Origin of the sequence: Pseudoalteromonas sp. NZS127 (assembly GCF_015864805.1) — a bacterium.
Lineage (GTDB): Bacteria > Pseudomonadota > Gammaproteobacteria > Enterobacterales > Alteromonadaceae > Pseudoalteromonas > Pseudoalteromonas nigrifaciens.
On record NZ_JADYWN010000020.1, the window covers coordinates 1 to 57671 of the forward strand.

The 57671-nt window shown below is 39.7% G+C and carries 53 protein-coding genes and 8 tRNA genes (1 of these 61 running past the window's edge); 19 read left to right on the forward strand and 42 right to left on the reverse strand.

Features of this window, described 5'->3' with window-relative positions; translation table 11 throughout:
- Positions 1-197 precede the first annotated feature (197 nt).
- Positions 198-273, reverse strand: a tRNA-Thr gene (locus I6E78_RS15235).
- A gap of 72 nt (positions 274-345) precedes the next feature.
- Positions 346-421, reverse strand: a tRNA-Phe gene (locus tag I6E78_RS15240).
- 337 nt (positions 422-758) lie between these two features.
- Here I6E78_RS15240 and I6E78_RS15245 point away from each other — a divergent pair.
- A complete protein-coding gene (locus tag I6E78_RS15245; RefSeq protein WP_197182832.1) occupies positions 759-3533 on the forward strand; it encodes a hybrid sensor histidine kinase/response regulator in 2775 nt (924 codons plus the stop codon).
- 55 nt (positions 3534-3588) lie between these two features.
- Here I6E78_RS15245 and I6E78_RS15250 read toward each other — a convergent pair whose 3' ends face one another.
- Positions 3589-3861: an oxidative damage protection protein gene (locus I6E78_RS15250; protein ID WP_011327256.1), complete on the reverse strand. Its 273-nt coding sequence runs from the start codon at positions 3859-3861 to the stop codon at positions 3589-3591.
- Positions 3862-3895: 34 nt separating this feature from the next.
- Positions 3896-4957 carry an A/G-specific adenine glycosylase gene (mutY, locus tag I6E78_RS15255; RefSeq protein ID WP_197182853.1) on the reverse strand — a complete coding sequence of 354 codons (1062 nt, stop codon included), beginning with the start codon at positions 4955-4957 and terminating at the stop codon, positions 3896-3898.
- 173 nt (positions 4958-5130) lie between these two features.
- Between mutY and trmB the strand changes: the two genes are divergently transcribed.
- The 3 genes from trmB to arcA all read left to right on the forward strand — a co-directional run bounded on the left by trmB (position 5131) and on the right by arcA (position 8448).
- Positions 5131-5856, forward strand: coding sequence for a tRNA (guanosine(46)-N7)-methyltransferase TrmB (gene trmB, locus I6E78_RS15260; RefSeq protein ID WP_011327254.1), 726 nt, complete (start codon positions 5131-5133; stop codon positions 5854-5856).
- An 89-nt stretch (positions 5857-5945) separates the two neighbouring features.
- Complete coding sequence (locus I6E78_RS15265; protein ID WP_011327253.1) at positions 5946-6971, forward strand: methyltransferase; 1026 nt, start codon at positions 5946-5948, stop codon at positions 6969-6971.
- A gap of 760 nt (positions 6972-7731) precedes the next feature.
- Complete coding sequence (gene arcA / locus I6E78_RS15270) at positions 7732-8448, forward strand: two-component system response regulator ArcA (RefSeq protein WP_011327252.1); 717 nt, start codon at positions 7732-7734, stop codon at positions 8446-8448.
- A 4-nt stretch (positions 8449-8452) separates the two neighbouring features.
- Here the strand turns inward: arcA and arcB are convergent, their stop codons facing one another.
- Positions 8453-10771, reverse strand: a complete 2319-nt coding sequence (arcB, locus tag I6E78_RS15275; RefSeq protein WP_197182833.1) for an aerobic respiration two-component sensor histidine kinase ArcB — start codon at positions 10769-10771, stop codon at positions 8453-8455.
- 213 nt (positions 10772-10984) lie between these two features.
- On the opposite strand from arcB, the gene folE2 reads away from it, so the two are divergent.
- The 4 genes from folE2 (at position 10985) to I6E78_RS15295 (ending at position 14377) form a co-directional block, all read left to right on the forward strand.
- On the forward strand, positions 10985-11905 hold the full coding sequence (gene folE2 / locus I6E78_RS15280; RefSeq protein WP_197182834.1) for a GTP cyclohydrolase FolE2: 921 nt from the start codon (positions 10985-10987) through the stop codon (positions 11903-11905).
- 115 nt (positions 11906-12020) lie between these two features.
- Positions 12021-12617 (forward strand): DUF2726 domain-containing protein, encoded by a 597-nt coding sequence (locus tag I6E78_RS15285; protein ID WP_011327249.1) that lies wholly within the window; start codon positions 12021-12023, stop codon positions 12615-12617.
- A 107-nt stretch (positions 12618-12724) separates the two neighbouring features.
- On the forward strand, positions 12725-13432 hold the full coding sequence (gene mtnN / locus I6E78_RS15290; protein ID WP_011327248.1) for a 5'-methylthioadenosine/S-adenosylhomocysteine nucleosidase: 708 nt from the start codon (positions 12725-12727) through the stop codon (positions 13430-13432).
- Positions 13433-14377: a cobalamin biosynthesis protein CobD/CbiB gene (locus tag I6E78_RS15295; RefSeq protein WP_197182835.1), complete on the forward strand. Its 945-nt coding sequence runs from the start codon at positions 13433-13435 to the stop codon at positions 14375-14377. It begins immediately after the preceding gene.
- Positions 14378-14472: 95 nt separating this feature from the next.
- On the opposite strand, the gene tyrS is transcribed toward I6E78_RS15295, so the two are convergent.
- On the reverse strand, positions 14473-15672 hold the full coding sequence (tyrS, locus tag I6E78_RS15300; RefSeq protein ID WP_011327246.1) for a tyrosine--tRNA ligase: 1200 nt from the start codon (positions 15670-15672) through the stop codon (positions 14473-14475).
- A gap of 502 nt (positions 15673-16174) precedes the next feature.
- Here tyrS and I6E78_RS15305 point away from each other — a divergent pair.
- The gene (locus I6E78_RS15305; protein ID WP_011327245.1) at positions 16175-17488 is read left to right on the forward strand and encodes a peptidoglycan DD-metalloendopeptidase family protein; all 1314 of its coding nucleotides are present in this window, start codon (positions 16175-16177) and stop codon (positions 17486-17488) included.
- A 94-nt stretch (positions 17489-17582) separates the two neighbouring features.
- Here the strand turns inward: I6E78_RS15305 and I6E78_RS15310 are convergent, their stop codons facing one another.
- The 5 genes from I6E78_RS15310 to I6E78_RS15330 all read right to left on the reverse strand — a co-directional run bounded on the left by I6E78_RS15310 (position 17583) and on the right by I6E78_RS15330 (position 22071).
- Positions 17583-17759, reverse strand: coding sequence for a hypothetical protein (locus tag I6E78_RS15310; RefSeq protein WP_011327244.1), 177 nt, complete (start codon positions 17757-17759; stop codon positions 17583-17585).
- 26 nt (positions 17760-17785) lie between these two features.
- Positions 17786-18757, reverse strand: a complete 972-nt coding sequence (locus I6E78_RS15315; protein ID WP_197182836.1) for an aldo/keto reductase — start codon at positions 18755-18757, stop codon at positions 17786-17788.
- Positions 18758-18887: 130 nt separating this feature from the next.
- The gene (locus I6E78_RS15320; protein ID WP_011327242.1) at positions 18888-20018 is read right to left on the reverse strand and encodes a sodium ion-translocating decarboxylase subunit beta; all 1131 of its coding nucleotides are present in this window, start codon (positions 20016-20018) and stop codon (positions 18888-18890) included.
- Positions 20019-20031: 13 nt separating this feature from the next.
- Positions 20032-21813, reverse strand: a complete 1782-nt coding sequence (gene oadA / locus I6E78_RS15325; protein WP_011327241.1) for a sodium-extruding oxaloacetate decarboxylase subunit alpha — start codon at positions 21811-21813, stop codon at positions 20032-20034.
- A gap of 12 nt (positions 21814-21825) precedes the next feature.
- Positions 21826-22071 carry an OadG family protein gene (locus I6E78_RS15330; protein ID WP_197182837.1) on the reverse strand — a complete coding sequence of 82 codons (246 nt, stop codon included), beginning with the start codon at positions 22069-22071 and terminating at the stop codon, positions 21826-21828.
- Between the two features lie 755 nt (positions 22072-22826).
- On the opposite strand from I6E78_RS15330, the gene I6E78_RS15335 reads away from it, so the two are divergent.
- From I6E78_RS15335 to I6E78_RS15345, 3 genes are all read left to right on the forward strand, one after another.
- Positions 22827-22997 (forward strand): DUF1328 family protein, encoded by a 171-nt coding sequence (locus I6E78_RS15335; RefSeq protein ID WP_011327239.1) that lies wholly within the window; start codon positions 22827-22829, stop codon positions 22995-22997.
- 66 nt (positions 22998-23063) lie between these two features.
- Positions 23064-23255 carry a hypothetical protein gene (locus tag I6E78_RS15340; protein WP_011327238.1) on the forward strand — a complete coding sequence of 64 codons (192 nt, stop codon included), beginning with the start codon at positions 23064-23066 and terminating at the stop codon, positions 23253-23255.
- A gap of 200 nt (positions 23256-23455) precedes the next feature.
- Positions 23456-23923, forward strand: a complete 468-nt coding sequence (locus I6E78_RS15345) for a YcxB family protein (protein WP_197182838.1) — start codon at positions 23456-23458, stop codon at positions 23921-23923.
- A 50-nt stretch (positions 23924-23973) separates the two neighbouring features.
- Here I6E78_RS15345 and csrA read toward each other — a convergent pair whose 3' ends face one another.
- The 6 genes from csrA to I6E78_RS15375 all read right to left on the reverse strand — a co-directional run bounded on the left by csrA (position 23974) and on the right by I6E78_RS15375 (position 29977).
- Positions 23974-24165 (reverse strand): carbon storage regulator CsrA, encoded by a 192-nt coding sequence (gene csrA / locus I6E78_RS15350; RefSeq protein ID WP_011327236.1) that lies wholly within the window; start codon positions 24163-24165, stop codon positions 23974-23976.
- A gap of 90 nt (positions 24166-24255) precedes the next feature.
- Positions 24256-25473, reverse strand: a complete 1218-nt coding sequence (locus I6E78_RS15355; RefSeq protein WP_058372600.1) for an aspartate kinase — start codon at positions 25471-25473, stop codon at positions 24256-24258.
- Entirely contained in the window at positions 25474-28080 is a 2607-nt protein-coding gene (gene alaS, locus I6E78_RS15360) for an alanine--tRNA ligase (protein ID WP_197182839.1), read from the reverse strand.
- Between the two features lie 19 nt (positions 28081-28099).
- Positions 28100-28552, reverse strand: a complete 453-nt coding sequence (locus tag I6E78_RS15365; protein ID WP_011327233.1) for a regulatory protein RecX — start codon at positions 28550-28552, stop codon at positions 28100-28102.
- Positions 28552-29340, reverse strand: coding sequence for a BPSS1780 family membrane protein (locus I6E78_RS15370; protein WP_197182840.1), 789 nt, complete (start codon positions 29338-29340; stop codon positions 28552-28554). Before I6E78_RS15370 ends, I6E78_RS15365 begins: the two co-directional genes overlap by 1 nt.
- A 13-nt stretch (positions 29341-29353) precedes the next feature.
- A complete protein-coding gene (locus I6E78_RS15375) occupies positions 29354-29977 on the reverse strand; it encodes a GTP cyclohydrolase II (protein ID WP_197182841.1) in 624 nt (207 codons plus the stop codon).
- A gap of 254 nt (positions 29978-30231) precedes the next feature.
- Between I6E78_RS15375 and I6E78_RS15380 the strand changes: the two genes are divergently transcribed.
- On the forward strand, positions 30232-31329 hold the full coding sequence (locus tag I6E78_RS15380) for an energy transducer TonB (protein ID WP_197182842.1): 1098 nt from the start codon (positions 30232-30234) through the stop codon (positions 31327-31329).
- A 123-nt stretch (positions 31330-31452) separates the two neighbouring features.
- Here I6E78_RS15380 and I6E78_RS15385 read toward each other — a convergent pair whose 3' ends face one another.
- The 3 genes from I6E78_RS15385 to I6E78_RS15395 all read right to left on the reverse strand — a co-directional run bounded on the left by I6E78_RS15385 (position 31453) and on the right by I6E78_RS15395 (position 33213).
- The gene (locus I6E78_RS15385) at positions 31453-31914 is read right to left on the reverse strand and encodes a low molecular weight protein-tyrosine-phosphatase (RefSeq protein ID WP_011327229.1); all 462 of its coding nucleotides are present in this window, start codon (positions 31912-31914) and stop codon (positions 31453-31455) included.
- 54 nt (positions 31915-31968) lie between these two features.
- Positions 31969-32622 (reverse strand): glutathione S-transferase family protein, encoded by a 654-nt coding sequence (locus I6E78_RS15390; RefSeq protein WP_011327228.1) that lies wholly within the window; start codon positions 32620-32622, stop codon positions 31969-31971.
- Positions 32623-32706: 84 nt separating this feature from the next.
- The gene (locus tag I6E78_RS15395) at positions 32707-33213 is read right to left on the reverse strand and encodes a DUF3087 domain-containing protein (RefSeq protein ID WP_197182843.1); all 507 of its coding nucleotides are present in this window, start codon (positions 33211-33213) and stop codon (positions 32707-32709) included.
- Positions 33214-33442: 229 nt separating this feature from the next.
- Between I6E78_RS15395 and I6E78_RS15400 the strand changes: the two genes are divergently transcribed.
- Positions 33443-34591, forward strand: a complete 1149-nt coding sequence (locus I6E78_RS15400) for a hypothetical protein (protein WP_197182844.1) — start codon at positions 33443-33445, stop codon at positions 34589-34591.
- Positions 34592-34704: 113 nt separating this feature from the next.
- On the opposite strand, the gene I6E78_RS15405 is transcribed toward I6E78_RS15400, so the two are convergent.
- The 15 genes from I6E78_RS15405 to xerD form a co-directional block, all read right to left on the reverse strand.
- Positions 34705-36081, reverse strand: coding sequence for a Na+/H+ antiporter NhaC family protein (locus tag I6E78_RS15405; protein ID WP_041454342.1), 1377 nt, complete (start codon positions 36079-36081; stop codon positions 34705-34707).
- Positions 36082-36216: 135 nt separating this feature from the next.
- Positions 36217-37878: a penicillin binding protein PBP4B gene (pbp4b, locus tag I6E78_RS15410; RefSeq protein ID WP_197182845.1), complete on the reverse strand. Its 1662-nt coding sequence runs from the start codon at positions 37876-37878 to the stop codon at positions 36217-36219.
- Positions 37879-37888: 10 nt separating this feature from the next.
- Complete coding sequence (locus I6E78_RS15415; protein WP_197182846.1) at positions 37889-39064, reverse strand: exo-beta-N-acetylmuramidase NamZ family protein; 1176 nt, start codon at positions 39062-39064, stop codon at positions 37889-37891.
- A 562-nt stretch (positions 39065-39626) separates the two neighbouring features.
- A tRNA-Arg gene (locus I6E78_RS15420) sits at positions 39627-39703 on the reverse strand.
- 182 nt (positions 39704-39885) lie between these two features.
- Positions 39886-39962: transfer RNA gene (locus I6E78_RS15425), tRNA-Arg, on the reverse strand.
- A 50-nt stretch (positions 39963-40012) separates the two neighbouring features.
- Positions 40013-40089: transfer RNA gene (locus I6E78_RS15430), tRNA-Arg, on the reverse strand.
- Between the two features lie 50 nt (positions 40090-40139).
- Positions 40140-40216, reverse strand: a tRNA-Arg gene (locus tag I6E78_RS15435).
- A 74-nt stretch (positions 40217-40290) separates the two neighbouring features.
- A tRNA-Arg gene (locus I6E78_RS15440) sits at positions 40291-40367 on the reverse strand.
- Positions 40368-40402: 35 nt separating this feature from the next.
- Positions 40403-40495, reverse strand: a tRNA-Ser gene (locus I6E78_RS15445).
- Between the two features lie 130 nt (positions 40496-40625).
- On the reverse strand, positions 40626-40805 hold the full coding sequence (locus I6E78_RS15450; RefSeq protein WP_182677141.1) for a hypothetical protein: 180 nt from the start codon (positions 40803-40805) through the stop codon (positions 40626-40628).
- Between the two features lie 193 nt (positions 40806-40998).
- Positions 40999-42534 (reverse strand): lysine--tRNA ligase, encoded by a 1536-nt coding sequence (gene lysS / locus I6E78_RS15455; RefSeq protein ID WP_011327221.1) that lies wholly within the window; start codon positions 42532-42534, stop codon positions 40999-41001.
- Between the two features lie 27 nt (positions 42535-42561).
- Positions 42562-43660 (reverse strand): peptide chain release factor 2 gene (gene prfB, locus I6E78_RS15460; protein WP_011327220.1). Its coding sequence is split into 2 segments (ribosomal slippage): positions 42562-43584 and positions 43586-43660, totalling 1098 coding nucleotides; the frame shifts between segments, so codons are not numbered across the junction.
- A gap of 145 nt (positions 43661-43805) precedes the next feature.
- Positions 43806-45527: a single-stranded-DNA-specific exonuclease RecJ gene (gene recJ / locus I6E78_RS15465; protein WP_197182847.1), complete on the reverse strand. Its 1722-nt coding sequence runs from the start codon at positions 45525-45527 to the stop codon at positions 43806-43808.
- 84 nt (positions 45528-45611) lie between these two features.
- Positions 45612-46340, reverse strand: coding sequence for a bifunctional protein-disulfide isomerase/oxidoreductase DsbC (gene dsbC, locus I6E78_RS15470; protein ID WP_086999378.1), 729 nt, complete (start codon positions 46338-46340; stop codon positions 45612-45614).
- A 62-nt stretch (positions 46341-46402) separates the two neighbouring features.
- Positions 46403-47329 (reverse strand): site-specific tyrosine recombinase XerD, encoded by a 927-nt coding sequence (gene xerD, locus I6E78_RS15475; RefSeq protein WP_011327217.1) that lies wholly within the window; start codon positions 47327-47329, stop codon positions 46403-46405.
- 107 nt (positions 47330-47436) lie between these two features.
- Here xerD and fldB point away from each other — a divergent pair, with 107 nt between their 5' ends.
- A complete protein-coding gene (gene fldB / locus I6E78_RS15480; RefSeq protein WP_011327216.1) occupies positions 47437-47958 on the forward strand; it encodes a flavodoxin FldB in 522 nt (173 codons plus the stop codon).
- Between the two features lie 63 nt (positions 47959-48021).
- On the opposite strand, the gene I6E78_RS15485 is transcribed toward fldB, so the two are convergent.
- Both I6E78_RS15485 and I6E78_RS15490 read right to left on the reverse strand, forming a co-directional pair.
- Positions 48022-48468: a DUF2147 domain-containing protein gene (locus tag I6E78_RS15485; protein ID WP_011327215.1), complete on the reverse strand. Its 447-nt coding sequence runs from the start codon at positions 48466-48468 to the stop codon at positions 48022-48024.
- Positions 48469-48520: 52 nt separating this feature from the next.
- Positions 48521-49219 (reverse strand): tRNA1(Val) (adenine(37)-N6)-methyltransferase, encoded by a 699-nt coding sequence (locus I6E78_RS15490; protein WP_197182848.1) that lies wholly within the window; start codon positions 49217-49219, stop codon positions 48521-48523.
- 75 nt (positions 49220-49294) lie between these two features.
- On the opposite strand from I6E78_RS15490, the gene srmB reads away from it, so the two are divergent.
- Together srmB and I6E78_RS15500 are read left to right on the forward strand one after the other, a co-directional pair.
- Positions 49295-50521 (forward strand): ATP-dependent RNA helicase SrmB, encoded by a 1227-nt coding sequence (gene srmB / locus I6E78_RS15495; protein WP_058372586.1) that lies wholly within the window; start codon positions 49295-49297, stop codon positions 50519-50521.
- 254 nt (positions 50522-50775) lie between these two features.
- Positions 50776-51096, forward strand: a complete 321-nt coding sequence (locus I6E78_RS15500; protein WP_011327212.1) for a BON domain-containing protein — start codon at positions 50776-50778, stop codon at positions 51094-51096.
- 139 nt (positions 51097-51235) lie between these two features.
- Here the strand turns inward: I6E78_RS15500 and I6E78_RS15505 are convergent, their stop codons facing one another.
- Positions 51236-53413 carry a YgiQ family radical SAM protein gene (locus tag I6E78_RS15505; protein ID WP_011327211.1) on the reverse strand — a complete coding sequence of 726 codons (2178 nt, stop codon included), beginning with the start codon at positions 53411-53413 and terminating at the stop codon, positions 51236-51238.
- Positions 53414-53714: 301 nt separating this feature from the next.
- Between I6E78_RS15505 and I6E78_RS15510 the strand changes: the two genes are divergently transcribed.
- On the forward strand, positions 53715-54275 hold the full coding sequence (locus tag I6E78_RS15510) for an SRPBCC family protein (protein ID WP_011327210.1): 561 nt from the start codon (positions 53715-53717) through the stop codon (positions 54273-54275).
- Entirely contained in the window at positions 54244-55131 is an 888-nt protein-coding gene (locus I6E78_RS15515) for a TIGR03899 family protein (RefSeq protein WP_011327209.1), read from the forward strand. The genes I6E78_RS15510 and I6E78_RS15515 overlap by 32 nt, the downstream gene beginning before the upstream one ends.
- 36 nt (positions 55132-55167) lie before the next feature.
- Here the strand turns inward: I6E78_RS15515 and I6E78_RS15520 are convergent, their stop codons facing one another.
- The 4 genes from I6E78_RS15520 to I6E78_RS15535 form a co-directional block, all read right to left on the reverse strand.
- A complete protein-coding gene (locus I6E78_RS15520; RefSeq protein ID WP_086996921.1) occupies positions 55168-55938 on the reverse strand; it encodes a TIGR04219 family outer membrane beta-barrel protein in 771 nt (256 codons plus the stop codon).
- Between the two features lie 3 nt (positions 55939-55941).
- The gene (locus tag I6E78_RS15525; protein WP_011327207.1) at positions 55942-56928 is read right to left on the reverse strand and encodes a DUF2333 family protein; all 987 of its coding nucleotides are present in this window, start codon (positions 56926-56928) and stop codon (positions 55942-55944) included.
- A gap of 8 nt (positions 56929-56936) precedes the next feature.
- Positions 56937-57446, reverse strand: coding sequence for a copper chaperone PCu(A)C (locus I6E78_RS15530; RefSeq protein ID WP_197182849.1), 510 nt, complete (start codon positions 57444-57446; stop codon positions 56937-56939).
- A gap of 78 nt (positions 57447-57524) precedes the next feature.
- Positions 57525-57671, reverse strand: partial view of a hypothetical protein gene (locus I6E78_RS15535; protein WP_197182850.1) — the end only. Its footprint extends 180 nt past the window's final position; only the last 147 of its 327 coding nucleotides appear in the window; its start codon lies beyond the right edge, outside the window; the stop codon is at positions 57525-57527.

A 57671-nucleotide genomic window follows, 5' to 3' on the forward strand; every position in this document is an offset into this window, starting at 1 on the left:
CCACGGACACGAGGATTTTCAATCCTCTGCTCTACCGACTGAGCTATCGAGGCACATAAACTGTGCGAGTTAACTAAATATTCTAAGCTAACTTTTTACTAAACTGATTTAGTAAATAAATAGTGCCGACTAACGAAGTCGACGGGTAACTTGAACAGACTACTGATTACAGCTTTCTTTTCAAATTACATTATAAATGGTGCCGACTAACCGAGTCGAACGGTTGACCTACTGATTACAAGTCAGTTGCTCTACCAGCTGAGCTAAGTCGGCACACAAAACTGTGTGCTAAGGCACGCATAATACTGTTTAATATCTTTGATTTCAAACACTATTATTTAATAATGGTGCCCAGACGCGGAATCGAACCACGGACACGAGGATTTTCAATCCTCTGCTCTACCGACTGAGCTATCTGGGCAATACTCGGTTTTAATAAAACCCTTCACAAGGATTTTCAATACAATTCCCACTGAGCTCTACCGACTGAGCTATCTGGGCGTGCGGCGTATTAAACGAGTTTTGCTGTTACAAGTCAACTTTTTTTTCATTCTTTATAACTGTTTGCACGGTTTTTATGCAACTCGGGTCTTTTTTAATTAACACTGCTCATTTATACTACAAACAAGTGAAAAGTAGCACCATAATTTTAATCTAAACTATGCTAAAGTTGCGGCGAGTTATTTTTACTTGTTTTGTTTATCCCAAAGTACGGTAAAGGCTTACCGTGTTATTAATATACCAATTAGGAAAAATCCATGCAGAGTAAGTTCTCTTCAGTGATAAAAGGTTTGTTACCTCTTTTTTTATTAAGCAATGTAATTATAACCACACTGTTTATAATTGCCTTTTCACTTTATTCTCAAAGTGAAATGGGTACTAAAAAAAGTACACCGCTTATTGACATCAGTTCACTGGCTAACAAGCTAGAAGCTCCTCTAATCGACGCTTTAACTATATACGGACAAGGTAAAGTACAAGAGCTGCTTGAGCTTACCTCTGTATTTAGTGACAACTTTGAATACACGCTATATCGCTTTAGCGCTACATCACAAACGGAGCTGGTATATAGTACTAACAAACCTGCAATTGCTGCTATTAAACTTAACGAGCATTTAGTTGATCAAGGTATTTTACATAAAGTTTTAACGCTTAACGATCAACCTATTGGCGAGCTTATTTTAAAACAAAAAAAATCCCCTCCCACTTTAACTAAACAAACGTCATTATTGAGCGCCTATTTTATGGCTTGTATAGCGGTTATTACATTATTTGTATTAGCATTGCTATTAAACCAATATATTAATAACCGTTTACGTAAGAGTACGGGCTTGCTTAGCGAAGAATTACAGGCTGTAACTGATAGCAGTAATTTTAACAGCACTGTAAATGAACAGTTAGGTAATGGCTTAAATGTGATTGCACTAAATATTAATTTTTTATTGAAAAAAGTACAAGCAGCTTTATCTGAGAATGAAAAAACTCGAAAAGAATTACAAAAACTGCAAAACAATCTTGAAATTGAAGTGCAAACTCGAACCCTTGCACTTGAAAAAGAAACTTTAAATGCGCAAAAAGCAAGTGAAGCTAAAACCACCTTTTTAGCAACTATGAGTCATGAAATTAGAACCCCTATGAATGGCGTTATAGGGACTATAGATTTACTGCGCCAAACAAATTTAGACGGTTCACAATATCGTCTTAGTACCATTATTCGTGAATCGGCTTTTTCTTTACTGAGTATTTTGGACGACATTTTAGATTTTTCTAAAATTGAAGCAGGCAAACTAAATATTGACCCTATCCCGTTTTCTGTAACCGATACGATTGAAGAAGTGGTGCGCGTACTTTCTTCTATAGCTAAACACCGCGATCTAGATTTAAACTTATCAATTGCTCCTGATATCCCTATTAATCTTATTGGTGATAACACTCGAGTACGCCAGATACTATATAACCTATGCAGCAATGCGATTAAGTTTACCAGTACGAGTGAATCGCATAAGGGGCAAGTTAATATCTCTGTAGAGGTGGCTCACAACACAGCAGAACACTTCACTTTACGTTTTTGTGTAACCGATAATGGTAAAGGCATGAGCCAAGCGCAATTAAGAGAAATATTTAATCCGTTTATTCAAGCGGAAAGCTCAATAACCAGAGAATACGGTGGAACCGGCCTTGGCTTGTCAATTTGTAAAAGTTTAACCGAGTTAATGTTAGGTACTATATCGGTTAATAGTAATATTGGTATAGGCAGTGAGTTCACTGTAGAACTGCCATTTAGTACCTCAGGAAAAATTAAGTTCGCACATAAAAATAGCTTAGATGGCAGGCATATTGTTGTAGTAAGCAATAATGTTGACCGTGAAAAAGTAATCTATCGTTATTTATCATTTATGGGCGCTAAAATAACCTATGTGCATAACGAGCAAGAAATTGAGTCTCTGCACGACGCTAAAGATATCATTTGGGTTGTTGATGGCATTGATAATATGGACAGCATAAATGCATTTTTAAGGCGTTTACTTTACTCTTTAGAGGATAATAATCAGCAGGTTGTCGTTTTAAGCAAGCTAGATGATGCAGCTATTAATCATAAAAATATTTTTTATATTAACGCAACGCCATTATGTAAGTCTAACTTTATGCTATCAATACTTGTAGCTGCAGGTTTACATCAGCCTAAGCACATTAAAAAAACCATAGCATACGACAACTATTTAACTACAGAGCAAGCTTTAGCCGCTAACAAACTTATTTTGTTAGTTGAAGATAACATTTTGAATCAGCAAGTTATAACTGATCAACTGCACATCTTAGGTTACGGTGTTGAAGTAGCTAATAACGGTGAGGAAGGGATTAATATGTGGCGAAAAGGTAACTATTCGCTCATTTTAACCGATTTACATATGCCGATAATGTCGGGCTACGATATGGTCGAAAAAATCCGCAATGAGGCCGAAATGCTAGGTTCGGTTATTTCACAGCCTTATATAATAGCCGTGACAGCCAACTCTTTAAAAGGTGAAAAAGAACGCTGTTTAGCTGTTGGTATTAACGACTTTATTACTAAGCCTGTTGAGCTTAACGTTTTAGAAAATACACTAATACGCTGGAATGAAAAAAGTAATCACAAGAGCATAGACATACCACATCAAAAGCCAGCAATGCCAATAGATATGGATTCAGTAGCTAAATACATTAATGGCGATGACGCGAAGAAAATACGTTTTTTTAAAATGTATTTAGAGCAAAGCCAAGAGCTAATAAAGTCGATTAACTTTGGTGTTATGCAAAGCAACGTTAATGAGATTCTTGAGGGGTGTCATCAATTAAAGTCTATATCTAAAACCATTGGGGCGCATCGCGTCGCTGAACTGGCCGTCGTGTTTGAAGAGCAATGTAAAACAGATGAACTAAACAGCGATAAGTTAATTGATTTAAGAGATCAATTAGAAATTGAATATTCTAAAGCTGCTCAATTTTTAAAAGAGCAAATTAAAAGTGCCGAGCAGCAAGAACAACCGAGTTAATTAATTTAGGTATAAAAAAAGGGCTATTTAGCCCTTTTTTTATTCCACATAACAATTACTTTTCTGGTGGTTTGTAGCCTTCAATTTCTACTTCTTTGTTTTCAAACAAAAAACCAACCATTTGCTGCTCTAAAAAGCTACGATGCTCTGGGTCCATCATATTTAAATGCTTTTCGTTAATCAGCATTGTTTGCTTGTGCTGCCACTGCGCCCAAGCCTCTTTAGAGATATTGTTAAAGATTTTTTCGCCTATTTCGCCAGGATATAATTGAAATCCAAGCCCTTCAGCTTCTTTTTGTAACTTTTGACAAAATACTGTACGTGCCATAATTAATTCTCTTTAGCGATAGTTATAAACAAGTCTAACCTATTGGTGCAATTTGTTTAACCAACTTTTTAGTTGGTGCTGCTAAACCCACCTCAATTGACTGATCTAGTGGGTACCAAACTAATTGTCGGTCGTTAATTACATCTGGAATTTGTACTACATTTAGCACATGTGGATTAATAGTAAGTTCAAAGTGCGAAAATATATGGGTAAAGGGTTCAAGCGCCACTAAGTCAGCTGTTAGCCCTTGCTGCGCTATAAACACCTCTAGTTCGCTCAATTCATTAAACTCAAAAAAGCCAAACAACCCGCCCCATATTCCTGAGTTAGGCCGTTTTTCCATGAGCACTTTATCATCATGTTTAATAATTAACTGATGGCAGCTTTTTTTCGGCACTGCTTTTTTAGGTTTTGAGTGTGGGAATGTTTTTACCTGCTGCGTTTTAAATGCACCACAGCGGCTACTTAACGGACATGCAGGGCAGTCAAAACGACTACGCGAACATAAGCTCGAGCCTAAATCCATCATAGCTTGATTAAACTCGGTTACGTTATTTTTAGGCGTTAGCTGCTCGCTCAAATGCCAAAGTTGGCTTTCGACTTTTTTAACACCATACCAGCCTTCAATCATAAAAAAACGGGCTAATACTCGTTTAACATTACCATCGAGTATGGGGTGATGCTGCCCAAGTGAAAGTGATAACACTGCACCGGCTGTAGAGCGCCCTATTCCGGGTAAATCAATAACCTCTTCAAGCGTTGTAGGAAACTGCCCCTGATACTTGTCACGAACTATTTTAGCTGTTTTATGTAAGTTACGTGCCCTTGCGTAATACCCTAAACCAGTCCAGTGATGCAGCACCTGATCTTCATCGGCGTTAGCTAAAGCAATAATATCGGGAAAGCTTTGCATAAACCTTTCAAAATAAGGGATAACGGTCACTACTTGAGTTTGTTGTAACATCACTTCAGACACCCATACTTTATAGGGTGTTTTTGCTAACTGCCACGGCAGCGTTTTTCTACCATGAAGGTGATACCAATCAACCACTTGGTTAGAAAACCAATCAGACTGCTGTTTATTTAAATCCAAAATAGTTTACTTTTACGTATGCTCAATGGCGGCTCAGTTTATTGCAGTTAGTGAAAAGATCAAGCTATAGCGCCTCTATACACCTAGTAAAATCAGCTAGAGCTTGTTATCCATGGCTTGGTCAGGGATAATACGCAACCATTTTTTAAACCAGTTATTTTTGTCAGGCCAATAATATGAGTGAATCAAGTAACACTAATCTTGAGCAAGCAAAGCAAGAAGGTAAGTATATCCGCACTATTCGTAGTTTTGTAAAGCGCGAAGGTCGTTTAACCAAAGGCCAAGCTGCCGCTATCGAAAAATGCTGGCCAATAATGGGCTTAGAGCATAAAAATGGCATGCTTGATTTAAGCGAAGTTTTTGGCAATAACAATGATGTAGTGCTAGAAATTGGTTTTGGTATGGGCAAATCACTGGTTGAAATGGCAAAAAATGCCCCGCATTTAAACTTTATTGGCATAGAAGTACACCGCCCAGGCGTTGGTGCTTGTTTAATGGATGCTGATGAAGCGGGTATTACTAATCTGCGTATTTTTGAACACGATGCGGTTGAAGTTTTAGCCGATTGTATAGCAGATGAAAGTTTAACAACCTTACAATTGTTTTTCCCTGATCCTTGGCATAAAAAGCGTCACCATAAACGCCGTATTGTACAAGGCGAGTTTGTTGAAAAATTACGTTCACAGTTAAAAATGGGCGGTGTTTTTCATATGGCTACCGACTGGGAAAATTATGCTGAGCATATGCTTGAAGTAATGCAAGCTGCGCCTGGCTTTAAAAACCAGTCAACAACAAACGACTACGTACCACGCCCTGATTTACGCCCGTTAACCAAGTTTGAGCAACGCGGCCATCGTTTAGGTCATGGTGTGTGGGATTTAATGTTTGAACGCACTAAGTAATCTGTATTTCGGATAATAAATACCTTAACCAACATTTAGGTTAAGCACATAACTCTGTAAATTATATAATCTGTAAGGTAAAGCCATTTATGAGCGTATTAACCAATCCAAGCCTACTGTTACTTCGCAATAGCGAAAAGTTAGTTGGGAAATCTATATTGGTGGTCAACTTTGTTCAAGATGGCTTTTTAGCCGAGCTTAAAAAGCGCAACCCTGAGAGTAAAATAACCGCCTTTAGCTACAATCATGCTAATGGCGAATTTGCCAAAAACACACCCGGCGTTGATGTATGTGTAAACCACTGTATTAGCGGTAACGACTTTGATTTAGTGATTCTTTACTATCCAAAATCAAAACCTGAAGTTCTTATGGCGCTTGATAATATACGCGCAGTAATTACAGCAGATGCTGAGTTACTGGTGGTTGGCGAAAATAAGAGTGGTGTTAAATCAATAGAAAAACAGCTTACTGATAAAGCTAATTTTAGTAATAAAATAGACTCAGCAAAGCACTGTGTTTTATATTCATTTGCAGAGCTTAAACAACTTAGTCAGTTTAATATTAGCGATTATCATAAGCCATTTACGGTCAGTGTGGCCGATAGCGAATTTACCGCTATCAGTATTCCTGGGGTATTTAATCACGGTAATTTAGATGTTGGCACTAAAATATTGCTTGAAAACGCTCCGCTTATTAAGCAAGGTACTGTGCTCGATTTTGGTTGTGGCGCTGGCTTAATTGCAACTTATTTAGGGCTGCAAAATCCGGCATTGAGCTTTGTTTGTAGTGATGTGAGCGCTTTGGCAATCTATGCAACAACGCAAACCCTTAAGCTTAATAACATTAAAGGCGAAGCCCTCTTAAGTGATGGACTTACTAACATTACAGGTAAGTTCGATCTTATTATTAGTAACCCACCTTTTCATACCGGTATTGCAACCGACTACACAGTGGCTGAAACCTTTTTAGCCAATGCTAAACAGCACCTAACTAAAGCAGGTAAGTTAAATATTGTTGCTAATAGCTTTTTAAAATACCCGCCAATTTTAGAAGCACAATTTGATAACTATCAAACCGTGTTTAAAAATAATAAGTTTGCCGTTTACAGCAGTTAATAATGCTCATGTTTGAGCACCTCACGTGCTCAAACTTATTTATAAAATTAATTACCCTCCTGAATTTTTACCGCTTAGCAATAATAGTCAAAATATTGAGGGGAATAGTAAAATCAAGTATTTGACCTTTTTATAACAAATAAATAAGGATAAGGTACGAGAACTATTTCAAGCCGTCTATCTGCTGGCAAACCTGTTAAGTAATATCCAAGTAAACTCTGAGCGTAAGACAGCTTTTATAGTCAAAGTAAAAACGACACTCACCAACAACACCACAGCTTAAACAACGTACTGATTAATTATAAGCATGCTCTTGAATTTTAACTTTATGACCTCATTAATAGAGCATTCGTTATTCAACTATATTATTTAGTGAATTAACTGCTTAAAGTTAAATATTTTCTGAACTTTAATGCTTTTAAGATATCACATACATTGATGAAAGGTTGGAAAGTGATATAATTTCGTTTTGAATTAGTCTGATTATTTTAAGTATCTTTACCTGATTGATGGATGTATCAATTACTAAAGGGAAATGGCTTTGACTTTAATAATTCAAAATATGCATCCAATTTTAAAGATCAATTAAACAGTAGCTTTACTCTATACCTTTTAAGTAGGCTGTGCGGATCCTGCTGTTTTTCTCTAATTGTTTTTACTTGTTAACAATTAGATATAATCCTATACTCTTTTAGTAATCGGTTTATAAAACTATACCGGTTTTTTTTATAAATAAAACACACCAAAAGGTTAATTAAAAATGCAAACGCCAGTCATTCTGATAGTAGAGGATGAAGACGTAACTAGACTAAACCTCGTTAGTTTATTTGAAGCTGAAGGTTACAAAGTTATTGAAGCCATTGATGGCGATGACATGCATGATAAGCTTACAAATAATGACGACGTCAATCTTGTAGTTATGGATATCAATCTACCGGGTAAAAACGGGCTAATTTTAGCACGTGAGTTACGCCAAAAACGCAAAGTCGGTCTTATTTTCTTAACAGGCCGTGACAATGATGTAGATCGTATTTTAGGCCTAGAAATTGGTGCTGATGACTATATTACTAAACCGTTTAATCCTCGCGAATTAACTATTCGTGCGCGTAATTTAATTACTCGTACTGCCCTAGGTGGTGAAGAGTCTGCACTTGAAACAAATGGTGTAATTACGTTTAACGGTTGGGAACTTGACGAAAACAGTCGCTGTCTTACTTCTCCAGGTGGAGACGCAAAACGTCTACCTAAAGGCGAATACAGAGCACTACGTTTAATGCTTGACTCTCCAGGTCGTATTTTTAGCCGTGAGCAATTAATTAAACACATGACTGGCCGTGAGCTACGTGCAAACGATAGAACAGTTGATGTTACAATTCGTCGTATTCGTAAGCACTTTGAAAGCGACAACTCAACAACTGAGTTGATCAGCACCATTCATGGTGAAGGTTATCGCTTCATTGGTAAAATCGACAGCTAATTAGTTACTCTAATTGCTGTAAGAATAAATGAAGGGCATGTTGTCCTTCATTTATTTTGTCTGCTAAAACATCTAACCACTGCTTTAATACCTCGTCAGATTCATCCAGCGCACCATACTCCATTACTTTTGCATGCAATTGCACATCATTTAAGCCTACAGATCCCGCAGCACCTTTAAGCTTATGTGCAACTGATTTATATTCTTCTCTGTCGCCTGAGTTTAACGAGGTAAGTAACTCTTGCTGATACTGGGGGTTGAGTTTTTCAAATAACTGACTACTGCGTTTAAACACCACCAAACCCATTGAGTTTACAAAGTCTTCTATAGTTTCAACATCAAGTAAATGTGCATTAATGTCAGCAAGCGCTGCTGCACTTACTTTTAATTGTGGCCCATTACTTCTTGTTTGTTTTATACCAAATAAATCAGCTAATATTTTATCTAGTTTTACCGTATTGATAGGCTTAGCGAGCGCTCCTTGGATTGAAATCCCCTCTAGCTCTTGCTCTGCACTGCGCACATTTGCGGTAAGCGCTACAATAGGTAATTTATCAAAATGGCTATCGGCTCTTATTTGCCTTGCTACTTCATCACCGTTTATATCGGGTAACTGCATATCAAGTAAGATCAAATCTAAATCGTCTTCAGTTTCTACAAAAGACAATGCATCTTCGCCGGTCTCAGCCCAAATAACTTCATGACCACGCTGTTCAAGTAAGTTAGTCGCAATTTCGGCATTTAACGGCACATCTTCTACTAACAGTATATTTAAGCTGCGTCCTACATAACTATTCTCAGTGGGTGCGCTACATAAAATTAACGGTATTTCTACTATAAAGCAGCTCCCCTCGCCTTCGGTACTATTAACCGAAATAATCCCCTGCATTGCATCAACTAAGGCTTTGGTTACTGCTAAGCCAATGCCAGAACCAATAGCATTGGTGCCTTTAAGATCTGGCGCTTTATAATACATATCAAAAATACGAGAGAGCTGTTCGGCTGGTATGCCTTCTCCGGTGTCTGATATTTTCATGGTAAGCCAAGGGCCATCATCTCGATTTTCACGAATACAGGTGAGGGTTACACTGCCCTTATGAGTAAATTTAACCGCATTATTTATTAAGTTCCAAACAACTTGGCGAAGTCGGGTTGGATCTAGTTGCGCATAAATATCTAGCATGCCTAAGCGTTTAATATCAAAAGAAAGATCTTTTTGTTCAGCAATTAGGCCTGCAAAGTTAACCACATCATTAATAAAGTCAGATACGTTTATAGCATTAGTTGCAATATCTAACTGCTCTCTGTCTATTTTGTCTAAATCTATAATGTCGTTAAATATATTACCTAGTGTTTCGGCACTCGAAAACACCGTATTACACCAACTACGCTGCTGTTTATTAAGCTCTGTATCTAGCAACATACGTGTTAAACCAACAATGCCATTAAGTGGTGTACGCAACTCATGGCTCAAAGTGGCAATAAACTTACCTTTATCTTTGTAGGCTGTTTCAAGTGCTTCTGCAGCCTCTTTACGACTCGTAATATCACGGCCAAATGCAAGTAAACCTATGTACTCACCTTTATCGTTAATAAATGGCAATTTACGTAATTCAAACCAACGCGTTTCGCCGCCCACATCGTATTGAACATCTATAGTTAATGCTTGATGAGTTTGCTCTACCTGTTTATCGGTTTTTAAAACTTCAGATAAAAATTGATTAGGAAATATTTGTTCAGCACTCTTACCGATTAATTCGTCACTGGTTTTACCCATTACTTCTTCAAACATTTTATTACAGCCAGCAAACACACCGTTGTTGTCGCGGTAATAAAATAAATCGGGGGAGGAGTCTACTATTGAGCGCTGTAGCATACTTTGCTGGGCAAGCTCTTGTTGTGTTTTTTTACGCTCAGCAATTTCTTTTCTTAGCTCTTCTATTGCCCGGTGCTTGGCATGGAACGCCATTTTACGCTCATCAATTTCTACATTTAAGCGATTTATATTATCTTTTAATGTTTGATTGAGTAGCTTTTCTTGTTTTGTCGCACTGTCTAAATATGCATAGGAGGCATCTAGTTGCCTGATTGAATTTATTAGCACGCTTATAACCAGAGGCGATACCACAGAGGTAAAAAATACCACTGCTAATATATCAACAAGATTAACTTCTCCAACGGCAACATAATAAAACATACTTGATAAAACAAGCGAAACTGCCAATAACAAAGCATAGCAAATGGCTGCAGTTTTAAACTCACCAAACCGAGTTATTAAACTAGAAAGAACTCGAGCCCAAGGGCTCAAAGAGGAATCGGTCATATATCAGTGTGTCTCTTAGCTTAATTACAAAAAGGTTTAAATTGCATGTTATGGTTAATTTTAGCATTTTCTATCAGCTATTTTCAGGTTGTGCGATAAAAACTCTAATATTTATTGTTTGAATCATTAGCTGGCTACAACTCATCATTCCAGCAATAAATTATTTAGTGTAAAATGCGGCGCTTTATTATTGCTAATAACGAGTAACACACCATGCAAACTAATATGCCCGATATAGCTAACACGGCTCCCGCCTTACAAACTGGTACATTAGACTGGGTGGGAATGGGTGAAATTGAACTGCCATTTATTTTTGAGTCGCATGGCATAACGCCAGTTACTGTTAATGCTAAAGCCCGCGCTTTTGTAAACTTACACAAAGAAGATGCAAAAGGCATTCATATGTCGCGCTTATTTTTAGCGCTCGACACGCTCTCTACTGAGCAGCAAGTTAATCCTCAAACATTAGCTCAAGCGCTCGATTTTTTTATTAGTAGCCACGAAGGCTTAAGTGATAAAGCACTTATAGAATTTAAGTTTGAATTACCACTGCGCCGTAAATCGTTATTAAGCGGCAAGGCTGGCTGGAAAAGTTACCCTGTTATATTAACCAGCACAATTGAACAAGGTGTTATTAATTACGAGCTAAGTGTTGATGTAACCTATTCATCAACTTGCCCATGTTCAGCGGCACTTGCGCGTCAGCTGATACAAAATGCATTTGCCGAAAAATTCAGTCAAGAAACCCTCAGTCAAAAAGAAGCACTAGAATGGCTAGGTACTACGCAAGGTATTGTAGCCACCCCACACTCGCAGCGCTCAATTGCTAATGTAAAAGTAAAGCTCGACAGTAATATTACTCAATTTGACGTAGTTAATTTAATTAACACGATTGAAGATGAATTAAAAACGCCAGTACAAGCGGCAGTGAAACGTGAAGATGAACAAGAGTTTGCCCGCCTAAATGGTCAAAATTTAATGTTTTGTGAAGATGCTGCTCGTAAAATTAAAGCGCTACTAGAAACACAGCAATACTGTGATTACTGGTTACAAATAAATCATTACGAATCGCTGCATGCGCACGACGCACTCGCTATTGCAGTTAAAGGCGTTGCTGGCGGTTATAGAGCTTAAGTTCTTATTTTGCAGTATTCAATATCCATACGGAAACATACTACTTAACCAACTAATTTAGGCACGTTAATTGCTTTACTTAAGCAGTGTCAATTTGTTGTTATGGAGTTACCGTATGGAATTCGCTTTATTATCAATTTTAGTATTAGTTGTTGGGGCCTCTGTTGTTGCGTCAAAGTTTAACGATGATGGCGGAAACCCTTATCCTTTTACCCGCAAGCAAAATGTATTTACTCAAGTAGAAAGTGCTTTTTTAAATTTATTAGAACGCGCAGTGGGCGATCAGTATAAAATTGTTAGTCGTGTAAAACTAATCGACGTGATTGATTGCAAACAAGGTTTATCGGCAAAGTCTAAGCGTGCAGCAATGGCTAAAGCTAAAAATAAACAGCTTGATTTTGTGCTAGTCGATAAAGAAAAAATGACCATAGTGGCAGCCGTAGACTTAGTAAACAATGCCAATAAAGATGGCCATAAAGCACAACGCGACTGGTTTGTTAATGGCGCATTAGAGGCCGCTGGCATCCCGCATATTCGTATGAAAGTAAAATCAGGCTATCGCCCAAGTGAAGTACGCGACGCTATTATGTTTAAACTCGGCAAACCTGCGGCTACGCAAACAGCTCGCCCTATTCGTACCCGAGTTCAAAAACCAGCGGTACTATCACCTTCTCAAGCTAAAGCGCACTCTACAGCACTAGCCGAAATTTAACGTAAATAACATAATAAAAAGCGAGCAAAGTAAAACTGCTCGCTTTTTTGTTTTTTAGCGCTAACTTCACGTATAATCAGCGCATTCAAACTCAGGAACTTAACACTATGAATGTTGGTATTATTGGCGCAATGGAGCCAGAAGTTAAAATTTTGCGCGAAGCAATGCAAAATCCACAAACTTTAACTAAAGCTGGTTTTACTTTTTATACCGGTGAATTAGCAGGTAACACAGTAACATTGGTTCAATCTGGTATTGGTAAAGTAGCATCAACTATTGCAACTACATTACTTATTGACAACTTCGCCCCTGATTGCGTAATTAACACCGGCTCTGCCGGCGGCTTTGATCCGTCATTAAATGTGGGCGATGTAGTTATTTCGTCAGAAGTTCGTCATCATGATGTTGATGTAACTGCCTTTGGTTACGAAATAGGTCAAGTACCACAAATGCCAGCAGGTTTTGCAGCACACCCTAAATTAGTGGCTGCCGCAGAGCAAACTATTGCGCAAATTAGTGACGTAAAAACCTTAGTTGGTTTAATTTGTACCGGCGACATATTTATGTGTGACCCAATACGTATTGAAAAAGCCCGTAGCGACTTTCCTACAATGCTTGCAGTAGAAATGGAAGGGGCATCAATTGCGCAAACCTGTCATACACTTAATACACCGTTTGTGGTTATTCGCTCGATGTCAGATATTGCCGGCAAAGAGTCGCCGCAGTCGTTTGAAGAATACCTAGAAACAGCATCAATCAATTCATCTAAAATGGTAGTGGCGTTACTTGAAAAGCTAACGGCAGTTTCACTGTAAATGCTCAGCAATATGGTTCAAAATCACTTGGACTTTATTGTGTTTATAATGGCGCTCCTTGCTGAGCGCTTTTTACCACTTGTTAGTTGGTATCATCCTAACACCGCTTTAACGGCTATTTTTAGCGCTATTGGTAAGCGTATTTATAAAGCAGCAGAACCCAATAGCTATCAATATTTAGCCGCAGCCCTTGCCAGTACACTTATTTTAAGTGTGGTACTTATTATTATTGTATTACTACTGGAATTTGCATTTTACCCTGAATTACTCGCCGGGCTTATTTTATATTTATGCCTTGAGAGTAAAGCTATTGATAAAAAATCACTACGTATTGCTAAGCTTACCAAACAAAACCAAAAATCTGCCGCCCGTGAGCTATTAAAGCCATTAGTAGCCCGAGACGTTACTAAACTCTCTGGTGCAGGCATAATTAAAGCCTTAATAGAGAGCCTAATATTACGTACTGCAAGATATTACTTTGTGGTGATATTTGTTTTTTTAGTACTTGGCCCTATTGCAGCGCTTGCCTATCGATTACTTACTTTAATTGAGCAGGCATGGCGCAGTAACATTAAACCCAACAGCCCTTTTTTAAAGCCGCTTAAAATTACCTTGTTTATTATTGAATTTATTCCTATGCGCTTATTGGCACTGACTATTGCAGCCAGTAAAGCGAGCAAGCTAAGCATGCATTATATAAAGCATTATGGCAGGCACTTTTATCAAACTAATACTGGGTGGCTTTTAAGCACTTGCTCTGCATCATTAGGCGTACAACTAGGCGGGCCTGCAGTGTATTTTGGCGAACGTTTTAACAAAATGCGTATTGGTACCGAACGCCTCCCTATTGCTGAGGACGTGCCGGTTACTATTAATAGACTAAATCAAGTGCGGGTATTTTGGTTACTGGTCGTTGTTTGCATAGAAATACTTAAAAACATTTAGCTAAGGGCGAGTTACACACCTATTATTAAAAATACAAAAAATATAAGCACAAAAAAACCAGCCGTGGCTGGTTTTTAGCGTTTTACCGTTTAGCTTTACGCTACAGTAATATTTGCAAACTTACGCTTACCTACTTGGTAAATAGCCGTACTGCCTTTTGCTATTTCAAGTTTAGTGTCTGTAATTTTATCTTCGCCGTTGAGCTTAACTGCACCTTGCTTAATCATGCGCATTGCTTCTGATGTACTAGCAACTAAGTTAGCTTCTTTAAGCAAGTTAGCAATTAAAATGCTGTCTTGCTCAATGGTTACTGTTAGTTCAGGTATTTCATCCGGCAGAGCTTTTTTCTGAAAGCGCTGAATAAAGTCATCATGAGCTGCTTGTGCATCGGCTTCACTATGAAAGCGCGCAATAAGCTCTTTTGCTAACTCAATTTTAATATCACGAGGATTTGTACCTTGCTCTACACGCTCTTTTTGCGCGTTAATACCAGCAATCGACAGCCCGCTTAATAAGTCGTAGTAACGCCACATTAGCACATCACTAATCGACATTATTTTACCAAACATATCGTTAGGCGCATCGGTAATACCTATATAGTTACCCAACGATTTAGACATTTTTTGCACCCCATCGGTGCCCTCTAATAACGGCGTCATTATTACTGTTTGTGGTTTTTGGCCTTCGTCTTTTTGTAGCTCACGACCCATTAGCAGGTTAAAGCGCTGATCAGTACCACCGAGCTCTACATCAGCCTCAAGTGCAACCGAATCCCAACCTTGCACTAACGGATATAAAAACTCATGAATAGCAATAGACTGGCCACTAGCGTAACGCTTTTTAAAATCATCACGCTCTAACATACGCGCAACGGTTTGGCGTGCTGCAAGTTTGATCATTCCAGCTGCGCCTAAATTTTCCATCCAGGTAGAATTAAATGCGACCGTGGTTTTTGCAGGATCAAGAATTTTAAATACTTGCTCTTTATAAGTCTCAGCATTAGCAAGCACGTCTTCGCGAGTAAGCGGCTTACGCGTTACGTTTTTACCTGTTGGGTCGCCAATCATACCGGTAAAGTCACCAATTAAAAATACAACCTCATGACCTAAGTCCTGAAAGGTTTTCATTTTATTAATAAGTACCGTGTGACCTAAGTGTAAATCAGGCGCGGTTGGATCAAAGCCCGCTTTAATTTTTAGTTTTTTTCCAGATTTTAATTTTTCAACTAACTCATCTTCAATTAATATCTCTTCTGTACCGCGTTTTATCTCTGCAAGAGCGGTTTGTAAATCCACTGTGTGTTACTCCAAAAAATTCTGTTAACGAAGGGGTTAATTATTAATATGCTCGCGGCTTATTACTAGATAAGTAGCACTTTTAGAGTCAATAAACCTATGTAACTAAGATAGCAAATTATTACCTAATTAAAACAACTTTTTAAACGATAGCGTCACTAAATAAGGCAAAGCGGCATAAGTTGCATAAACGAGTAAAGATAACTGTTTGCAACACTTTAAAAACAGCACAAACAGCTGCAGCTTTGGTTTTTAAATTACTAACGTGATGATGCATCATTGTTTTATTATTTTGCTCAAAAATACCGCGGTTTAGCCCTAGTTCTAGATTAATAAAACACCTAGATCATAAGCTGCTTTAATACTAAGATGCCTATAAGCCCTGTGATTTTAGCTTAATTTAGCATTAGTTTAAATCTACAAAATACTAGTATTCGTACATTATTCGTTATATCCTGCAAGATAATCTATTAATTTTCTTGACAGCAGAAAAAGGCACGTTATGGTTCACGTGGTTCACACGCTCCCCAAAAAACACAAATTGCTTATTTTAGGCTTAGTTTCTGCTATTGCTGGCTTAGCTTTTCTTCCTTCTGAAAAAGCCACTGCATCCAAAGACAATAGTGAAAACACGCTAGAAATTGGCAAGCGCTATGAGTTACAAGTTAAAGTTGATGACAACGAAAAATTAACTGCGTTAAACTCAGAGCAAGCAGCAGACAAGCTGCCAGAATACGACTTTGTTGATCACCAAGTAAAAAATGGAGATAACTTAGCTATTATTTTTAAACGTGCTGGCTTTTCAGCTCAAACGTTACATAAATTAATTAACACTAACGCAGAAACTCGCAAACTTACTAAAATTCACCCGGGTGAAACACTGAGTTTTGCCACCGCAAAAGATGGCGATTTAGCACAGCTGCGTTACGTTATTTCAAAAACAGACACTTTATTTGTTACCTTAAACGATGAAGGGCAATACGACACTTCAATAGATAGTAAAGAAATAGAAACACTAACTAAAACAGTAGGCGGCGAAATTTCTAGTAGCTTTTGGACTTCAGCAATAGCTGCAGGTTTAAGCGAGCGCCAAATAATGAACTTTGCCGATATATTTGGTTGGGATGTAGATTTTGCTAACGATATTCGCAAAGGCGATGGGTTTGGTTTAATTTATGAATCTCACTATGTAGATGGTGAGTTTATTGGTACTGGTAAAATTATTGCTGCGGAATTTGTTAACCAAGGCCAGCGCTATGCTGCAATTCGCCACACTGACGGTAGTTTTTATACTCCTGAAGGGCGCAGCATGAAAAAAGCATTTTTACGTGCACCAGTTAGTTTTAAATATATAAGCTCAAGCTTTAACCCGCGACGTTTACACCCAGTAACGGGGCAAGTTAGAGCGCATCGCGGTATAGACTTTGCGGCGCGCACTGGCACGCCGGTAGTTGCCTCAGGTAACGGTAAAGTTATTAAATCGGGTTACAGTAAATATAATGGTAACTATGTATTTATTAGCCATGGCACACAGTACGTAACTAAGTACTTGCACCTTAATAAACGCCTAGTAAAAACAGGGCAAAAAATTAAGCAAGGTGAGCAACTCGGTACTGTTGGCTCTACTGGTCGTGTGACCGGTGCCCACTTACACTATGAATTTTTAGTTAATGGTGTTCATCGTAATCCTAAAACCGTTAAATTGCCTAAGTCAGAGCCGCTGCCACGTGCAGAGCTTGCCAAGTTTAAGCCTATTGCTGATAACTTTATTGCCCAGTTAGAGCGCAACCGCGAACTACAGTTAGCACTTAAGTAATATTAAATCATTATTAAAAAAGCCTTTGCTAGGTAACTTGCAAAGGCTTTTTTGTACCTATAATTTTTTTGCCTATGAATAATAGACTGACACACTAATTCATTAATACATAAATTAGCTGTACCACTAACGATACCATTACCAGTGGCCATATATACTTACTGTATTTTTTAGCGCCATCTAAGCCTATTTTACTTTGATACTTTTCTAATAACGGAATTAATATTAACAATGCGACAAACAAGCTAATTAAAATAACGAATATATTCATAGTAATACCTTAAGTGGGGGTCTAAATTAGGGTAACTCGTGCCCTTTGGCGCTGACATATAATGCATACCAATGCTCTCGGGTTAATTCTATATTTACAGCGCTGCACGATGCAGCCAGTCGCTTAGCATTAGTTGTGCCTATTACCGGTTGAATTAATGCCGGATGGCGCAGTAACCAAGCCAATACAATAGCCTCGGCAGACGTTCTATAAAGTGCTGCTAACTTATTAACTAATATAGCGGTATTAATATCTGCAGGTGATGCATTTTGCAGCTGTTTTCCTGAATATAATCCTTGGCATAAGCTACCCCAGCTTTGAATTTGTATTTCCTGCTCGGTGCAATATTCTATAAAGCCGGGAGTAAAGTTAATGTCTTTGCCATCGCGGTTACCGACATATACCCCCTCATCAACCCAGGCTGATTGCTTTAAGCTTGCTTCAATTTGGTTGGCAACTATGGGCATATCAAGGGCTGTTTGTAAAAACTGTATTTGTTGCTGCGACATATTAGACACCGCAAAATGACGTACTTTGCCACTTTCTTTTAAGCGACTAAATACCTGAGCTACTTCTTCAACTTGTATCAAAGGGTCGGGTCTGTGCAGCATAAGTACATCTAAATAATCAGTATTTAACCGCTTAAGAGAGCCCTCTACTGATTGCTCAATCCATTGCTTTGATAAGTCGTAGCGCTTTGGCCCTTGCTCATCGGCAAAACGAATTCCGCACTTTGACTGGATATAAATTTGCTCTCTCAGCTCTGGGCGCTGCTTAAGGACTTGGCCAAACACCTGCTCAGCTTTACCAAATGTATAAATATCGGCGTGATCAAAAAGATTAATGCCACCGGCTATTGCTGTATCTATACAAACATGTGCCTGCTGGGTATGAGTATTAGTTAAGGGGTCTTTATTCCAGCCTCCCCCAAGTCCCATACAACCAAATATGAGCTTGCTAACATTAGGTAAATATTTTGCCAAAGGAGTGTCATGCATGCCGGCTATCCTTAATTAATTACAAGTAGCTTACTGTAACAAAAACAGTCGATAAAAACCTATCTCTATAAATTAAGCATAAAAAAAAGCGCAGTAAACTGCGCTAATCGGTTGGATTTTAAAATTGATGTTAGCCAACAAGTGCTAATAAAATACCTGCTGCAACTGCACTGCCTAGTACTCCGGCAACATTTGGCCCCATTGCATGCATAAGTAAAAAGTTATGCGGATTGCTCTCAAGGCCTACTTTATTTACTACGCGCGCCGCCATGGGTACAGCCGATACTCCCGCAGCACCTATTAATGGATTAATCGGCGTTTTAGATATTTTATTTAACCCTTTAGCCATAAATACGCCCGAGGCTGTACCTATAGCAAAAGCCAGTGCGCCAAGCACTAAAATACCAATCGTCTCAACAGTTAAAAACTTATCTGCAGCAAGCTTTGAGCCTACAGCTAAACCTAAAAATATAGTTGTAACATTGATGATTTCGTTTTGAGCACTGTTACTTAATCTATCAACAACACCAGACTCTCGCATTAAGTTACCTAAACAAAACATACCAACCAGAGGTATCGCCGCAGGTAAAAACATTGCTGTTAAGCTAAGTACCATTAACGGAAAAATAATTTTCTCTTTTTTAGATACTTTACGCAGCTCTGGCATTTTTATTTGGCGCTCTTCAACCGTGGTTAATGCGCGCATAATTGGCGGCTGAATAATTGGCACTAATGCCATATACGAATAAGCAGCTACCGCAATCGCACCTAACAAGTCGGGTGCCAGTTTAGAGGCTAAAAATATAGCGGTTGGGCCATCAGCTCCACCAATTATCGCAATAGCCGACGCATCTTGCAGGCTAAATTCAAAACCAGGTACATAGTTAAGTAAAATAGCGCCAAACAGTGTAGCAAAAATACCAAACTGTGCAGCTGCACCTAATAGCAACATACGAGGGTTAGCAATTAGCGCACTAAAATCAGTTAACGCGCCTACCCCCATAAATATTAATAGTGGAAAAATACCGGTATCAATACCTACATAATACACATAATGCAGTAAGCCGCCGGGGTCGGATAAACCTGCCACCGGAATATTAGTTAATATTGCACCAAAGCCGATAGGTAATAATAATAGGGGCTCAAATTTTTTGGCTATTGCCAAAAACAATAATAAACAGCCTACCGCAATCATAATCAACGCTGGAAATGTAAAGTTAGCAATGCCTGTGGCATGCCAGAGGTTTAAAATACCATCCATCCTCTATTTACTCCTAAGCTAATGCAATCATAGCGTCGCCGGTAGTTACAGCATCGCCTTCACCAACTAACACTTCAGCAATTGTTCCGGTGTGCGTAGCGCGTATTTCAGTTTCCATTTTCATGGCTTCCATAATAATCACTACATCACCTTCATTCACAACTTGCCCTGCTTTTACCTTTATCTTAAAAATATTACCGGCTAAAGGGGCGTTAAGTGTTTCGCCTGATGCAACCGAAGCAGACTGAGGAATATGTTCTGAGTCTTTTAATGTAACTTCTTTAAGCTCGCCGCCTTGAGCTACAACAACGTCGTAAACTTTACCGTCTACTTTTACGCTGTATTGCTCAGCTTTAACGCTGTTGTTATTTGAAGCTGATTTAGAGGGAGCTTTATTGCTTTTATCTTCAACACAAGGAACTGGCTCAAATGCATCTGGGTTGTTACGGTTTTTAATAAACTTCAAACCAACCTGTGGGAATAATGCATACGTTAGTACGTCATCAATTTGCTCATCAGCAAGAGTTAAACCTTGCTCTTGTACTTCTTTTAATAATTCAGCCTCAAGCGTTGCAAGCTCAGGTGCAATATTATCTGCAGGACGGCAAGTAATTACCTCTGCTCCATCAAGCACACGCTCTTGTAGCTCTTTATTCATAGGTGCTGGTGTTAGGCCATATTCACCTTTTAATACGCCAGCTGTTTCTTTAGTAATTGTTTTATAGCGCTCACCCGTTAGTACATTAAGTACCGCTTGAGTGCCTACAATTTGCGACGTTGGTGTTACTAAAGGTAAAAAGCCAAGATCTTCACGTACACGTGGGATCTCAAGTAAAACTTCATTAAGCTTATCTGCTGCGCCTTGCTCTTTAAGCTGGTTTTCCATGTTAGTTAACATGCCACCAGGTACTTGCGCGAGTAAAATACGGCCATCAACCCCTTTTAAGCTACCTTCAAATGCCGCGTATTTTTTACGTACATCTCTAAAGTAAGCAGCAATTTCTTCTAGGTGATTTAAATCAAGCTCAGTATCACGCTCAGTCCCTTCAACTATCGATACAATAGTTTCAGTTGCGGTGTGTCCGTAAGTCATACTCATAGATGAAATTGCGGTATCAAGCATATCAATGCCTGCATCAATCGCTTTTTGATAAGTCGCAGTACTTAAACCTGTTGTGGCGTGGCACTGCATTGCAATTGGAATAGATACAGTTTCTTTTAGTGCTTTAATTAGTTTTTCAGCATCGTACGGCTTTAATAAACCCGCCATATCTTTAATACAAATTGAATGACAGCCTAAATCTTCCAACTGCTTAGCTAGCGTTAACCACATATCAAGCGTATGAACAGGGCTTACTGTATAAGAAATAGTCCCTTGGGCATGTGCGCCTACTTTTATAGCCGCTTTAATTGCCGTTTCAAGATTACGTACATCGTTCATTGCATCAAATATACGAAATACATCAACGCCATTTTTATGGGCACGCTCTACAAATTTTTCTACTACATCGTCAGCATAATGGCGGTAACCTAATAAATTTTGACCGCGTAATAGCATTTGCTGTTTAGTATTTGGCATCGCTTTTTTTAGTGCGCGAATACGCTCCCAAGGATCTTCACCTAAATAACGAATACACGAATCAAACGTAGCTCCACCCCACGACTCAATAGACCAATAACCTGCATCATCAAGCTTTTTTGCAATTGGTAGCATATCGTCAAGGCGCATACGAGTTGCTAACAATGATTGATGCGCATCACGTAGTACCAGTTCTGTTAATTTTAATTTAGCCATTTAAGTGCTCCTTTAATTATTGTTTGTTTTGTACTGAGCAATGGCAGCACTAATTGCGGCGATGTGCTCATTAGGCACACCTTGTGATTTAAAAGACGGTGTTCTGGCAGGTGTTGCAAGCTCAGGCTCTGTAAAGCGAGATACCAGCTTAGACATAACCGTAACGCAGGTAATTAATAATGACAGAAACACAAACACCCCCACCATACCGGTTAGCATTAAGTTGCTTGCTGTTGTAAGTAAAGCAGCGATATCCATTTTCCTCTCCTATAAAAATCATACCGAAATCAAAATAAAAAATCGTTTTACGTAAATAATTATTCACTGAATAATAACAAAAAACAGTGTTTTGTCTATAGCCTGTAAATTGGTAAAACCAATTTAAACAAAACTAACATGCTATTAATTAACTTAACACTACAAAAAGGACTAGATACGCGCTATTACATAGACAATAAAAATAGTGAATATAAATAAAAGTTATATAGGAGGCCTAAAACCCGTTAATAAAGCACTCAAAGTAAAGTGCTAACAACCACATTAGCATAAAGTAATTTCACCACTGGCAATTGGTCTTACCAAGCGTGTTTGCTAATTATTCAACCTTTTAAATAGCCGCCGTTATTTTTATTACTTACATAACAGTAAATAATACCCATTAGTAAAGTTCACAAGCGCTACTAAACTTTACTTATCACTACACAAATACAAGCAGCAAAATAACGTAGTTGTTATTAAGGCCACTAGGCTCGCAAATCAAGCGCTGCTATTAAATAGTCCCTTAACTCAGCTCACAAAGGTCAATATGCGTTAGCTTCTCTTATAAAAAACTAACATCCATAGTCACTTATATCAGTATGAATAAATTACACAGCAAAGCGTAAAACTTACCATTGAGTGCGCGCCGAAACAAAAAAAAATAAAAACAAACCATTGATTTAAAGGCAAAAAAACAATGGCACGTAACTCGCATTATATCTGTTGAGCAAATTTGATAAACCAAGGAGAATACAATGTTACGCTGGACAATCACTTTTTTAGTAATTGCTTTAATTGCTGCAGTGTTAGGTTTTGGTGGTATAGCAGGCGCCGCAGCGGGTATTGCAAAAATTATATTTTTTATATTTTTAATACTTTTAGTTATATCTTTAGTATCGGGTGCCCTACGTGGCAAAAAGCCCTAGGTAACAAACTAAAGCTTTAAAACTAATTAAAAATCATTTAAATCAAAATTTACAAGGAATTACATTATGAATTCGACAACTTTAAGAGCAGCACTAATTGGCCTATTCGCAAGTTTATTTATTATGGGTTGTGAAGATAACCATGCAGAAGATGCTGGTGAACGTATTGACGAAGCAGTAACTGACGTGCAAAACAAAGTTGAAGATGCATGTGAAGAAGTAAAAGAAGGTGTAAATGCAGAAGAAACAAACTGTTAATTCTTCTAATTTATTAAAAAAACGGCTCTAAAATGAGCCGTTTTTTATGCGTGTAATAAAATAACACCTAAACTTAAGATTGGATCTGATAAATAATAAACGCCAAAATGTTTATCTATTATGCAGTTATTTATTATATAACTGCGCATTTACTGGTTAGCTTGTTAAAATGCATATAATTATGTTTTAAGAACTCCTATATGACACTTACAACAACCTACACGCTTGATAAGCCTTATTTTTATGAGTGCTTTGACGAATCAGTTGCACATAGCAAGCGCGCGCAACCAAAATACTTTTTATTGGCACTATTAATAGCTCTCGGATTATTTGGGATTTATGGTTTAGACGATCATTACCTAGGATCTTTTCTGATCATGGTTGCGGTACTTGAATGTATTGCCTTTTATTATCGCCGACCTTGGTGGGTTACTAGACAAATGCTAAGCAAAGCCTCGGGATCTGAGGTCACCCTTACCTTTGACGAAGAAGGGATTAAATCAAGTAACTTTTATAAAAACACCCAACTTCTGTGGTCAGATATTAACGAAGTTATCACCACAGAGCGCGGCATACTATTAAAAAATAAAAAAGGCATGCAGTATATATCCAAGCATATATTAACTGCCGAAATACTTAATTTTATACACAAAAAAGCCACTCAGTGAGTGGCTTTTGGCAATAACTCAGTATGTAACTAAGTTATGTACATTGCTGATTAAGCATTGCCAGGTTCAGGGTTAGACTTTTCAGCTTGAATACGCATGTAAATTTCTTCACGATGCACTGAAACGTCTTTTGGTGCGTTAACACCGATTCGAACTTGATTCCCTTTTACACCTAGAACAGTAACGGTTACTTCGTCACCGATCATTAGGGTTTCACCTACTCTACGAGTTAGTATTAGCATTCTTTTGCTCCCTTGTTCCAATAAAATTATAAGATTCCGCTAAAACATTTTAATGAAAATCAGACTAAAAAGTAAGTAAAACCTATCAATCTATTCATTTTCTGTTAAAAATATCTTATGTAATGCACGAACAGCCAACTCTAGGTATTTTTCATCTATTAAAACCGATATTTTAATTTCTGATGTAGACACTAAAATAACGTTAATATTTTCTGCAGCTAATGCATCAAAAAATAAACTAGCAACACCCGAATGTGACTTCATACCCATACCAACAGCAGATACTTTAGCTACTGTTGTTAACCCAAAAATATTTTGTGCTGTTAACTGAGCTTGCTGCTCTGTTAAAACGTCTAATGCGTGTAAATAATCATTTGTGTGTACAGTAAAAGCATAGTCTACTTTGTCAACATTATGATTAACTTGATTAATCATATCTATTTCGATGCCGTTATCTGCAAAAAGTTTCAAAATCTTTGCAAGATATTGTGTACCACTCAGTACACCCTCTACATTTATCAAACATTCATCACGATTAAACGCAATACCCGAAACGACATTGCCAGGCATATCGCTCTCCTCAAAACTAATCAATGTACCAGCATCAGGGTAAAAACTTGATAGCACCCTAAGTGGCACATTGTGTTTTCCTGCTGCTTCAACTGAACGAATATGCAATACTTTGGCCCCTAAACTCGCTAACTCTAGCATTTCAGCAAAGGTGACTTGGCTCATTCGTCGTGCATTAGGTTCAACACGAGGGTCTGTAGTATATACGCCGTTAACGTCGGTATAGATCTGACATTCGTCAGCTTTTATTGCTCCGGCAATTTCAACCGCCGAAGTATCGGTACCGCCACGCCCTAATGTAGTTACATTTCCTTCAATGTCACGGCCCTGAAAACCCGTAATAATTGCAATACGGTTATGCTCAAGCTCATGTTTTAAACGCGTTGCTGCTACATCTGTAATACGGGCTTTACCAAACATATTATCGGTTAAAATATTAACCTGATCGGCTAATAAACTCACAGCAGAATGACCGCGCTTAATAATAGCCATAGCTAATAAAGCCACCGAAACCTGCTCGCCGGTGCTAAGTAATACGTCAAGTTCACGGCTACTTGGCCGAGTATCTATTTGTTTGGCGAGATTAATTAAGCGGTTGGTTTCTCCCGACATAGCCGAGAGCACCACAACCACTTGATGGCCTTGTTGTTTAGTTTTAACAACGAGGTCGGCAACCGCTTCAATTCGCTCTATTGAGCCAACCGAAGTGCCACCGAATTTTTGAACTATAAGTGCCACTTAAGCTTGTGTTTTCTCAGTAAACCAAGCTGTTACACTGTCTAATGCTGCAGTTAGGTTTTCTGGCTCAGAGCCACCTGCTTGTGCCATATCTGGGCGGCCGCCACCTTTACCACCTACTTGGCTGGCCATATGGTTAACTAGCTCACCAGCTTTAACTCTACCGGTTAAATCTTTAGTTACACCTGCAATTAAGCTCACTTTATCATCGCTTGCAACACCTAGTGCAATAACACCCGAGCCAATTTTGTTTTTAAGGTCGTCAACCATACCACGTAGCGCTTTTGACTCAGTGCCCTTAACGTTGGCTATTAATAGCTTAATACCGTTAATTTCTACTACTGAATCAAGTAATGATGCACCCGCAGCACTTGCTAGCTTATCGTTAAGTTGCGCAATTTGTTTTTCTAGCTGTTTTGATTTATCAAGCAGCGCAGTTACTTTTTCAAGTACTGACGCGCTGTCGGCTTTAACTACAGCAGCTACATCATTTAGCTTTTGCTCTTGCTCACTCACGTAGGCAATCGCGTCAGCGCCGGTTACCGCTTCAATACGACGAACACCCGCAGCAATACCGCTTTCAGATACTATTTTGAATAAACCAATATCACCTGCGCGTTCAACATGTGTACCACCACAAAGCTCAATAGAGTAGTCCCCAATAGTAACTACACGTACTTCGTCATCGTATTTTTCGCCAAATAACGCCATTGCACCTTTTGCTTTAGCGTCATCTATTGCCATAAGCTCGGTACTTAACGCAAAGTTACAACGAATTTCATCGTTTACTACACGTTCAATTTCGCGTAATTCTTCTTTGGTAACAGCTTCAAAATGTGAAAAGTCAAAACGCAAACGCTCTGCTTGAACTAGCGAGCCTTTTTGACCTACATGTTCGCCTAATAATTGGCGTAGTGTTTCGTGTAATATATGCGTCGCAGTATGGTTTTTCTTGATGCGTTCGCGGCGTGCGTCATCAATTGTTGCTTCTACTTTATCGTTAAGACCAATACGGCCTTGTACTATACCGTGGTGTGCAAATGCATTACCTAATTTAGTCGTGTTAGTTACTGTAAACTCGCCACCAGCAACGCTAATTACACCTGTATCACCAACTTGGCCGCCCGACTCTGCATAAAATGGCGTACGGTCTAGTATTACAATGCCTTTTTGGCCATCTTCTAGTAATGAAACCGACTCACTGCCAGCAAACACTTCAACCACAGTCGCACTATGGCTAGTGGTGGTGTAGCCTTTGTAAGTTGTTTGTTTGTCTGACTTTAATTGATCGTTATAATCGGCACCAAATTTACCGGCCTGCTGCGCTGTTTTACGCTGCACCGCCATGCACTCTTCAAAGCCTTTATTATCAATCGTCATTTGACGCTCACGCGCCACATCTGCAGTTAAATCCGCAGGAAAGCCATAAGTATCGTAAAGTTTAAATACTAAGTCGCCAGGAATTACATCACCTTTAAGGTCGCTTAAGCTTTCTTCTAAAATAGCTAAACCACGCTCTAGCGTTTTACCAAACTGCTCTTCTTCAATGCGTAATACTTTTTCAATAATTTCTTGCTGCTTTGCAAGCTCTGGGTACGCTTGGCCCATTTGCTCAATAAGTGCAGCTACTAATTTATAGAAAAAGGCACCTTGTGCACCTAACTTATTACCATGGCGAACAGCACGGCGAATAATACGACGTAGTACATAACCACGGCCTTCGTTAGATGGCATAACCCCGTCAGAGATTAAAAATGCACACGAACGAATATGATCCGCCACTACGCGTAGTGATTTGTCGTCCATGTCTTGTGCGTTAGTAACACTTGCAGCAGCGGCAATTAAGCCTTTAAATAAGTCAATTTCATAGTTTGAATGCACGCCTTGTAAAATAGCAGCAATACGCTCAAGTCCCATACCTGTATCAACCGATTGCTTAGGTAGTGGCAGCATTGTTCCATCGTTTTGACGATTGTACTGCATAAATACTAGGTTCCAAATTTCGATAAAGCGATCGCCATCTTCCTCAGGTGATCCAGGAGGACCGCCCCAAATATGCTCGCCATGGTCGTAAAATATTTCAGAACACGGGCCACACGGACCGGTATCACCCATTGACCAAAAGTTATCTGCAGTGGCAATTCTAATAATGCGATCTGCAGGTAAGCCTATATCGTTAGACCAGTAGTTAAACGCTTCTTCATCGTCATGGTAAATAGTAACTAACAGTTTTTCTTTAGGTAGCTTTACTTCCTCTGTTAAAAACTTCCACGCAAATTTAATCGCGTCTTGCTTGAAGTAATCACCAAAACTAAAGTTACCTAACATTTCAAAAAATGTATGGTGACGCGCAGTATAACCAACGTTTTCTAAATCGTTATGTTTACCGCCAGCACGTACACAGCGCTGCGAGCTAGTCGCACGCGTATAAGGGCGGCTTTCTGCGCCTAAAAATACATCTTTAAATTGCACCATACCGGCATTGTTAAATAACAAAGTGGCATCGTTACCCGGTATAAGCGAGCTTGAAGGAACAACTTGATGTTGTTTGCTGGCAAAAAAGTCTAAAAACTGTTGTCTAATTTGTGCGGTAGTCATGTGCTGCATGTGAAGGTCTCACCCGTATTTACTGTGCTTGCATTGCAAAATCGATTTCATCGTAGCTAAAGCCTCTATACATTAGGTAGCGCACGCGCTTGGCCTTGTCTTTGTACTCGAGGTCTGCCGGTGTATTTGAATATTTTTTATTGTACGCATCCTGCGCCAGCTCAAACCAATCTACTTCAAGCTCTTCAATTACTTTTTCAAGTAATGAACGGTCAATCCCTTTGCCCATAGCTTCGCTTTGAATGCGCCTTAAGCCATGGCATTTAAATATGTGTTTTCTAACAAAGCCTTCACAGTAACGTTGCTCGTTTACAAAATTGTGCTTTTCGCACCAATCAAGCAAGGTTTCGATAAACTCATCTGTGGCTTCTTTTTTTTGTAATTTGAACGTTAATTCTCGGCGTGAATATTCTTGCCTTGATAACAACCAAAGTACATAGTTTTTTAATTTCTGCTTTAACTTATCATCCATTAAGCGTCAAAACGCCCACTAGATTCACTACTTAATGGCGTAATATTGCTATCGTCACTTGGTGGTACAACCGGCATAAAAATAGCTTGATAAGATACAAAAAAGCTAATGTAGCAAATAGGCATTAAAACCAACAAGGGTAAGAACGATAAAAACATCGAAAGCACAATAAATAACCCGCAAATAATAGCATAAACGCTTAGCGGTAAAATATTATAATAAAACACCATAAAGGAGTTTTTAAGAGCGCTAAAAATGCGCTGTTCTTTATTAAAGTAAACTAATGGAACCGCGTAAGCGAATGCAGTTAAATAAACCGACAACGCTAATAAAAATAGCACCACGCTTGCCATAGAGATACTCTCTAACATTTGACTAATTGCTATATTAGGATCTAAATCTGGCTGCGCCATAACCGCAATTGCATCGGCAAATAAACCGTTTGCTAATAATGCCATTAAAATACCCGCACCCATTTGGTACAAAGCCAAACGCAGTAAACCTAAACGATTACCTTTAGTGGTAATGGGCTTGAGAATATCAGCGAGCATAATTTTACCGCCTTGTTGCTTAGTAAGCACAGCCTGATAAAATCCTGCGGTTAAAAATGGCGTAGCTAAAGCCGCTACCACTTGTAATAGCGGTAAAAATAACGACAACAGGCCAACAATACCAATAAATAAATGCATAAAAATAAAAGTAAGCGGCTGGGTTTTAAAAATAAGCCAGCCCGCTTTAAACCACTTTAGGGCAGCATCGGCCTTAAAAACTCGTAATTGTGTAGACATAGTTACTCTTAATTTAAGGTTTTTTAATTTTTTTGATATCTAACATGTGCGAGCCATGTTTAATTTTGGTTTCTAAATACGCTTTATTACCCGCAACACCGGCTTTAATGTGTGCGTGCGTACCCACGACCGAATCAACCGTAATACCAGCATCTCTTAGTGCATTAAGCTTTTTAGGGTTATTGGTCATTAATTTAACGTGGGGTAAATTAAGCGCATTTAGCATTAGCACCGCATCCGAAAAATCACGTAAATCATCGGCAAAACCTAAATGATTATTTGCCTCATAAGTGTTCATACCTTGCGACTGCAACACGTAAGCATCTATTTTATTATACAAACCAATACCACGACCTTCTTGGCGTAAATACAATAAAATACCGCCTTGCTCGTGCATCATTTCAATACACTCATTTAACTGCTCACCGCAATCACAACGCGACGAGTAAAATACATCACCCGTTAAACACTCTGAATGCATACGAATAAGCGGTACATCTTGCTCTGTATCAGCGTTGTTAAACACCATAGCAATATGTTCTTTGCCATCTTTTAAATCAGTAAACGAGATAATTTCAGCGGGAATATCACTGTTCTTGCCAACATTAAGCTGAACTCTTGCTCTTACTTGCGCCACGACAAATCCAAATATTTAAATAACTACGACACGATAATGAAGTGATATTATCACAAAAGAATACAAAAAGATCGAAATCCAAGGGTATTTATTGCAATTATATGGCGACGAGAAGCTTAATTATCAATGCATAATTACAATATATAATTCTCACTAAAGCCCTTACTGTTTACCTTTATTTACATCAATTCATGACTAATTATAAGTAAATTGTTAATGTGTTAAAAAGTATAATAATTATAATATGGAACATTATGAAACCACATAAACTCGCCTTACTGCTTAGCCTTAACCTTTCAGTTATTACTACATCGGCTTTTGCAAGCGAAGCTACAAATGCTAACACTGCATTTTCTCAAGCGTACCAAAATTACTTAAGCGCCGTAGATACCAACGAAAACATACAACAAGCTGCCAAACTCGCTTACTCTTTAGGTGCTAAAGTATATGGCGATAACGCAGATAACACCGCAAATTTAGCCATTAATTACGCTAAAGCTATCAGCGGATTTAACCAGGAAGACGAAGCTAAACGCTACGAACTGTATAAACAGGCGTACAATATTTTAGCTAACAATCATGGTGAAAGCTCAGTCGAGACAATAGACGCCTTACTAGGTATGGCAAGCAATACTAAATCAGCGCGTCAGGCCGATAGCCAATTGGAACGTATAGTTGATATAGCAAAGGAGCTTAAAAAACCAAGATTTGTAGCCGACATGCAATTTGCTGCAGCCTCTTTGTTAGTTAAAAAGTTTGTGCCAGAAAAATACCGTTCTGCTAAACACTACGCCGAAGAAGCTGACGAGTATTACCAAGCAAACTTACCTGAAAACGCTGTAGAGCGTATCAAATCAGATTTTTTAATGGCCTCGTTTGATGAAGGTCGTAAAAAATATGATTCAGCAATTACAAGGTTAAACCGCATAGTCACCGTATTTGATAATAACTTAAGCTACGATCACAGCGCCGAGCTAAGCGCTCACTCTAAGCTTATAGCACTATACGAAAAGCAAGGCGAAAGTGAGCAAGCAACTAAGCACTGCTTAGCTATTGCTAAAATGGTGCCTTGGGAAGAAAGCCAAGAACAAACCCCGCTTTATCGTGTTAATCCTGACTACCCTATGGGCAAAGCACGCCAAGGTAAAGATGGCAGTGTAGTTATGGAATTTGAAGTAGACACCGCAGGCTTTGTTAAAAACGTGAGTGTGCTTGATTCAAATGGCGGCGTAACTTTTGAGCACTCGGCAAAAAAAGCAGTAGAGCAATGGCGCTATGCTCCTAAATTTGAAGATGGCATACCTGTAACAGCAAAAACCCAAGTACGGCTCGACTTCAAAATTAACCGATAACTTAGTGAACTCCCCAGCGACTAAAGATCACAGGGTTTTCTCGCTAAGTAATCATAAATTTTCTAATAAAAAAGGCGCAATTTAGCGCCTTTATTAATTCACTATAACGCACAAAGCCATTACTTAAACATTGGCTGTTAATTTAGCTAATATTTTATCACTTGCTGCTTCAATTAAATCTAGCACCTTTTCAAAACCATCGTCCCCACCATAATAAGGATCGGGAATAGCACTTACAGCCTGCTCACCAAACTCTAAAAACAGTGCAAGCTTATACTGTAAATGTGCTGGGCAACGCTGAGTTAAATCGGCTAAATTTTGTTTGTCGGCGGCTAAAATCAAATCGAATTCAGTAAAATCACTACTGCGCACTTTACGCGAATAAATCCCTTTGAAGCTATAACCTCGTTTTTCGCCCGCCTGCATAGATCGGCTATCTGGTGAATTGCCTTCGTGATGACCTATAGTACCGGCCGAGTCAACTTTAACGGTAATACCTAACTGCTCAGCACGTTTTTTTAATACCGCTTCAGCTGTAGGCGATCGACAAATATTACCTAAACACACAACCAGTATTTTTTTCATAGAGCCTCCCTCTAAACTAAACGCTGTTAATTACTGAACTAAATAACCTAAACACTATTGCATTGACGCAAGCATAGCCTGCTCACTTTGTAATAAAGTTTGCATTGCTGGTAATGCTTTTACACGCTCAAAAAGTGCAGCTAAATTTGGCCAGCGCTGTGCATTAATCTGCTCGCCCGCATGCTGCATATTGATTATCTGCGACGCAAACGCTATATCAGCAAGGGTTAACGCGTTACCTACAAAGTAATCATTATGACCTAGCACGCCTTCAAGGTAGTCAAAGTGCGGTGGTAACTGCTCATTCATAGCCAACTTTACTAAACTTTCATCACATACTTTTTGCATACCTAAATTAATTACTCGCTGTTGAAACACAGTAAAAGTAGTTAATGGGGCAAGTTCATAATCAGCATATTTTTCTAACCAGCGTACCTGAGCAGTCTGCTCGACAGTGTCGCCAAGTAATGCTGTATTCCCTGTGTATTTATCATCAAGGTATTGGCAAATAACACTCGAATCAGCCAGCACTAAATCACCATCTTTAAGCGCTGGTATACGCCCTAATGGATTTAACTCAAAAAACCAAGCCGGTTGATTAAACGGCGACACTATTTCTAACTTATAATCTAACTGCTTTGCAGCCAAACACAGACACACCTTGCGTACATAAGGAGAAAGAGGTACGCCATAAACAATTAAACTCATGTTAAACCCTTATCAGAAGAAAAAAGCGCAACTAATACGCTAATTAAAAAGCTATTTAATACTTAAAATCGTTTTAAAATTGCTTTAAAAGTTCTTTAAAATACTTGCATCATAGTCATTGGCATCAAGTGTTAAATTATACTTAGCCGCCACACTATCCAGCTCAGCTTGCTTAATTGCTAAGTCATCCATAGTGATTGTATTGTCATCGAGCTGCCATAACAATTTAGAGCCCGCGTAGCTGTAATGAATGGCTAATAACGCATCGGCATTACCTTCACGCCCGGCTTTTTTTAGTTTAGGCATTTTACGGGTTACTTTATTAAGCGCTTGTTTAAGCTCCCACACATACACCACTTCAATCATAAACGGATGCGTGCGGTATTTATTAAGTAACCACGCAAGCCCTAATGCGCTAATAACAACGCCCGTTACGTTCCAATGAAAGTGAGTGCCGCTCTCATCAGGAAACAAAGCAATCAGCGTTTGCGATATAGCTAAGCTCCCAACAGCTAAACCCACAGCACAACCGGCAATAACACGGTTTAAATGCTTACGATAACGCGCTTTATTTATTTCAATGAGTTGCATAACAGCCTAAAATTAAGTGAACAAAATATAACTGCCGCCATTGTAACTAAACAATCCACTTATCGAAAAATCTATTTGCGTTCTTTTTGATTTAACAACAGCATTAGTGCGATTAGCCCTCTGCAACGTTAGGAGCTGTTAATCAATGGTTAGCCAACGAATTAATTTGCACTGCGTCTAGATGCGTAGGATAGTAACCAAATAATCGCTGTAACTGTATAGGACTACCATGCTTAAACTACTATTTGCTTCAAGTTTAATTTTTTCTTCTTGCTCGGTTTTGAGTAACAATTTAACAACCGAAGAGCAACGAATTGAAGCCGCTACCCACGCCATGCCTCAGGTGCTAATGGCCTTTGCTGATGAGGTGAATCAATTTGAACAGCAATGGAAAAGCCTTAACAACTTTCGGCATGCAACTGACTTAATCGCTGATTATTCAAGTCAATTATGGTTAAACGCCAAACAACGCATTGTTACAACTAAAAACTACGATGATCGCGAGCTTTACTGGGCACGATTACTTTCAAGTAAAATAATTCGCTCTGTTAAGCCAAAATTTACCCTCTCAGTTGCTGAGCAAAATAACCTTTTAACTCAGTTAGAAAAAGGCAGTCGCGGTCATAACGACCTCAGTTTTACTAAAAGCAGCACTAAAAAAATTATCCTTACCGGCTTTGACCCCTTTTTATTAGATAAAAACATAAATCAAAGTAATCCATCTGGAGTTGCTGCCCTCTTGCTAGATGGTCAAGTAATTAACTACCAAGGTATTAGCGCTGAAATTAACACCGTTATGGTGCCCGTTCGTTATGCCGACTTTGATCAAGGTATAATCGAAGCACTCCTCGCGCCTTATTACGCCCTGAATAATGTCGATATGATTGTTACTGTAAGCATGGGTCGCAAAGATTTTGATTTAGAAAGATTTCCCGGTAAGCGCCGCAGCGTAACTGCCCCAGACAATGCCAATATTATATTTGGCGGGTCACAAACAGCTCCCTTGCTCCCAAGTTTAAATAACCAGCCACTGCCAGGTAACGAATTTGTACAATTTAGCCTTCCCGTGGCAAATATGCAGCAAGCACAAGGGCCGTATAAGGTTATTGATAATCATAAAATCACTACCTTAGAAAAAACTTACGAGCCTGCAACACTTGCCGAGCTGCAAAATAGCATTGCCGTAAATGGCTCTGGCGGTGGATACCTGTCTAATGAAATTTCGTATCGCAGTATACGCCTTCGTAATCAACTTAATTCAACCATTCCAACAGGCCATATTCACACACCCAGAATCCAACAATTTGAGCCGAAAACGGAAGCAAAAATAGTAAAGCAAATTACCGCAATGCTAGAGCACAGCTTAAATGCGTTGTAAGTAGCTGACCTGTCGGATGGCGCGGCTGCGCCGCTTATCCGACCTACGTATAAACAAAAAGCCTGCAAATTTGCAGGCTTTTTGTCATTCAAAATGAGTAATCATAAACGCGCTTATAAAACAATTATGCTCGTTACTAAGTAGGCTATAAGTGTCAGGCCACCAGCGAACAAGGCATAGGGTAGCTGGGTTTTAACGTGAGTAAGTAAGTCGCAGCCCGATGCAATTGCCGATACTGCGCTGGTGTCGGATATGGGCGAGCAGTGATCGCCAAATATACCGCCACCTAGAATAGCACCTAATACCAACGACGGCGGCAAACCCAATGCTTGAATAAGCGGCACGCCAATAGGGATTAAAATTGCAAAGGTGCCCCACGATGTACCCGTAGTAAACGACATAACCGCACCGGTTAAAAACAGTGCCGGTACCACCAAGTAAATAGGGAGGTAATCGCCCACTAAAGATGCCACAAACACACCAGTACCCAACTCTTTTAAGCTTGCTCCTAAAGTTAACGATAACAATACAATGCCTACTAGTGGCAGTAATTCGCCCATCCCTTTAAAGCCTGTTTCAACTAACTTATGGTGGCTAAATTGGCGTGATGCTAGCATTAAAAAGTAAGCTACAACTATGGCTAAAACGGTTGCATACAATACCGACTTTGAGCCACTACCTTCTGCCAATACACCGTTACCTGTGTAAAACATAAAGCCCACCATGCTAACAATCAGCGTAATAAGGGGCACTAACATAAAGCGTGCTTTAGAGCCTTTTACTTCTTCTTTTAAGTCAGTTGTTTGTAGCTCTAGTTTTTGCTCAGCTTGTTTCATTGGGCCATGTACTTTATCAAACGCAATGGTGTAAAAAACAATAACAAGCGTGATTATGGCGTAAAAGTTATAGCCTACGCTGCCCCAAAGTACCGATACAGCCGATTCACCTAACTCGTAGTTACTTAATAACCCCAGTACAAATGCGCCCCAACCATTTAGTAATATTAAAATACATACCGGCGCACTGGTGCTATCGATAATATAAGCTAAGCGGGCGCGGCTCATTTTAAATTTATCGAATAATCCGCGCGATAAAATACCTGCAGTAAGTACACTCAGGTTTGACTCTATAAACACCGCAATGCCAGTAAACATAGTTAAAAAGCCAACTTGACGCTTACTTTTCGCTATACCTTTGTTCATTAACATATTAACGGTAGCGGCTACTCCACCCGACTCGCGAATGTAGGCAAGCAAAGCACCAATCAAAATACTAAAAATTAAAATACGGGTATTGCCGGGCGAGCTTGCTACGCTAACAATACGTTCAATAGTGTTTAAAAAGGTATTAAATACACTACTGCCCTCCCCCTGTAATGCGAGTAAAAACTCTGACGAAGCCACTGCAAGCAACAGCGCCATAATGACCTCTTTGCGCCAAAATACGACAGCAATGGCGATTAACGGCGGTAAAATAGAATACCAAGACATAAATTAACCTTTATTTTAGTGTGCTTATTTACGGGGTAAATATTTTACACTTTGTTATCTAGCTTAAGTTTTACAGTCAAAACCCATTTAAGTAAACCACTAAGCACATTGATATATGCTATTTATACTGTCAGTTTATTGATTTAATAACGCTTCGTATATTAATGAAACAACCGAGCCATATTGTGCAGTTTCATAATTTTTACCACTAAATTGATAACTTTTTTGCGAGCCTGTAATTGGCGTATGCCGCGCATTAGTTAATAAAATAATCGCTAAGTCGTAAACGGGATCAATTACCGTTACTGTGCCTGTCCAACCTGTATGCCCATAAGCCTGTGCGCTTGCGTAAGGGCCAAAGTGCCAACGCCTTGCTTGGTTGTTACCAGCAAGCCTAAAGCCCAGCCCGTAGGTTTCATCGCTACTTTGTGGGGTTAAAAACTGCGCCAAAGCACTTGCACTAAAAAGCTGCTTATCGCCGTAACCACCATTATTTAATAGTAGCTGACAAAGTATGGCTAAATCTGGCGCATTACTAAATAACCCCGCGTGCCCTGCTACGCCACCTAGAGAATAGTACGCACGCTCGTCATGTACTTGGCCTTGTAAAACATGGGTGCGAATATTATCAAATTTGATTCGTCCGTCTCGCGTGTTACCACCCAGCTCTGTGGCGGCAAATTGCTGAGCATTAAAGCCTTTTTTAAGGGGGTTAAACACAGTGTTATGCAATTTTAATGGCGCATATACTTGTTGCTCTAGGTAATCGTCAAGTGAAAGACCGGTTATACGCTCAACCAATACTCCTAAAATCATGTAATCAATGTCTGAATAAACATGCTGCCCGAGCGATTTTTCGCTAAGTGGCACACTGGTAAGTAAGAGCTTTTTTGTAGTATGGCTATTTTGTGAGTAAAACACATCGCCATTGCTACTGTCTTTACGATGAAAATCAAACACCGGCGGATAGCCTGCGCTATGCGTGAGTAAATCTTTTACGCGTCGCTGCTCTCGACCATCGCCTTGATACTCTGGTAAATATAATTGCACTGGTTTATTAATATTTAATAGGCCTTCGCTTACTAACTTCATTAATGCAAAGTTGGTAGCAAATATTTTAGTATTAGAGGCTAAGTCAAATAAGGTATCAGTTTGCATTGGCTCTGGGCGTAATAGCATTAAATCGTTCTGTTGATACTGTTTTGCATCGCCATAAGCAGTTAATTTAATTAACTCACCACTTTTTACTACCGCTAAAACAGCACCAGGAAAACCCGCTTTAATATCTCGCTCTATTAATGCATCTACCTCACTAAAATTAGCCTGCTGATGCGACGCTTTATTTAAAGTAGGAAACGCAAAGCGCAGCGTTAAACTTGCTCCCGCTGGTTGAATGTTTGCAACTTTAAAGGTGTTAACCCCGTTATGCGTTAGCTTAGCTAAACTATATTGGTACACAGTATTAGCGCCGAGCAATTGCTTAATATTAAGCAGTTGATTATTTATATAAATGTCGGCACTTTTAGCACTATGATTTTGAATTAACAGCTGCCCATGGCCTTTATAGGCTTTAAACGTGCCGCGATTATTTACATACTCACGGCTACTAGGGTTTGGCTCAGGAAAGGTAACAATTACTTGCGCATTAGGCAGCTCAACAAGTTTACTTTGCGTTAATAGCGCCTTGGGCTCGAGCGGCTCTACAGAGGAGCTACATGCCCCCAGCATAAAACTTAAAGCCACTATTAATAACTTTTTTATACTGTAATAATTTTTATTTTTTAAATATAAGTACATAAGCTGCCTTTTACTCATATAACAAATAAGGTGCTCTTTGCTGTTTAAATTGCATCAGGGCCGCCTGCCAAGTTTGCTTTATTTGTTGTGCCGATTGCCCCGCCTCAATAGCTAAGCGCAGCTTATCGGTACCTGCTAACTTATCCATAAAATCAGCGCGCTCAAAAAACGTAATATCATTATTATTAAGCTGCTTATAAGCACTTATTAAGTAGCTTAAATCTAACCCTTTAGTGGTGGCTTGGCGTAAGTCGAGCCCCTGCACAGCTTGGTTTTTAAATTTAGGGTTTAGGGCCGCGCCTTTAATAGCGCGCGGGGTAAAACTAAACTCCCCTAAAGCAACCGGTGAATAACCTATAACCTGAAACGCAAAATCGGTGCCTCTGCCAATACTAATTGGCGTGGCTTCAAAAAAGCACAGTGACGGATAAAGCGAAATAGCAGTATCATTTGGTAAATTAGGGCTTGGCTTTATCGGTAAACTATAGCTAGTTGCGCGTGTATAACCACTAACTGGGATCACATTAAGCTCTAAAACAGCTGCTTGATTTATCCAGCCTTCACCTTTGATCATGTTTGCAAGCTCGCCCACAGTCATACCATGAACTATAGGAATGGGGTGCATACCTACAAATGACTTAAATTGCGGCTCTAATATGGGCCCATCAACATAAGCAATATTTGGGTTTGGTCTGTCGAGTACAATAAACTCAACCTCTTGTTCGGCAGCTGCTTCCATCATGTAATGCATAGAGCTTATATAAGTATAAAATCGCACACCCACATCTTGAATATCAAAAATTATTACATCAACATCAGCTAAAACTTCGGCGCTCGGTTTTTTATTGTTGCCGTAAATGGAAATAAGTGGAATACCTGTTTTACTATCAACGGCATTTTTTACGTGCGCCCCCGCATCGTGATCGCCACGAAAGCCATGCTCAGGTGCAAATATTTTAGTTATGTTTACGTTTTTTTCCCGCAGGCTATCTACTAAATGGATTTTTTCTACTGTTGATGTTTGATTAACCACCAGCCCTACGCGCTTATTTTTTAACTGCGGTAAATACTTTGTGTATTGCTGCGCCCCCACAACAATTGAACCTTTAGCTTCATCAGCTTGTACGCTGAGTATTAAAGTAGCGCTAAAAATAAAAAACAACGTAATAAATAGGGTTTTAAACATACTGCAATATCCTTTTAAACAAGGCGTTTAAAGTAACATAGGTAATAAAAAAGAGCAGCTTTAGAAAGGTGTTAAGTAATTAGAACCTGCCGTTTCTCTCGCGAACAAATTCTCAGTTAACAGGGATGGCAATCTACAATTTTCACTTTATTTTAGGCATAAAAAACCGACTCAAATGTCGGTTAATTATGAAAGTGGTGGGCACAGGACGTATCTTGTAAGAGTGAACCTGTGACCGCACGGTTCTCGGCCACACAATAATTTCACTTTATTTCAGGCATAAAAAACCGACTCAAGTGTCGGTTAATGTATGAAAGTGGTGGGCGCAGGACGTATCTTGTAAGAGTGAACCTGCGAGTGCTCGGTTCTCGGCCACACAATAATTTCACTTTATTTCCGGCACAAAAAAACCGATTCAAATGTCGGTTAATGTATGAAAGTGGTGGGCGCAGGACGTATCTTGTAAGAGTGAACCTGCGAGTGCTCGGTTCTCGGCCACACAATAATTTCACTTTATTTCAGGCATAAAAAAACCGACTCAAGTGTCGGCTAATTATGAAAGTGGTGGGCGCAGGAGGATTCGAACCTCCGACCGCTCGGTTCGTAGCCGAGTACTCTATCCAGCTGAGCTATGCACCCACTTTCATTNCGAACCTCCGACCGCTCGGTTCGTAGCCGAGTACTCTATCCAGCTGAGCTATGCACCCACTTTCATTGTTTGCTTATTTAAACTCTAAGCGGAGTGTATAACTTTAAAATAAAAAAACCGATTTTCATCGGCTTATTTTTCTTACACTTAAAAGTGTATGAAAATATGAAAGTGGTGGGCGCAGGAGGATTCGAACCTCCGACCGCTCGGTTCGTAGCCGAGTACTCTATCCAGCTGAGCTATGCACCCACTTTCATTTTTACTTTACTTGTTTTTACTCTAAGTGAGAGTCTATAAAGTGGTGGGCGCAGGAGGATTCGAACCTCCGACCGCTCGGTTCGTAGCCGAGTACTCTATCCAGCTGAGCTATGCACCCACTTTCATTTTTACTTTACTTGTTTTTACTCTAAGTGAGAGTCTATAAAGTGGTGGGCGCAGGAGGATTCGAACCTCCGACCGCTCGGTTCGTAGCCGAGTACTCTATCCAGCTGAGCTATGCACCCACTTTATAGTTTACTTATTTTAACTCTAAGCAGAGCTTTTGCTTATTTAAACTCTAAGCAGAGTTATTAAAGTATGGTGGGCGCAGGAGGATTCGAACCTCCGACCGCTCGGTTCGTAGCCGAGTACTCTATCCAGCTGAGCTATGCACCCATACTTTAAAACTTACAAAACATGCCATTTAAAAATGGTGGAGAGGGAGGGATTCGAACCCTCGATAGAGCTACAAACTCTATACTCCCTTAGCAGGGGAGCTCCTTCGGCCACTCGGACACCTCTCCGTCTTGTGGGGCGTATAATAAAGAGTTCAGAAAATATGTCAAACACTTTTCTACCAAATGTGCCTATATGGTTATAGATTGTGCATCTAGTTAGTTTTAATGTGTAATTAGTTTGAAATTCAAACAACTTTTAACTTTTTTCTGGTGGGTTAACGCCTAACACAGGCACTAAATCATCATTTAACTCTGCAAGATACTGCTCTTGATAACCTAACTTTTGAAACTCTGCAATACAGGCTCGGTAAAAGGCTTGTCTTGCATCTTCTGTTTCGCAGTTATTGATTGGGTTTTCAATACGTTTATTTTTCATATTATTATTTATAAATCCATTTAATCTTTTTATTTAGAGCCTTAAATCAATCCTCTAAATTTCCATCGTAGTGTAGCGAACAACTTTACATAAATGCAACAGTGCGTTTAAAAAACACTCAGATTAAAAAGTTATAGCCCAGACACAAAAACGCCGCATTTAAGCGGCGCTTTATTACTTTACATTATTAAGCTTAGTCGGCTTGCGGGCGCATATGCGGGAACAAGATAACGTCTTTAATGGTTGGAGAGTCAGTAAACAGCATTACTAAACGGTCAATACCAATACCTTCACCTGCAGTTGGTGGTAAGCCATACTCTAGTGCGCGTATGTAGTCTTCGTCGTAATGCATTGCTTCATCATCGCCTGCGTCTTTCTCTTCAACTTGACGAGTAAAGCGCTCTGCTTGGTCTTGTGCATCGTTAAGCTCAGAGAAACCATTAGCCAGCTCACGTCCGCCAACAAAAAACTCAAAGCGGTCTGTAACAAATGAATTTTCATCGTTACGACGTGCCAATGGTGATACTTCCCATGGGTAGCCGGTAATAAACGTAGGTTGAATAAGCATGTGCTCTGCTGTTTCTTCAAATATTTCACACAAAAATTTACCTGGGCCCCAAACACAGTTTTCAGGAATTTTAACGTGTACTTGCTTAGCGTACGCTTTTAATTGTTCAAAATGGTTTTCTGGGTCGTTAAACACTGCCGCATCAAACTCAGGGTTATATTTTAAAATTGCGTCGCTCATGCTTAAGCGCGTAAACGGTTGACCAAAATCGTATTCAACTGAGTCAATTACTTCGCCGTTTTCGTCTTTAGTTGTGTTAACTACCACAGCACTACCAAGTACGTTTTCTGCAACTGTACGTAGCATGTCTTCGGTAATGTTCATCAGATCGATGTAATCAGCGTATGCTTGGTAAAATTCAATCATAGTGAATTCTGGATTGTGACGCGTAGATAACCCTTCGTTACGGAAGTTACGGTTAATTTCGAATACGCGATCAAAACCACCTACCACTAAACGCTTTAAGTACAGCTCAGGCGCTATACGTAGGTACATGTCAATATCAAGCGCGTTATGGTGTGTTACAAACGGGCGTGCCGATGCACCGCCAGGAATAACCTGTAGCATGGGTGTTTCTACTTCCATAAAATCGCGGTCTGCTAAAAAGCGACGAATGCCTTCAACTACTTGTGAGCGAATGCGGAATGTTTCACGCGTTGCTTCGTTAGTAATTAAATCAACGTAACGTTGACGGTACTTAGTTTCTTGATCTGATAAGCCATGGAATTTTTCTGGCAACGGGCGAAGTGACTTAGTTAATAGTTGGTACTCTGTCATTTCTACGTATAAATCGCCTTTACCCGATTTATTAAGCGCGCCTTTAACACCAATAATATCGCCAGTATCTAGTTGGCCATATTTTTCTTTTAAATCTTTTTGCACATCTTTAGACGCATATGATTGTACGCGGCCTTTCATGTCTTGAATTACAAAAAATGGTCCGCGCTTTGCTAAAATACGTCCAGCAATAGACACTACTTGTTGTAACTCTACTAATTCTTCTTTGCTCTTATCACCAAACTGGGCTTGCAAATCTGCCGTGTAATGCTCACGACGGAATTGGTTTGGATGACCGTTGGCTGGGCAATTTTGGCGTATAGCATCTAATTTGCCACGACGCTCAGCGATTAACTTGTTTTCGTCTTGGATTTGATCAGTCATTTTTTTAGCTCTTTATTAGCTTGGTGGTTATAAACCAGATTTTAAGCTGGCTTCTATAAATTTGTCTAAGTTGCCGTCAAGTACCGATTGGGTATTACGGCTTTCAACGCCTGTACGTAAATCTTTAATGCGAGCGTCATCGAGTACGTATGAACGAATTTGACTGCCCCAACCAATGTCCGACTTTGAGTCTTCTTGGGTTTGTTTTTCAGCATTTTGTTGTTGTAACTCTAGCTCAAACAGTTTTGCTTTTAACTGTTTCATTGCTTGGGCTTTATTTTTATGTTGTGAGCGCTCATTTTGGCACTGCACTACGGTATTTGTTGGTACGTGCGTAATACGAACCGCTGATTCAGTGGTGTTAACGTGCTGACCACCTGCGCCCGAGGCACGGTAAACGTCAATACGTAAGTCAGACGGGTTCATATCAATTTCAATATTGTCGTCAACTTCTGGGTAAACAAATGCAGAGGCAAACGAAGTATGACGACGACCACTTGAGTCAAACGGGCTTTTTCGCACTAAACGATGCACGCCAGTTTCGGTACGTAACCAACCATACGCGTATTCGCCAACAAAGCGAACTGTTGCGCCTTTAATTCCTGCAACATCGCCGCCAGTAGCTTCCACTAATTCAACTTTAAAGCCTTTAGCTTCGCCCCAGCGTAAATACATACGCAGCAAAATATTACACCAGTCTTGTGCTTCAGTACCGCCAGAACCAGATTGTAAATCAAGGTAAGCGTCGTTTGAGTCATGAGGACCGCTAAACATACGACGAAACTCTAACGCTTCTAGTTGCTCGTTCAAGTCTGCTAGTTCGCTTTGTGCTTCATCAAAGGTTTCTTGATCTTCGGCTTCTACAGCAAGCTCAAGTAAGCCTTCAACGTCGTCAGTACCCGTCACTAAAGTATCGATAGTTTCAACAACAGCTTCTAATGCCGACTTTTCACGGCCGAGAGCTTGTGCGCGTTCAGGTTCATTCCATACGGCTGAGTCTTCAAGTTCGGCGTTAACTTCTTCTAAGCGTTCTTGTTTAAGAGCATAGTCAAAGGTACCCCCGAAGCAACTCAGTACGTTCGCGAATTTCCTTGATTTGGTTAATCACAGGATTCACTTCAAACATGGTCATTACTCCAAAATGGCTAGGTTATTACGCCCCTTAAAAAGGAATTAACGCAATATATTATCGTCAAATGATAAAAACGCCCGATTTTAACAAAAAACCGTGCGCTTTATTAGCACTTTATGCGATCTATTCTAGATATTTTTTAGCTGGCTTTTTCTAGCTCTCGGATAATTAATTGCAGGGTGAACTTGCCTCTAAACTCATTTATATCGAGCTGATACGCTGCTTTAACAAATTGTGCGTTGTTATCTGGCCATTCTTTTACATCAATGCCAAAAGCTATGGCATCAACTAAGCGGCCTGATTGATGTTTTAATACTAGTTTTAAATGCTTTTCGCCCACTATACGCTGCTGAATTAACTCAAATGTGTGCTCAAATACCGGTTCAGGAAATTGCTGCCCCCAAGGGCCCGCTTGTTTTAATTGCTGGGCAAAATCCATGGTAAAACACTCATTTGGCAACTCGCCATCGGTAAATACAATGCAGCGTTTACTTTCTTCACTAAGCTGGGCGCTAACGGCAGTATCAAAGGCGTGTTTAAATTCGCTAAATTGCTGCTCATTAATACTTAAACCGGCCGCCATGGCATGGCCACCAAACTTACTAATTAAGTGCGGATCGGCCGTACTTAGCCCTTCGAGTAAATCGCGTATGTGCAGCCCTTCAATTGAGCGACATGACCCTTTTATCTCACCGTTTTCGCCACCCGCAAATACAACTGTTGGGCGGTGGTATTTTTCTTTTAAACGCCCGGCTAAAATACCGATAACACCTTGGTGCCAATCCTCTTGGTATAAACAAATAGCGTCGGGAATATTGTCATCATTAAACGCTAACTTATCAAGCACAGCTTGCGCTTCATGCTGCATGCCTTGCTCTATTTCGCGGCGTGCAAAGTTTAAGCTATCTAGCTCACTAGCAATGCGCCTAGCTTGGTTTATATCGGTACTGAGTAAGCAGGCTATGCCTAAACTCATGTCATCTAAACGCCCTGCGGCATTTAAGCGCGGAGCAAGCGAAAAACCAAAGTCGCTGGCACTCAATCTTGAGGCATTACGATTAGCAACCTCAATGAGGGCAGTAATGCCTGGGCGAGTTTTACCACTGCGAATACGCGCTAGTCCTTGGTGCACCAATGTCCGGTTATTGGCATCAAGCGCCACTACATCGGCTACAGTACCAAGCGCAACTATGTCGAGCAGGTCGGCTAAGTTAGGCATAGGCTGCTGCGCAAAATGATTTTGCTCACGCAGTGTGCTTCTAAGGGCAATAAGTAAGTAAAAAGCCACACCAACACCTGCAATCGATTTAGACGGAAAGCTGCAGTCGTGCCTGTTCGGGTTTACTATGGCATCAGCATTAGGGAGTGTTTCGCCCTGTAGGTGATGGTCGGTAACCAGTACTTTAATATTGGCGGCTTTTACAATATCAATACCCGCAATACAGGAAATACCGTTATCGACTGTAATTACTAAATCGGGTTTAAGCTGTACTATTTGCGCAGCTAACGCCGGGCTTAAACCATAACCTAAGCTAAACCGATCAGGTACTAAGTAATCTAAATGAGCAAAGCCAAACATGGCCAAGCCTTGCATTAATGTAGCGGTACTGGTTGCACCATCAGCATCAAAATCGCCAACAATTAAAATATGGCTTTGGGCATGTAGCGCCTCAATTAACAAGTCGCAGGCTTTGTCCATATCTTTAAATAACTTAAAGTCGTGTAATGTGGCAGCGCTGTTATTTAGCTCATCGGCATGGGAAACATTTCGCGTGGCATAAATTTGCTTAATTACAGGGTGTAAATGACTCGGTAAATGTGAATCATCGACGTTTTCGCGCGTTTGGATCGTTTTTTTCATGCAGATTTTTAACTTATTTAGTTCATCATAAATATACAAAAAAAGGCCTTTCGGCCTTTTTTATGCGCACCGTAAATTTAATTACTATGGGGCTTTACTGGCGTTAAGCGCAGCGCTTAATGCGGCAGCTGGCTGGTAACCTGGGATCATGGTGCCATCTTCTAAAATAATAGCAGGTGTACCGGTAACACCAAAGCTTTGACCTAGCTGATAATGCTCAGCAACTGGCGCACTACAACCTTTAACTGCTGTAGTGTTTGAGCCACTTTTAGCTTCGGTTAGTGCTTCTTGTTGATCTTTAGCACACCATACGTTCATTAAGTCATTATAACCTGAACCTTGTAGGCCACCGCGCGGAAACGCTAAATACTTAACGGTAATACCCGCTTCAAGTAAATCATCTAGCTCACGGTGTAATTTACGACAATAACCACAGCTAATGTCGGTAAATACGGTAATGCTATGTTTTTCGTTAGGTGCTTTGTACACTATCATCGAATCTTCGTATTCTTTTAACCCAGATTGGCGCACGCCATTTAGTGCTTTTTCGGTTAAATTACTACGATTATTTAAGTCTATAAGTGTCCCTTGCATTAAAAACTGTCCGTCTGGGCTTGCATAAAGCACACCTTGATTAGTGATCAGTTCTTTTAAACCCGCTACTGGGCTTGGGTTTATTTGCTTAACGGTAACACCAAGCGCGGCAAATTTAATAACAATAGGATCATTAGCGTTAGGGGCTACAGCCACATCATTCGCTACGGCACTTAAACTAGTGCATAACATGGCACCTGCTAACATTAATTTTTTCATAATTCTTCTCTATTTTTATAAATACATATCAATTGACCGGCTTAGTGATAATAAATTTCATATTAAGCACGTGGATGATGCTGCGCATGTACCGATTTTAATCGCTCATTTGCAACATGCGTATATATTTGGGTGGTTGATAAATCACTGTGTCCTAACATCATTTGAACCACACGTAAGTCTGCCCCATGATTTAATAAGTGGGTTGCAAATGCATGGCGCAATGTATGCGGTGACAATGACGACTCAATTGATGCCAAAATAGCATAGTGCTTCACTCTATGCCAAAAAGTTTGTCGGGTCATGCCAACCCCTCGCTTTGAGGGAAACACAAAGTCGGTGGCGTGTTTAATCATTTGCGCCCGTCCCACCTTTAAAAACTGCTCAAGCCAATACATGGCCTCTTCGCCCAGTGGCACTAAACGCTCTTTATTCCCCTTACCTTTTACAAACACTACAGCTTGGCGCAAATTAATTTGTTCAATCCGCAGCCCTACAAGCTCACTAACCCGCAAACCTGTTGCATATAGTAACTCAAGCATGGCTTTATCGCGCAGCCCCATTGGCTCATCGGTATTGGGAGCGCTCAGTAGCGCCTCTACTTCAGCCTCCGAAAGCGTTTTAGGCAAAGACTGTCCTGCTTTAGGTTGCGCAATATTGAGCATTGGCGAGTCGCTAATTAACTTTTCGCGCACAAAGTACTGATAAAAACGCTTAAGCGCACTAATACTACGCGCAGTACTACGCGGCTTTAAGCCTAGATCAACTCTATGGGCTAAATAGCTTTCAACGTCTAGGCCGGTTACAGTCATTAAATTTTTGCCTTTTAAAAACTGGCAAAACTTATCTAAATCGCTGCGATACGCCGATAGTGTATTTTCACTCACCCCTTGCTCTAAATACAAACAATCTAAAAAGGTTTCTAGGTAGTCGTTATTGCTTTTTGGTGCCGTGCTTGGTTCTGAAAAGTCGTCAGCTAGCGTTGTCACTTTTGTGCTCTCATTTTTGTTATAGCCATTGCCTAAGGTATCAATTAAAAACACCTTACGGTAAACTTGAGCTTATCATATCAGGCAATTACACAGTGATAAATACGATGCAAATTGGTTTATTTTTTGGCTCTACTACCTGCTACACCGAAATGGCAGCAGAAAAAATTCGCGACATTATTGGTGCCGATATCGTTACCTTGCATAATATTAAAGACGAACCACTAAAAAATGCAGAGCAATACGATTTCATTATTTTTGGCATTTCAACCTGGGATTTTGGTGAAATACAAGAAGACTGGGAGTCAAAGTGGGACGACATAGCAGACGTAAACTTAAATGGTAAAACCATCGCGTTATTTGGCATGGGTGATCAACAAGGTTACGGCCAGTGGTTTCAAGATGCGCTTGGCATGCTACACGACGAAATAAGTCCGCAAACATTTACCCAGTTAGGTTTTTGGCCAAACGACAATAGTTACGAGTTTGAAGCATCTAAAGCACTCACCGAAGACGGTACACACTTTGTTGGTTTAGCCCTTGATGAAGACAGCCAGTACGAGCTAAGCGACGAGCGTATTGCCACTTGGGTTGAACAGGTAATGACCGAGTACAGCGAAACCCTGTAATACTGTTTATTATTGTTGTACTTGTAAAGCGCAGCCACACTGCGCTTTAATTTTATTGGCTAACTACTCTACTCTTAGCCAATATTGGTTACGATAAAAAAAGCCAATATAACCACGCACTTCTAATTTTTCACCAGCATCTTGAGTCGTTAAGCGCACTGTATAGCTTTTACCGTTATTTGGGTCGAGTATTTGACCGTCTTCCCAACTACCATCACCGCTATCAATCACATTATCAATAATGGTCATGCCTAATATGGGCTGATCTTTTTTATCGCCCGAGCACTGCGAGCACACTGCATTTTGCTTATCTTTATTTAATAATGTTTCAATGGTGCCGCTTAAAACCCCGTTATTTTCAACAATACGGACATACGACTTAGCTTCATTAGTGTCTTCATCAATGGTTTTCCAAAGCCCAACAGGCGTCATACTGGCAAGTACGCTCTGCGTTGTAAAAAATGTAGCGGCTAAGGCGCTTAATAATACTGATTTAGTTCGTTTTTTCATTATAAGTTTCCTGTATACATATAAACTCATCATACCAGCACTGTTTACCACATTACATCTTCAAATAAAATGCTTTGCATAGCGTAATATAATCTTCGCTATAGTTGTTTTCATTATCTTTTATACACAAAGCTGATTCCACAATGCTCTGGTTTATATAGCTAAAGGTCATTAGGCTTCGGCTAATCGCTTTATTTGGCGTCGCCTTTACTTGGCAATGAGTATTTAAAAAAAGCCCGTTTTGAGTAGCAAGTTCAATAAACACCGCAGCCTCTGTAGTGGGTAAAATTAAGCTAAATGTTGAGCCTGCATGACTGAGCTTTTTAAAAGCACTAATTAGCTCAACAAAACTTAAACCATCTGTATGGCGCGCAATATTACGCGCCTCATTATTACCTTTTAAACTGTGATTAAAATACGGCGGGTTGGCTATCACTACATCAAACGGCTGCGCGCTGTTAAAAGTTTGAATGCTTTGCTGGTGCACCTCTATATTTGGCCACGGGCTAGCGGCAATATTTTGCAACGCTTGTTGGTAAGCATTTTTATCAACTTCTACCGCCGTTATAGTTAACTGGGGGCTGCGCTGTTTGCACATAAGCGCCAGCAATCCCGTGCCTGTACCTATATCGAGCAGGCTGTTGGCATTACTTAAATTAGCCCATGCTCCAAGCAAAATACCATCGGTTGATACCTTCATTGCACACTGTTCGTGCGCAACTTTAAATTGTTTAAATGCAAAACCAGACATTTTTTCACCTTTTCATTCACCAAGCAGGCGTAACCGAGTATAATTAGTGCCATTGTCCTTTATTTTTGACACTCTATGCAATTTTCTGAATTTGATCTTGATAACAAGCTACTCGACGCCATTAATAAAATGGGTTACGAAACGCCAACCAGCATTCAACAACAAGCTATTCCTGAAGCACTTCAGGGGCGTGACATTTTAGCATCTGCGCCTACAGGTACAGGTAAAACAGCCGCCTTTTTAATTCCGGCTATTCAATATTTATTGGATTTTCCGCGTCGTGATCCTGGTTTTGCGCGCGTATTAGTAATGACGCCAACTCGTGAGCTAGCTTATCAAATTCATGAACAATGCGAACTACTTGCTAAACGTACTAACCTTAAAATTGGGGTAGTAACAGGCGGTATTAACTATGGTACGCATAAAGAGATTTTTGAAAAAAATAATGACATTTTAATCGCCACCCCAGGGCGTTTAATGGAATATTTAGAAACCGAAAACTTTCATGCTGAACACGTAGAAATGCTTATTATTGATGAAGCCGACCGCATGCTAGACATGGGCTTTAAAAAAGAAATGAGCCGTATTTGTGACGAAGCTAAAAATCGTCGTCAGTGCTTTTTATTCTCAGCAACCCTTGAAGGCGACAGTGTTGAAAGATTTGCTGAAACAACGCTAAACGATCCAGCATTGCTTGAAGCCGAATCGTCACGCAAAGAAAAGGCTAAAATTCACCAGTGGGTACATTTAGCCGACGACTATCATCATAAACTTGAGCTGTTAGTTAATACCCTTAATGGCCCAGACGTAACTAAAGCCATAGTGTTTGTTAAAACCCGTGAGCGCCTTGAAACGCTAATTGGTGAACTAACAACTAACGACGTTAAAGCAGCCTGGTTACGCGGCGAAATGCCGCAAGACAAACGCATGAAAGCGATGGAAAACTTCCATAGCGGCAAAACCCGTATATTAGTTGCTACCGATGTAGCGGCGCGCGGTATCGACGTGGCTGATATTAGCCATGTAATAAACTTTGACCTACCACGCACAGCCGATATATACGTACACCGTATTGGCCGTACGGGCCGCGCTGGTAAAAAAGGCATCGCTCTTTCACTGGTTGAAGCGCACGATATTGGCATTCTTTATAAAATAGAGCGCTATATTGAGCAAAAACTTAAACGCCGTGTTATTAAAGGATTAGAGCCAAAGCATAAAGAAGCTAAGCCGCCGGCTAAAAAGCGTAAAGATCCGGTTAAAATGAAAGCGAAGAAAAAAGCTAAGGTTAAAAAGAAAAAGTAACTTAAGCGCATACTGTAAGTAGTATTATATTAGCCGACAAAAATGTCGGCTTTTTAATGCCTGCTCCCCCATAACTGCATGGTTTAGGGCTATGTAATCTCTACTTAGTTTTATGTAACAATTGCCCACCTGAATTCCCACTTAATAAAATAGCCTTTATTTTCAGTATATTAAATATGGAACGATAATTGTAACTATCATGGTAACTCTGCCTAATTTGGCTACCCGATTAATTGCAATGTAAGGATATGATTATGAGCCGTTTAAAATTAACTATCGCTTTAGTATCATTTTGTTGTTTGTTTTTATTAGCATGCGCTACAAAAGTGAGTGCTACAACAAATATGGTTGTCGTTAGCAGCCTGGCAACCCAACCTAACTTACAGCAATCGATTACCCACACTTTGCGTACCAACCCTAATTTAGCGCTAAGCGATATTCGCGTACAAGTTAAAAATGGCGAAGTAGATTTATACGGTAAAGCGCAAACAGGTTTTGAGCGTGCGTTGGCACAAAAGTTTTTAGAAAATATGGATGGCGTAAAAATCATTCGTAACAAAATTGATATTATTTAAGTTTTACTTAAATAACTTACATAAAAAATGCCGCTTATTGCAAAATAAGCGGCATTTTTTTCAGTACTCATATATTCAGTAATCAAGCCCAAGCTTAGTAATAAGCCAAACAGGGTAACTACTTTTTAAACTATGAGCTCTATTTAGCTCTTTGGCGATTACTCGCTACCTTTGGTTTTGTATTGGCCTTATGAAATTGGCTAAAACCAGTATGGCGCGTTAATGCTGGGCGCCCACCTCGACTACTTCCTTTTGCAGCTCTTTCGTCGCGCCCTTCTTCTGGCACTAAGCAATTTGGCGCTTTACCTATTAGGTTAGCTTTACCCATTTTGCGCAGTGCTTCGCGGATCATTGGCCAGCCCGCAGGATCGTGATAGCGTAAAATTGCTTTATGTAAACGACGCTGGCGCGCACCTTTCGGCACAGGTACTACTTCGGTATTATTTTTAATATTACGCAGTGAGTTCATCTCGGTATGATAAATAGTGGTCGCATTTGCCATTGGAGATGGGTAAAAATTTTGTACCTGATCAAGTTTAAAGTCGTTCGACTTAAGCCACAAAGCCATGTTTACCATGTCTTCGTCTTTAGTACCTGGGTGCGCCGAAATAAAGTATGGGATTAAATACTGTTTTTTACCCGCTTCTTTTGAGTACTTATCAAATAACGCTTTAAACTGATCGTAAGCTCCCATACCTGGCTTCATCATTTTTGATAATGGTCCATCTTCGGTATGCTCTGGCGCTATTTTTAAATATCCACCTACATGGTGAGTAACTAATTCTTTAACGTAACGTGGATCTTGCACGGCTAAATCGTAGCGTACACCCGAGGCGATTAAGATTTTTTTAATGCCTTTAACTTCACGGGCTTTTTTATACAGCTCAATTGTTGGCGTATGATCGGTATCCATATGCTTACATATTTCAGGGTATACACACGATAAACGTCTACAGGTACTTTCTGCTTTTTTGCTAGTACAACCCAATTTATACATGTTGGCTGTTGGGCCACCTAAGTCAGAAATAACCCCGGTAAACCCGGGTACTTTATCTCTAATTTGCTCAATTTCTTCAATTATTGATTCTTGCGAACGGCTTTGAATAATCCGCCCTTCATGTTCGGTAATCGAACAGAAACTGCAACCACCAAAACAGCCTCGCATAATATTAACTGACGTTTTAATCATGTCGTAGGCAGGTATTTTTGCATCCCCATAGCTAGGATGAGGAATACGTTGATACGGCAAACCAAATACGGCGTCCATTTCATGTGTTTCTAGTGGATATGCTGGGGGATTAACCCAAATAGAACGATCGCCGTGGCGCTGAAAAATAGCACGAGCACAACCTGGGTTAGTTTCTTGGTGCACAATACGAGAAGCATGTGCATACAATGGCTTATTCACACTTACTTGCTCAAACGCAGGTAATTTAACGTAGGTTTTTTCCCATGGCTTAGGGCGCGCTGGCTGAATAGTAATAACCTTGGCGGCTTCGGCTTTTAAGTCTATACCTGCTTGTTTAAATTCTGATTTGCTACAGCCAACATCATCTGCGCCATACGGGTTTGGAATTGGATCAATTTTACCTATTTTATCAATAGCGGTAGAGTCACTGCCACGCCAGCCTGGTAACGGCTCTTTACGAATAACCGCAGTCCCTCGTACATCTTGAATGGTATCGGTACTTTCGCCCGCGGCAATACGATGAGCAACCTCAACCAGTGGGCGCTCCGCATTACCATATATTAAAATATCGGCTTTAGCGTCAAACAAAACACTACGACGCACTTTTTCTTGCCAATAATCGTAATGAGCAACACGGCGTAAACTTGCTTCAATGCCACCTAAAATAAGTGGTACATCTTTATACGCTTCGCGGCAGCGCTGTGAGTAAATGATTACCGCACGATCAGGGCGTTTACCACCAATATTGTCTGGCGTGTAGGCATCATCATGGCGCATGCGTTTTTCAGCAGTATAACGGTTAATCATCGAGTCCATGTTGCCAGCGGTTACACCAAAAAATAAATTGGGTTTACCCAGCGCCATAAACGCTTCTTTAGAGTCCCATTCTGGCTGGGCAATAATACCCACTCTAAAACCTTGCGCCTCAAGTACCCGGCCAATTACTGCCATCCCAAAACTAGGATGATCTACATAAGCATCGCCACTAATAATAATTATATCGCAGCTATCCCAGCCAAGTGCATCCATTTCTTCGCGTGTAGTAGGTAAAAATGGTGCTGTGCCATAACACTCTGCCCAATACTTTGGGTATGAGAATAAGGCGCGCTTAGCTTTAAGTGTGCTCATAAAGTTGACCGTTTAATAACAAAAGGCGCAAATTATACCCTATACCAACCTACCTTGATAGAGCACTACTTTGCTGTGCCGCGCGGTTTTAAAGTGAAGTTTCGTTATTTTTTAATACTTATACACCTAAATTAACTATTACTTTTTATAGGTTGTGGCTAAATATCTAGCTCAATTAAAAAATAGTTGCTATAAAATTAACCTCGAAAGTTAAGCACACCCGAGTTAATATGCTAAATTAATAATAAGTTATGAGTTTGTAACCTAATTTATCTGAGGTTTTTTTATTAAAATATTAAAAATGTTAGTGCAGCTTTTATTAGTTTTACTCTTACTTTTTATCGTTATTGGCCTATTACTACCACAGAGCTATAACGTAACAAAGAGTATTAACATTAATGCTAATACGCACATAGTAAAACCCTTAATCACTGACTTTTCGCAGTGGCATAAATGGTCGCCTTGGAAGAAGCTGGATCCCTCTGTAGAATTTTCCTTAGGTGAGCCAAGCACAGGGGTTGGTGCTCATCAATCATGGCAAAGTAAATGGGGCGCAGGTGAAATGACCACCACAGCGTTAAGTGCAAACAAAATGGTGTTGAATATTTTATTTGCTCAAGAACACATTATTGCCGCTAATGTAATATTTACGCAAAATGCAAAAACGGTCACGGTTACTTTTCAAATTACGGGGCAAGCCACGCTGCCTTTAGTTTCTGGGTATGTGGCTGTGCTTAGTGAGCACATTTTAAGTAACGCAGTATCACTGGGGCTCAATAATTTAAAAACAGTAGCGCAGCTAAGTGATGCACAAACAATAATGGAAAGTCATGGCAGTCAAAACCGCACAAGCAAGAATTAATCTCGCTAATACCATAGAGTCGTTACTGGGTTATCCTATTATTAAAGTAGGCAATAATGAGGCATCCCATAATAATGAGCAAAGTTATGGCCCCCAAGGCAAGGTTAAACCGCTATATCGCATTAATAGCGACAATACCGTTTTAGCTAGAGCACAAAAAAGACAAGACTTACTGCTCATTAAACAACAGCAAAATATAGAAACAATTTTAGCTATGGCAATGGATTTTTGTCCTGACGTAGCCAGTAGTAAACAACCCGATGCCGATTGGGTAGAACACTTTGTAGCACTATGTGGTGATACCTCAAATCAATCTATGCAGTCACTTTGGGCAAAAATACTCACCGGTGAAACGCTTAACCCGGGTACTTTTTCAATAAAAAGTTTGCAAACACTTAAGCATATGACCCAGCGCGAAGCTGACTCTCTACAAAAGTGTGTATCCCTCTCTGGTTATAATGAAAAAGACGATAGCCACTTTATTTTACTGGGGTTTTATAAAAAACCATCACTATTTGATTTGTTACGTAAGGGCAATAAAGTATCTTTAAATTTAGGAAAAACAGGGATTAGCTTTCCTGATATATTAACTTTAATGGATTTAAATTTACTATATCGAAAAGAGATTGAGTCTGCGGTACTAAAAACTGGGCAAGAACTTACGTTATCGTTTTTATCACAAAAAGTAACGTTAAAAGCAAAAAATAGCGATTTAGTATTGAGTTATTATAAGTTTACGCAAACAGGTGATGAGCTATCTAAACTCATTAACTACCCGGTAAATAAAGTGTATAAGCAGTTACTTAATAGTGCACTTGAGAGTGAATTTGAACTAGCGTGGCATACTACTAAGTAGCAAAACCACGCTATATACTATTAATTAGCAGTGTAATTAAAAGTGTACTTGAATGCCCGCAAATGGACCCGATGCATCAATATTAGTGTTAATATCATCAACATCGTCTAGCTCTAATGTCATTGAGCGGTAACCTGCTTTAACAGCAACATCTATTGCTAGGTTATCAATAAATTCCCATGCAATACCCATTTGGTAATCTTGAACTTTGCTATCGTCAATTGCTACAAAGCTGCCCTCAAAAAACACGCTTAAACCGGTAAAAGGTAAGCCTGCTTCAGCGCGGCCGTAAACCAATGGTACAAAGCCTGAAAACTCAACAGTTTCAGTATAATCCGCGCCACCTTGTTGCGTAGTACCTTTAACTAAAATCTCACCATCAAACTGCTTAGCGTTAACACCCAAATCGATAGAGATTAAGTCGTTATCAAAGATTTCGTAATAAAATGTGTAATCAATGTGAGTTAAGTCACTTACTGAATTAACCGTAGTACCTACAACGTAATCTGAACCATTAAAAGAAAATGTTTTATCCAGACGTGTAGAGCCGGTAAGCTCAAGCTCTGTGTATCTTAATTTAATATTAGGTACTAATGGCACTGGATGCTCAAGTGCAGCGTAGTAGCTTACGAAGGTTTCATCGTCAAAATTAAAATCTTGTGGTGCATTTCCTTTATAAGAAAAGCTTCCTTCGTTATCCGCTTTCCAGCCATCAACACCTACATACAAGCCTAATAAGGTATCAGCTTGCGCTGCAGGCGCTAAACATGCCATTGAAAGGGCTGCTGCTAAACAATACTTTTTCATTTTCTATCCTTGGGTCAATAATTCGCTAAGTTCAATAAGAGCCGCATTGGCTCTAGATATATAATTTGCCATAACCAGTGAATGGTTTGCTACATAACCAAAACCATTCCCATTTAATATCATTGGGCTCCATACTGTTTCTTGAGTTGCCTCAAGCTCTCGTATAATTTGCTGCACACTTACGCGTGCATTCTTTTTCTCAAGTACATCGGCAAAGTCATATTCTACCGCTTGTAAGAAATGCAATAAAGCCCAAGTAGCACCGCGCGACTCATAAAATACATCATCAATGTCTAACCATGGCGTTTTTGCTTGCTGTTGTAATGGAGAAAAAGTGGCTTGTGTATTTGATGTATTACCCGCTAAATCAGTGTTTACTTTATCTTGGCCTACACTAGCGCTTAAACGCTGACTCAAGCTACCTAAACGCTTTTCAGCTTCTTTTAGCCAACTGCGCAAGTTATCGGCGCGAGCATAGAATTGACTGTCACGCTCATGGTCATTCGCTATTTGAGTACGATATACCAATAAGTAATCAATGCCTTTTTGGTACTCACCTTCAGCGCTTGGCCACGCCCACGCTTCAGAGCTAATATTAAACTGCGGCTGTGCTTTTTTTAGAGCTTCGTGTTCAGTTGATTGCGATTGCGAACGGCTAAAATCTTTACGCATAGAAAGGGCTAAATCACGCACCATTTCGAGTGCGCCATATTCCCACGCAGGCATATCGTCCATTATTATACTTGGCGGCAAAACATCATTTGATAAATAACCGCCTGGCTTTTCGAGTAACGTACTTGCTACCGTTATTAATGTTGATGTTGTTGTATAACCAATAACAAATTGCTCATTACGTTGCTGCGCTTGCTGCTTTGCTTTTTCTACCACATTAAAACGAGCAGGCTCCGTACTCCAATAAACAGCTATTGCGTAAAAAATAATTAGTAATATAGCTAATGCAGCAACTATTTTCCCTTTATGTTGTGACATTGATCCTCCTAATGATGTGTATGTTGTTTTGATGCTTGTGATTGTTCTGCTTGTGATGCAAGCGATACCACCTGAGCATTGGTAAATACACGGTTGCCATCACTAAAATATAGTGTGAGTTTGCGTTGTTGGCCTACTTTTAACGGTTCTTGTGGTTCAAAAATCATTAAATGATAGCCACCAGGCTTAAAATCGATTTGTTGATGGGCGTTAATTGTTAACGATTCAACTTTTTGCATTTTCATCATGCCATCTACGTGCGAGTGCTCATGAATTTCAACGCGACCTAAGCCATCAATAGTTGCTTTAGTCAACGTAGCCACAGTATCACTATGATTTATAATACTTAAATAACCTACACTTGAAGTTATGGCAGGTAAAAACTCCCTTACTTGTGCATTACTAACCTTAATAATAGCAACATCCGCATCGTGATCATGCCCTGAATGTGCCATCGATGATGATGAAAAAAGACTTAAAACCGACACCAAAACAATTGAAATACACTGTTTAATCACCACTCTAATCCTTGTTAAAACATAATGCTAAGTATCAAATTTAACATAGTTCAGTTGCAATAGTCAGTTAATTTGGAGTTAAGATGCTACTTTTTTGTTATCAGCTACTAACCAGCAAAGTACCGCAATAAATAGTAACGGCCAAGCAATCATCAGCGATCCAAATAAAAATGCCAATACAGTTCCGACTAATGCAACTGCTGCTGCGCCAACTAATCCTATCGT

What these genes read in the sequence shown, in the direction of transcription:
- I6E78_RS15380 (WP_197182842.1), top strand. Translation starts at nt 30,232, where the DNA reads ATGAAACCACATAAACTCGCCTTACTGCTTAGCCTTAACCTTTCAGTT.
- srmB (WP_058372586.1), top strand. Translation starts at nt 49,295, where the DNA reads ATGCAATTTTCTGAATTTGATCTTGATAACAAGCTACTCGACGCCATT.
- I6E78_RS15415 (WP_197182846.1), bottom strand. Translation starts at nt 39,064, where the DNA reads ATGTTTAAAACCCTATTTATTACGTTGTTTTTTATTTTTAGCGCTACT.
- arcA (WP_011327252.1), top strand. Translation starts at nt 7,732, where the DNA reads ATGCAAACGCCAGTCATTCTGATAGTAGAGGATGAAGACGTAACTAGA.
- I6E78_RS15450 (WP_182677141.1), bottom strand. Translation starts at nt 40,805, where the DNA reads ATGAAAAATAAACGTATTGAAAACCCAATCAATAACTGCGAAACAGAA.
- I6E78_RS15295 (WP_197182835.1), top strand. Translation starts at nt 13,433, where the DNA reads ATGCTCAGCAATATGGTTCAAAATCACTTGGACTTTATTGTGTTTATA.
- I6E78_RS15320 (WP_011327242.1), bottom strand. Translation starts at nt 20,018, where the DNA reads ATGGATGGTATTTTAAACCTCTGGCATGCCACAGGCATTGCTAACTTT.
- I6E78_RS15370 (WP_197182840.1), bottom strand. Translation starts at nt 29,340, where the DNA reads ATGTCTACACAATTACGAGTTTTTAAGGCCGATGCTGCCCTAAAGTGG.
- pbp4b (WP_197182845.1), bottom strand. Translation starts at nt 37,878, where the DNA reads ATGTACTTATATTTAAAAAATAAAAATTATTACAGTATAAAAAAGTTA.
- I6E78_RS15285 (WP_011327249.1), top strand. Translation starts at nt 12,021, where the DNA reads ATGGAATTCGCTTTATTATCAATTTTAGTATTAGTTGTTGGGGCCTCT.
- I6E78_RS15385 (WP_011327229.1), bottom strand. Translation starts at nt 31,914, where the DNA reads ATGAAAAAAATACTGGTTGTGTGTTTAGGTAATATTTGTCGATCGCCT.
- I6E78_RS15305 (WP_011327245.1), top strand. Translation starts at nt 16,175, where the DNA reads ATGGTTCACGTGGTTCACACGCTCCCCAAAAAACACAAATTGCTTATT.
- I6E78_RS15485 (WP_011327215.1), bottom strand. Translation starts at nt 48,468, where the DNA reads ATGAAAAAACGAACTAAATCAGTATTATTAAGCGCCTTAGCCGCTACA.
- I6E78_RS15250 (WP_011327256.1), bottom strand. Translation starts at nt 3,861, where the DNA reads ATGGCACGTACAGTATTTTGTCAAAAGTTACAAAAAGAAGCTGAAGGG.
- I6E78_RS15245 (WP_197182832.1), top strand. Translation starts at nt 759, where the DNA reads ATGCAGAGTAAGTTCTCTTCAGTGATAAAAGGTTTGTTACCTCTTTTT.
- I6E78_RS15525 (WP_011327207.1), bottom strand. Translation starts at nt 56,928, where the DNA reads ATGTCACAACATAAAGGGAAAATAGTTGCTGCATTAGCTATATTACTA.
- I6E78_RS15315 (WP_197182836.1), bottom strand. Translation starts at nt 18,757, where the DNA reads ATGCATGACACTCCTTTGGCAAAATATTTACCTAATGTTAGCAAGCTC.
- I6E78_RS15345 (WP_197182838.1), top strand. Translation starts at nt 23,456, where the DNA reads ATGACACTTACAACAACCTACACGCTTGATAAGCCTTATTTTTATGAG.
- I6E78_RS15340 (WP_011327238.1), top strand. Translation starts at nt 23,064, where the DNA reads ATGAATTCGACAACTTTAAGAGCAGCACTAATTGGCCTATTCGCAAGT.
- recJ (WP_197182847.1), bottom strand. Translation starts at nt 45,527, where the DNA reads ATGAAAAAAACGATCCAAACGCGCGAAAACGTCGATGATTCACATTTA.
- I6E78_RS15520 (WP_086996921.1), bottom strand. Translation starts at nt 55,938, where the DNA reads ATGAAAAAGTATTGTTTAGCAGCAGCCCTTTCAATGGCATGTTTAGCG.
- lysS (WP_011327221.1), bottom strand. Translation starts at nt 42,534, where the DNA reads ATGACTGATCAAATCCAAGACGAAAACAAGTTAATCGCTGAGCGTCGT.
- I6E78_RS15515 (WP_011327209.1), top strand. Translation starts at nt 54,244, where the DNA reads ATGGCAGTCAAAACCGCACAAGCAAGAATTAATCTCGCTAATACCATA.
- dsbC (WP_086999378.1), bottom strand. Translation starts at nt 46,340, where the DNA reads ATGAAAAAATTAATGTTAGCAGGTGCCATGTTATGCACTAGTTTAAGT.
- fldB (WP_011327216.1), top strand. Translation starts at nt 47,437, where the DNA reads ATGCAAATTGGTTTATTTTTTGGCTCTACTACCTGCTACACCGAAATG.
- I6E78_RS15400 (WP_197182844.1), top strand. Translation starts at nt 33,443, where the DNA reads ATGCTTAAACTACTATTTGCTTCAAGTTTAATTTTTTCTTCTTGCTCG.
- I6E78_RS15330 (WP_197182837.1), bottom strand. Translation starts at nt 22,071, where the DNA reads ATGGATATCGCTGCTTTACTTACAACAGCAAGCAACTTAATGCTAACC.
- csrA (WP_011327236.1), bottom strand. Translation starts at nt 24,165, where the DNA reads ATGCTAATACTAACTCGTAGAGTAGGTGAAACCCTAATGATCGGTGAC.
- folE2 (WP_197182834.1), top strand. Translation starts at nt 10,985, where the DNA reads ATGCAAACTAATATGCCCGATATAGCTAACACGGCTCCCGCCTTACAA.
- mtnN (WP_011327248.1), top strand. Translation starts at nt 12,725, where the DNA reads ATGAATGTTGGTATTATTGGCGCAATGGAGCCAGAAGTTAAAATTTTG.
- I6E78_RS15490 (WP_197182848.1), bottom strand. Translation starts at nt 49,219, where the DNA reads ATGTCTGGTTTTGCATTTAAACAATTTAAAGTTGCGCACGAACAGTGT.
- I6E78_RS15395 (WP_197182843.1), bottom strand. Translation starts at nt 33,213, where the DNA reads ATGCAACTCATTGAAATAAATAAAGCGCGTTATCGTAAGCATTTAAAC.
- I6E78_RS15390 (WP_011327228.1), bottom strand. Translation starts at nt 32,622, where the DNA reads ATGAGTTTAATTGTTTATGGCGTACCTCTTTCTCCTTATGTACGCAAG.
- trmB (WP_011327254.1), top strand. Translation starts at nt 5,131, where the DNA reads ATGAGTGAATCAAGTAACACTAATCTTGAGCAAGCAAAGCAAGAAGGT.
- I6E78_RS15510 (WP_011327210.1), top strand. Translation starts at nt 53,715, where the DNA reads ATGTTAGTGCAGCTTTTATTAGTTTTACTCTTACTTTTTATCGTTATT.
- I6E78_RS15505 (WP_011327211.1), bottom strand. Translation starts at nt 53,413, where the DNA reads ATGAGCACACTTAAAGCTAAGCGCGCCTTATTCTCATACCCAAAGTAT.
- I6E78_RS15365 (WP_011327233.1), bottom strand. Translation starts at nt 28,552, where the DNA reads ATGGATGATAAGTTAAAGCAGAAATTAAAAAACTATGTACTTTGGTTG.
- arcB (WP_197182833.1), bottom strand. Translation starts at nt 10,771, where the DNA reads ATGACCGATTCCTCTTTGAGCCCTTGGGCTCGAGTTCTTTCTAGTTTA.
- I6E78_RS15405 (WP_041454342.1), bottom strand. Translation starts at nt 36,081, where the DNA reads ATGTCTTGGTATTCTATTTTACCGCCGTTAATCGCCATTGCTGTCGTA.
- alaS (WP_197182839.1), bottom strand. Translation starts at nt 28,080, where the DNA reads ATGCAGCACATGACTACCGCACAAATTAGACAACAGTTTTTAGACTTT.
- I6E78_RS15265 (WP_011327253.1), top strand. Translation starts at nt 5,946, where the DNA reads ATGAGCGTATTAACCAATCCAAGCCTACTGTTACTTCGCAATAGCGAA.
- I6E78_RS15500 (WP_011327212.1), top strand. Translation starts at nt 50,776, where the DNA reads ATGAGCCGTTTAAAATTAACTATCGCTTTAGTATCATTTTGTTGTTTG.
- I6E78_RS15335 (WP_011327239.1), top strand. Translation starts at nt 22,827, where the DNA reads ATGTTACGCTGGACAATCACTTTTTTAGTAATTGCTTTAATTGCTGCA.
- oadA (WP_011327241.1), bottom strand. Translation starts at nt 21,813, where the DNA reads ATGGCTAAATTAAAATTAACAGAACTGGTACTACGTGATGCGCATCAA.
- I6E78_RS15310 (WP_011327244.1), bottom strand. Translation starts at nt 17,759, where the DNA reads ATGAATATATTCGTTATTTTAATTAGCTTGTTTGTCGCATTGTTAATA.